General features: G+C 38.1%; 51 protein-coding genes and 1 other RNA gene (1 of these 52 running past the window's edge). 23 read left to right on the top strand and 29 right to left on the bottom strand.

The window, feature by feature from the left end; all coding sequences use genetic code 11:
* The first annotated feature begins 187 nt into the window (after window positions 1-187).
* The 3 genes from BVC88_RS19285 (at window position 188) to BVC88_RS19275 (ending at window position 2,223) form a co-directional block, all read left to right on the top strand.
* Window positions 188-439 carry a hypothetical protein gene (locus BVC88_RS19285; RefSeq protein ID WP_075352368.1) on the top strand — a complete coding sequence of 84 codons (252 nt, stop codon included), beginning with the start codon at window positions 188-190 and terminating at the stop codon, window positions 437-439.
* Between the two features lie 61 nt (window positions 440-500).
* Window positions 501-1,568: a hypothetical protein gene (locus BVC88_RS19280; protein ID WP_075352367.1), complete on the top strand. Its 1,068-nt coding sequence runs from the start codon at window positions 501-503 to the stop codon at window positions 1,566-1,568.
* Window positions 1,516-2,223 carry a hypothetical protein gene (locus BVC88_RS19275; RefSeq protein WP_075352366.1) on the top strand — a complete coding sequence of 236 codons (708 nt, stop codon included), beginning with the start codon at window positions 1,516-1,518 and terminating at the stop codon, window positions 2,221-2,223. The genes BVC88_RS19280 and BVC88_RS19275 overlap by 53 nt, the downstream gene beginning before the upstream one ends.
* Before the next feature lie 12 nt (window positions 2,224-2,235).
* Here the strand turns inward: BVC88_RS19275 and BVC88_RS19270 are convergent, their stop codons facing one another.
* The 6 genes from BVC88_RS19270 to BVC88_RS19245 form a co-directional block, all read right to left on the bottom strand.
* Window positions 2,236-2,817 carry a hypothetical protein gene (locus BVC88_RS19270; RefSeq protein ID WP_075352365.1) on the bottom strand — a complete coding sequence of 194 codons (582 nt, stop codon included), beginning with the start codon at window positions 2,815-2,817 and terminating at the stop codon, window positions 2,236-2,238.
* Entirely contained in the window at window positions 2,807-3,319 is a 513-nt protein-coding gene (locus tag BVC88_RS19265; RefSeq protein WP_175574452.1) for an RNA polymerase sigma factor, read from the bottom strand. Before BVC88_RS19265 ends, BVC88_RS19270 begins: the two co-directional genes overlap by 11 nt.
* Complete coding sequence (locus BVC88_RS19260; RefSeq protein ID WP_175574451.1) at window positions 3,316-4,170, bottom strand: alpha/beta fold hydrolase; 855 nt, start codon at window positions 4,168-4,170, stop codon at window positions 3,316-3,318. The genes BVC88_RS19265 and BVC88_RS19260 overlap by 4 nt, the downstream gene beginning before the upstream one ends.
* 319 nt (window positions 4,171-4,489) lie before the next feature.
* The gene (locus BVC88_RS19255; protein WP_245803687.1) at window positions 4,490-5,779 is read right to left on the bottom strand and encodes a D-alanyl-D-alanine carboxypeptidase/D-alanyl-D-alanine-endopeptidase; all 1,290 of its coding nucleotides are present in this window, start codon (window positions 5,777-5,779) and stop codon (window positions 4,490-4,492) included.
* A gap of 10 nt (window positions 5,780-5,789) precedes the next feature.
* The gene (locus tag BVC88_RS19250) at window positions 5,790-6,170 is read right to left on the bottom strand and encodes a DUF423 domain-containing protein (protein ID WP_075352362.1); all 381 of its coding nucleotides are present in this window, start codon (window positions 6,168-6,170) and stop codon (window positions 5,790-5,792) included.
* A 28-nt stretch (window positions 6,171-6,198) separates the two neighbouring features.
* A complete protein-coding gene (locus BVC88_RS19245) occupies window positions 6,199-6,864 on the bottom strand; it encodes a YggS family pyridoxal phosphate-dependent enzyme (protein ID WP_075352361.1) in 666 nt (221 codons plus the stop codon).
* A gap of 49 nt (window positions 6,865-6,913) precedes the next feature.
* Here BVC88_RS19245 and BVC88_RS19240 point away from each other — a divergent pair, with 49 nt between their 5' ends.
* The 3 genes from BVC88_RS19240 (at window position 6,914) to BVC88_RS19230 (ending at window position 10,081) form a co-directional block, all read left to right on the top strand.
* The gene (locus BVC88_RS19240; protein WP_075352360.1) at window positions 6,914-8,467 is read left to right on the top strand and encodes a GH3 family domain-containing protein; all 1,554 of its coding nucleotides are present in this window, start codon (window positions 6,914-6,916) and stop codon (window positions 8,465-8,467) included.
* On the top strand, window positions 8,464-9,078 hold the full coding sequence (locus BVC88_RS19235; protein ID WP_075352359.1) for a LysE family translocator: 615 nt from the start codon (window positions 8,464-8,466) through the stop codon (window positions 9,076-9,078). Before BVC88_RS19240 ends, BVC88_RS19235 begins: the two co-directional genes overlap by 4 nt.
* 61 nt (window positions 9,079-9,139) lie before the next feature.
* Entirely contained in the window at window positions 9,140-10,081 is a 942-nt protein-coding gene (locus BVC88_RS19230; RefSeq protein WP_075352358.1) for a nucleoside hydrolase, read from the top strand.
* A 176-nt stretch (window positions 10,082-10,257) separates the two neighbouring features.
* Here the strand turns inward: BVC88_RS19230 and BVC88_RS19225 are convergent, their stop codons facing one another.
* On the bottom strand, window positions 10,258-10,650 hold the full coding sequence (locus BVC88_RS19225) for a DUF302 domain-containing protein (RefSeq protein WP_075352357.1): 393 nt from the start codon (window positions 10,648-10,650) through the stop codon (window positions 10,258-10,260).
* Between the two features lie 323 nt (window positions 10,651-10,973).
* Between BVC88_RS19225 and BVC88_RS19220 the strand changes: the two genes are divergently transcribed.
* Window positions 10,974-11,579: a DUF6992 family protein gene (locus BVC88_RS19220; RefSeq protein ID WP_075352356.1), complete on the top strand. Its 606-nt coding sequence runs from the start codon at window positions 10,974-10,976 to the stop codon at window positions 11,577-11,579.
* A 165-nt stretch (window positions 11,580-11,744) separates the two neighbouring features.
* Here BVC88_RS19220 and ald read toward each other — a convergent pair whose 3' ends face one another.
* Window positions 11,745-12,863, bottom strand: a complete 1,119-nt coding sequence (ald, locus tag BVC88_RS19215; protein WP_075352355.1) for an alanine dehydrogenase — start codon at window positions 12,861-12,863, stop codon at window positions 11,745-11,747.
* Between the two features lie 435 nt (window positions 12,864-13,298).
* On the opposite strand from ald, the gene BVC88_RS19210 reads away from it, so the two are divergent.
* Entirely contained in the window at window positions 13,299-15,713 is a 2,415-nt protein-coding gene (locus BVC88_RS19210; RefSeq protein ID WP_075352354.1) for an alpha-ketoacid dehydrogenase subunit alpha/beta, read from the top strand.
* A 45-nt stretch (window positions 15,714-15,758) separates the two neighbouring features.
* Here BVC88_RS19210 and BVC88_RS19205 read toward each other — a convergent pair whose 3' ends face one another.
* The gene (locus BVC88_RS19205) at window positions 15,759-16,427 is read right to left on the bottom strand and encodes a hypothetical protein (RefSeq protein ID WP_075352353.1); all 669 of its coding nucleotides are present in this window, start codon (window positions 16,425-16,427) and stop codon (window positions 15,759-15,761) included.
* 67 nt (window positions 16,428-16,494) lie between these two features.
* Here BVC88_RS19205 and BVC88_RS19200 point away from each other — a divergent pair, with 67 nt between their 5' ends.
* Window positions 16,495-17,490, top strand: a complete 996-nt coding sequence (locus tag BVC88_RS19200; RefSeq protein WP_075352352.1) for an acyl-CoA synthetase family protein — start codon at window positions 16,495-16,497, stop codon at window positions 17,488-17,490.
* A 183-nt stretch (window positions 17,491-17,673) separates the two neighbouring features.
* Here BVC88_RS19200 and BVC88_RS19195 read toward each other — a convergent pair whose 3' ends face one another.
* Complete coding sequence (locus BVC88_RS19195; protein ID WP_075352351.1) at window positions 17,674-18,831, bottom strand: sigma-54-dependent transcriptional regulator; 1,158 nt, start codon at window positions 18,829-18,831, stop codon at window positions 17,674-17,676.
* A 17-nt stretch (window positions 18,832-18,848) separates the two neighbouring features.
* Window positions 18,849-19,262, bottom strand: an RNA gene (gene rnpB, locus BVC88_RS19190) — RNase P RNA component class A.
* Window positions 19,263-19,485: 223 nt separating this feature from the next.
* Between rnpB and BVC88_RS19185 the strand changes: the two genes are divergently transcribed.
* Together BVC88_RS19185 and BVC88_RS19180 are read left to right on the top strand one after the other, a co-directional pair.
* Window positions 19,486-19,959 (top strand): DUF4442 domain-containing protein, encoded by a 474-nt coding sequence (locus tag BVC88_RS19185; RefSeq protein ID WP_075352350.1) that lies wholly within the window; start codon window positions 19,486-19,488, stop codon window positions 19,957-19,959.
* 50 nt (window positions 19,960-20,009) lie between these two features.
* Entirely contained in the window at window positions 20,010-20,576 is a 567-nt protein-coding gene (locus tag BVC88_RS19180; protein WP_075352349.1) for a DUF3109 family protein, read from the top strand.
* 3 nt (window positions 20,577-20,579) lie between these two features.
* Here BVC88_RS19180 and BVC88_RS19175 read toward each other — a convergent pair whose 3' ends face one another.
* The 3 genes from BVC88_RS19175 to BVC88_RS19165 form a co-directional block, all read right to left on the bottom strand.
* Window positions 20,580-21,134, bottom strand: a complete 555-nt coding sequence (locus tag BVC88_RS19175; protein WP_075352348.1) for a DUF4287 domain-containing protein — start codon at window positions 21,132-21,134, stop codon at window positions 20,580-20,582.
* Window positions 21,135-21,146: 12 nt separating this feature from the next.
* Window positions 21,147-22,139 (bottom strand): endonuclease/exonuclease/phosphatase family protein, encoded by a 993-nt coding sequence (locus BVC88_RS19170; RefSeq protein ID WP_075352347.1) that lies wholly within the window; start codon window positions 22,137-22,139, stop codon window positions 21,147-21,149.
* A gap of 78 nt (window positions 22,140-22,217) precedes the next feature.
* On the bottom strand, window positions 22,218-23,363 hold the full coding sequence (locus tag BVC88_RS19165) for an acyltransferase family protein (protein ID WP_075352346.1): 1,146 nt from the start codon (window positions 23,361-23,363) through the stop codon (window positions 22,218-22,220).
* A 109-nt stretch (window positions 23,364-23,472) separates the two neighbouring features.
* Between BVC88_RS19165 and BVC88_RS19160 the strand changes: the two genes are divergently transcribed.
* Together BVC88_RS19160 and BVC88_RS19155 are read left to right on the top strand one after the other, a co-directional pair.
* Window positions 23,473-24,354: a PPK2 family polyphosphate kinase gene (locus BVC88_RS19160; RefSeq protein WP_075352345.1), complete on the top strand. Its 882-nt coding sequence runs from the start codon at window positions 23,473-23,475 to the stop codon at window positions 24,352-24,354.
* 94 nt (window positions 24,355-24,448) lie between these two features.
* Window positions 24,449-25,669 (top strand): S8 family serine peptidase, encoded by a 1,221-nt coding sequence (locus BVC88_RS19155; RefSeq protein ID WP_075352344.1) that lies wholly within the window; start codon window positions 24,449-24,451, stop codon window positions 25,667-25,669.
* A 204-nt stretch (window positions 25,670-25,873) separates the two neighbouring features.
* Here BVC88_RS19155 and BVC88_RS19150 read toward each other — a convergent pair whose 3' ends face one another.
* From BVC88_RS19150 to pdxA, 12 genes are all read right to left on the bottom strand, one after another.
* On the bottom strand, window positions 25,874-28,108 hold the full coding sequence (locus tag BVC88_RS19150; RefSeq protein ID WP_075352343.1) for a TPR end-of-group domain-containing protein: 2,235 nt from the start codon (window positions 28,106-28,108) through the stop codon (window positions 25,874-25,876).
* A gap of 230 nt (window positions 28,109-28,338) precedes the next feature.
* Window positions 28,339-29,073, bottom strand: a complete 735-nt coding sequence (locus BVC88_RS19145; protein ID WP_083639170.1) for a sugar isomerase domain-containing protein — start codon at window positions 29,071-29,073, stop codon at window positions 28,339-28,341.
* A gap of 3 nt (window positions 29,074-29,076) precedes the next feature.
* Window positions 29,077-31,203 carry a c-type cytochrome domain-containing protein gene (locus tag BVC88_RS19140; protein ID WP_075352341.1) on the bottom strand — a complete coding sequence of 709 codons (2,127 nt, stop codon included), beginning with the start codon at window positions 31,201-31,203 and terminating at the stop codon, window positions 29,077-29,079.
* Between the two features lie 6 nt (window positions 31,204-31,209).
* On the bottom strand, window positions 31,210-32,664 hold the full coding sequence (locus BVC88_RS19135) for a DUF1501 domain-containing protein (RefSeq protein WP_075352340.1): 1,455 nt from the start codon (window positions 32,662-32,664) through the stop codon (window positions 31,210-31,212).
* A 1-nt stretch (window position 32,665) separates the two neighbouring features.
* On the bottom strand, window positions 32,666-34,981 hold the full coding sequence (locus tag BVC88_RS19130; RefSeq protein ID WP_075352339.1) for a PSD1 and planctomycete cytochrome C domain-containing protein: 2,316 nt from the start codon (window positions 34,979-34,981) through the stop codon (window positions 32,666-32,668).
* A 218-nt stretch (window positions 34,982-35,199) separates the two neighbouring features.
* A complete protein-coding gene (gene accC, locus BVC88_RS19125; protein ID WP_075352338.1) occupies window positions 35,200-36,549 on the bottom strand; it encodes an acetyl-CoA carboxylase biotin carboxylase subunit in 1,350 nt (449 codons plus the stop codon).
* Between the two features lie 20 nt (window positions 36,550-36,569).
* Window positions 36,570-37,043, bottom strand: a complete 474-nt coding sequence (accB, locus tag BVC88_RS19120; RefSeq protein ID WP_075352337.1) for an acetyl-CoA carboxylase biotin carboxyl carrier protein — start codon at window positions 37,041-37,043, stop codon at window positions 36,570-36,572.
* A gap of 91 nt (window positions 37,044-37,134) precedes the next feature.
* Window positions 37,135-37,698, bottom strand: a complete 564-nt coding sequence (gene efp, locus BVC88_RS19115; RefSeq protein WP_075352336.1) for an elongation factor P — start codon at window positions 37,696-37,698, stop codon at window positions 37,135-37,137.
* A 17-nt stretch (window positions 37,699-37,715) separates the two neighbouring features.
* Window positions 37,716-38,714, bottom strand: coding sequence for a beta-ketoacyl-ACP synthase III (locus tag BVC88_RS19110; RefSeq protein WP_075352335.1), 999 nt, complete (start codon window positions 38,712-38,714; stop codon window positions 37,716-37,718).
* A gap of 232 nt (window positions 38,715-38,946) precedes the next feature.
* Window positions 38,947-39,138 (bottom strand): 50S ribosomal protein L32, encoded by a 192-nt coding sequence (gene rpmF / locus BVC88_RS19105; protein ID WP_075352334.1) that lies wholly within the window; start codon window positions 39,136-39,138, stop codon window positions 38,947-38,949.
* A gap of 17 nt (window positions 39,139-39,155) precedes the next feature.
* Complete coding sequence (locus BVC88_RS19100; protein ID WP_075352333.1) at window positions 39,156-39,734, bottom strand: YceD family protein; 579 nt, start codon at window positions 39,732-39,734, stop codon at window positions 39,156-39,158.
* Window positions 39,735-39,845: 111 nt separating this feature from the next.
* Window positions 39,846-40,868 (bottom strand): 4-hydroxythreonine-4-phosphate dehydrogenase PdxA, encoded by a 1,023-nt coding sequence (gene pdxA, locus BVC88_RS19095; RefSeq protein ID WP_075352332.1) that lies wholly within the window; start codon window positions 40,866-40,868, stop codon window positions 39,846-39,848.
* A gap of 119 nt (window positions 40,869-40,987) precedes the next feature.
* Here pdxA and rsmA point away from each other — a divergent pair, with 119 nt between their 5' ends.
* The 3 genes from rsmA to BVC88_RS19080 are packed head-to-tail and all read left to right on the top strand — an operon-like array spanning window position 40,988 to window position 44,061.
* Window positions 40,988-41,773, top strand: a complete 786-nt coding sequence (rsmA, locus tag BVC88_RS19090; RefSeq protein ID WP_075352372.1) for a 16S rRNA (adenine(1518)-N(6)/adenine(1519)-N(6))-dimethyltransferase RsmA — start codon at window positions 40,988-40,990, stop codon at window positions 41,771-41,773.
* Window positions 41,760-43,127, top strand: a complete 1,368-nt coding sequence (gene mgtE / locus BVC88_RS19085) for a magnesium transporter (protein WP_075352331.1) — start codon at window positions 41,760-41,762, stop codon at window positions 43,125-43,127. The genes rsmA and mgtE overlap by 14 nt, the downstream gene beginning before the upstream one ends.
* A 7-nt stretch (window positions 43,128-43,134) precedes the next feature.
* The gene (locus tag BVC88_RS19080; RefSeq protein WP_075352330.1) at window positions 43,135-44,061 is read left to right on the top strand and encodes an NAD(P)-dependent oxidoreductase; all 927 of its coding nucleotides are present in this window, start codon (window positions 43,135-43,137) and stop codon (window positions 44,059-44,061) included.
* A gap of 82 nt (window positions 44,062-44,143) precedes the next feature.
* On the opposite strand, the gene BVC88_RS19075 is transcribed toward BVC88_RS19080, so the two are convergent.
* The gene (locus BVC88_RS19075; protein WP_075352329.1) at window positions 44,144-44,704 is read right to left on the bottom strand and encodes a hypothetical protein; all 561 of its coding nucleotides are present in this window, start codon (window positions 44,702-44,704) and stop codon (window positions 44,144-44,146) included.
* Window positions 44,705-44,964: 260 nt separating this feature from the next.
* On the opposite strand from BVC88_RS19075, the gene greA reads away from it, so the two are divergent.
* Both greA and BVC88_RS19065 read left to right on the top strand, forming a co-directional pair.
* Window positions 44,965-45,438, top strand: a complete 474-nt coding sequence (greA, locus tag BVC88_RS19070; RefSeq protein WP_075352328.1) for a transcription elongation factor GreA — start codon at window positions 44,965-44,967, stop codon at window positions 45,436-45,438.
* A gap of 39 nt (window positions 45,439-45,477) precedes the next feature.
* The gene (locus BVC88_RS19065; protein WP_075352327.1) at window positions 45,478-45,870 is read left to right on the top strand and encodes an HIT family protein; all 393 of its coding nucleotides are present in this window, start codon (window positions 45,478-45,480) and stop codon (window positions 45,868-45,870) included.
* A gap of 44 nt (window positions 45,871-45,914) precedes the next feature.
* Here BVC88_RS19065 and BVC88_RS19060 read toward each other — a convergent pair whose 3' ends face one another.
* Complete coding sequence (locus tag BVC88_RS19060) at window positions 45,915-46,796, bottom strand: carbohydrate kinase family protein (protein ID WP_075352326.1); 882 nt, start codon at window positions 46,794-46,796, stop codon at window positions 45,915-45,917.
* Window positions 46,797-46,799: 3 nt separating this feature from the next.
* Window positions 46,800-48,131, bottom strand: a complete 1,332-nt coding sequence (locus BVC88_RS19055) for a sugar porter family MFS transporter (protein WP_075352325.1) — start codon at window positions 48,129-48,131, stop codon at window positions 46,800-46,802.
* A 351-nt stretch (window positions 48,132-48,482) separates the two neighbouring features.
* Between BVC88_RS19055 and BVC88_RS19050 the strand changes: the two genes are divergently transcribed.
* The 5 genes in view from BVC88_RS19050 to BVC88_RS19030 are tightly spaced (at most 51 nt apart) and all read left to right on the top strand, a layout consistent with a single transcriptional unit that may run on beyond the window.
* Window positions 48,483-51,860: a methylmalonyl-CoA mutase family protein gene (locus BVC88_RS19050; protein WP_075352324.1), complete on the top strand. Its 3,378-nt coding sequence runs from the start codon at window positions 48,483-48,485 to the stop codon at window positions 51,858-51,860.
* Between the two features lie 51 nt (window positions 51,861-51,911).
* On the top strand, window positions 51,912-52,325 hold the full coding sequence (locus tag BVC88_RS19045) for an OsmC family protein (protein ID WP_075352323.1): 414 nt from the start codon (window positions 51,912-51,914) through the stop codon (window positions 52,323-52,325).
* Window positions 52,325-52,564: a hypothetical protein gene (locus tag BVC88_RS19040; protein ID WP_075352322.1), complete on the top strand. Its 240-nt coding sequence runs from the start codon at window positions 52,325-52,327 to the stop codon at window positions 52,562-52,564. Before BVC88_RS19045 ends, BVC88_RS19040 begins: the two co-directional genes overlap by 1 nt.
* Window positions 52,565-52,591: 27 nt before the next feature.
* Window positions 52,592-53,602, top strand: a complete 1,011-nt coding sequence (locus BVC88_RS19035) for a PDC sensor domain-containing protein (RefSeq protein ID WP_075352321.1) — start codon at window positions 52,592-52,594, stop codon at window positions 53,600-53,602.
* Window positions 53,599-54,376 carry the 5' end (the start) of a PAS domain-containing hybrid sensor histidine kinase/response regulator gene (locus tag BVC88_RS19030; RefSeq protein ID WP_075352320.1) on the top strand. Its footprint extends 2,084 nt past the window's final position, so 778 of the gene's 2,862 nt are visible here — the first part of the coding sequence; it begins with the start codon at window positions 53,599-53,601; its stop codon lies beyond the right edge, outside the window. The genes BVC88_RS19035 and BVC88_RS19030 overlap by 4 nt, the downstream gene beginning before the upstream one ends.

The following is a 54,376-nucleotide window of genomic DNA, read 5'->3' as shown; positions in this document are numbered from 1 at the left end:
CTCTATGAGGGGTGATATTTTATTGAATTAAATTATAAAATATGGATATCAACGATATTTTTATGAAATAATAAATATTTCTTATGTTAATAATAATAAAAATTTATTAAAATATTAGGTGGTAAAGTTTTGAATATTAATTTTTTTTTTTTCATTTGATTCATGTTTAACTATTAAATATTTATCTATGTTTAAATCAATCAAAATTTCAATTTTTGCAGTTGCCTTATTCTTTATGACAATGGGTAGGAGTTTAGGAAGCGATTGTGCTGCAGGAGGGGTTGGAGCAGAATCATGTACGTTTAGAAGTCAGGTTACAATTCTAGGAGTTGGTTTGTGGGCGGTAAAAGGTCCATCAGTTTCTTGTGGAGAAGGTTTTTACGCTTGTTGTAATGCAACATCTGCGAACTGTGTCGAAAATCCAAGTATTGCTCCTTAAGTTAGTGGGTTGGAATTTAGTTGGGTCAAATTCTTTTGATCCAACTTTAAATTAAATGTTTATGCGATATTTATTGTTACTTGTTCTTTTATTCGGCTGCACAATTTCAGAAAATAAATTTTCTGAAATTAATGATTTAGATCCTGTTTCTATTGAAATCAAAAATTATAAGATAATTGACCTAGATCAAACCAATTTTATTGGTGTTGTATCTAAATGGAGAGTTTTTGAAGATGGGTTTATTTTTCTGAATAATAATTCAATATTTTACTATAGTAATAATTCTGAACAACCTTTGATTATAAATAGCGAATCTGACTTTGAATTAGAAGGATGCATAATTTCCGATTTTACGGTTGAAAATAGAATTCTTTACATGTTGTGTGAAGCAAAAGGATTGTTGGTTTCTTATGATCTAAAATTAAAAAAGGTACTGAACACAATTGATTTAGGGATTGATGCTACACGTTTTGAGATTTTTAAGGATCAAATTATCGCTTATCAAACTCCAAATACATTGAATCAGGATTCGACCTTAAATTTCCAGATTTTTCTATTTCCTCTTTCAAATCTAAAAGAAAAGAGTAAATATTTTAATTATAAATCTTCTCTTGATAATTCTTATCAGTTTAATGTGTTGGCTGGAGATTCTTTTTTTAAGTACAAGGATAAGGTTGTGTTTTCAAGAATGCAAAACGACTCGTTAGTAGTTTTTCGGGATCAAAAAGCAGGATTTTCTATAGAAAAACTAAATTTCACTTCTGCTCCAATTGATAATGGGAATTCTCAAGATAAACTTGAGGATTTAGTGTTTTATCCAATTTCAATAAGTGTTGATGAAGATTATCGTTTTTTCAGTTTGCTTAAAAATGGCAAATACTTTCAAGCCGTTACCAATAAGACAACTAATACCAGTATTTTAGTAGAGGAGGTGATTCTGAAAACCGATAAAGTAAAGGTTCCTTTAATTGCACAAATTTTTAATGGAAAGGTATATCTTCTGGTTACTGATGAATCATTTATAGAATACAATTCTTCGGGGGAATTCAATGGATTATTTCAAAAACTAAAAAACTATGAAAATTCTTTTATACTTGTTTCTTTTCCTATTTCTGAGCTTGGGGTATAATTCAAGTTTTGCTCAAACCCAAGTTGCGAAATTAGACCTGATATTCGAAAAACGCTTCGAAGATGGGACTGTCAGGTTATTAAAATTTGAAACTGACGGTCAAATGGATCTTAGTTCTTCTTCTGGGCCAGGCAAGCAGGTTTCTGGAGGGAACATCAAAGAAGTATTTTCAAATTTGTTCCCTTCAGTTGAGTTTGTAGTTGGAAAGCGACTTTTGGGCGATTTTTACCGATTGGAAATTTTAGACTTTTCCGAACTAAATAATGATGTGCTTACTAAGATTTGGGATGCTTTTAATAAAAACAAATTATTCAATGCTAGAATAAGCTCAAAAACTATTGACGGATATTGTATATCGATAGGTAATAGGAGTGTTTTAGACAACTATAGGTATGTTTCAAAGAATGGTGTAAAGAGCATGGATAACTCCAAAGGAAAAAATCTAGACCTTTCCGGGTATACATTGTTGGGATTGGTCAATAAATTGAATAATAATTTTAAACCAATTTTCTTTTTGGAGCCAGCACCTTATACTGATTCTTTTAATTTTAAATTTTCTATAACCAATGAGGAATCTATTTTAAATGCATTTTCAAGCTATGGACTAAAATATAATAAATGTCAAAGAGTTAAAAAGACATTTTTCCTAGACTAATTCAATGATTTTTCAAGAATTCATTAATAGGCTTTCCAAATGTTTTATAATTGGTTTCAATTCCTGATCATACTTTTTGGATTTTCTACGAATCGTGATTAACATGATAACAACAATCATCAAACTAGCTCCAAGGTGCGCGGAGATTCTAAAACCCGTCGAAAGTGGCTCAAGGACTGCGAGATACGCCAAGTTGATTGCAAGGATCAGTATTAGCCCGTAACTGATCATGTGTTTGCGAATGATCCTATTTCGTAGGCTCAGCTTTTTGATTTGAGATTTGATAAATTCTTGATTTGAAAAGACTTCAGGATTATTCTGAGCACTGAGTTTTGATTTTGAGCTGAGATAGATTACCCAACCCATCCCTAGTCCAATCAGGATCAAACTCAGAGAACCTAAAACGCTGTCTTTTAAGGGTAAAAAGATGGCTAGGAATACGATGGTAATCGGAGTCAAGATTAAGGCAAGCATCCATTCCAGTTTTTGTTTTTTTTCAACTTTGTTCATTTGTTGCATAAGCAGATTTAGATCTAGCTCTTTTGCTTTTTGGCTTTGCCAAAGTTGTTGGATGTCAGAGAAGTTAGTTTCCATGGATTAATGGATTAAGTTTTTTGCTAAGTGTGGCTTTGATTCGATTGACTTTGACCGCTACGTAGTTTTCAGAAATTCCTGAGATTTCGGAAATCACGCGATAAGAACTGTCCTCCAAAAGGAGCGTAGCAATAATTCGATCCAGTTCTGGAAGCTCATTGATGGCTTTATAAAGTAAATTAAGTTGTTGGTCTACTTTAGAACATGGATAATCAGCATCTGAAAGGTTTAAGTCACTTGGGATTTCTGTATGTTTATCATTGATTTTCTTTGCTTTGGTCACGAACGTAATGGCTGTGTTGTATGCGATTCGATAGATCCAAGTGCTGATTTCACTTTCATTTCTAAATCCATCCAAATGCTTCCAGATCTTGATCAGAATTTCCTGAAAGAGGTCTTTGGACTGATCTTCATCTTTTACAAATCCGAGGCAAAGTCTATAGATCCGATCTTTGTGTGATTCGTAAAGCTGTTCAAACTGGATTTCCTTTTTATTTTTCATTGAATAAATGCACTGACCTGTTCCATAAACCATTCCGGGTTGTCCCACATGATAAAGTGATGGGCAGTTGGTGCCATTTCGATTTGTACGTTTTCTGCGAGCTGATACTGTCTCGTGAAATTCGCTTCTACAGTTTCGGCAGTCAAGCCATAATCCTTGCCTGAATACCAAGCACCTAGTACAAGAAGTGGTGTTTTGACCGTGCTGAGGTTTTGCCTGTAATCGGTCAGCATCAATTCATACATCGCCTGAGAAAAGGTGTTTCGATCGCTTGCCACAGACCATTTCACTGCTAAGGGAATTTTATCAGGGCTCGCTGTCATGATTGCCATCCCGGCAGTTTGTTGTTTTTCAAAATCCTCCACTGATGTTCCATTGAGCATTTGTTTCATTTGGGCCGCCATGGGTTTCATCATATCGATAGTCGCTGCCGGATTCATAGCTGCAGAATAGAAAGGATAAGAATCGACAATGATTGCTTTTTTGACTTTGTCAGGGTAGTTATTAGAAAGTTGTAATGAAAGAAATCCGCCTAAGCTATGACCGATCAGGATTACCGGCTGATTGAGATTGCTGATGTACTTTCCGATTTCTTTTTCGATCTGAGGGAGAAAACCATCCTTAAGATCAATTGGAGCTTGTCCTGCAAATCCAGGAAGAGTGAGCACATGGCATTCATAATTTGAAGAAAGCTTCGCGACAGTTTCATCCCAAACCTCACCAGAAGAAGCGAGGCCAGGAATCAAAATAATCGGCTGACCCGAACCGCTGATTTTGACGTCAAGGGATTGGGAATACGAAATTTGGACGATACCTAAAGCTAGGAAGTAAAGAAGAATGAGTTTTTTCATATGATTGTAATTTGTTTTTTCAATGGTCATCCCGATAGCTATAGGGAGGAATCTCGCAAGTTTTATAATAATCTTTTTGTGTGTCGATTACGACATGCTCGATTTCATTTGTGATAATTAGTTTTTTTTTCTTTAGACTCAAGCGTCCCAAAAACCTTACAGATTTATTAAAAAAATTATTCAAAATTTTTTGAAGTGGAGTCAATTCGATCCGCTGTGGTGATTACCAGTATCTAAGCTATTCCTACCGCCGGCTTTCTATCGAAACTTGATACTAGTTTCTTACTACCATTGTCTTGTCTCTTGATTCTTGTCTCAATCAAAGCATATCCCGCACCATCAAAAGCACTTTTTCCATTTCACTTCTTACTTCAGATGCTTTGTTCAGGTAGTTTGAATTCATAAAAGCGAAGCTGTAGGTCTTCCCACTTTTGGTTTTGATTAGGCCGACAAGACTATGGTTATTACTCATTGTCCCAGTTTTGGCAAAAATATAAGGTTGAGCTGCCTGGTAATTATTCTTAAGACTTCCAGAAACCCCGCCAGTTGGCAATAGCTCAAAAAGCTCATGATCAGGTATCATTCGATAAAGTTTTTCGAATAAGGTCACCATGGTCCTCGGAGTAAATAAATTATGTCTGCTTAGCCCACTGCCGTCCACCCATTTGGGTTGATCAGGAAGATCAAAAAGGTAGGTCTTGAGCATAAATTCGATTGCCCGCTCAGTATCCAAGCGCTGAAAAAGCCGATCGGAAACCATCAACATCAATTGTTCTGCTAAGAAGTTATCGCTTTCCAGCATCATTTCTTTCAGCATGGGGAAGATCGGACTTCCACGATAAGAAAGGTGGTTTTCGGGCAAGGCATCCTTTCGATAGTGCCATGTTTTTCCCGTTGCTTCAGTGGCAAGTTTGACAAAAAGCTCAGGAGAAGTCAAAAGCGGAATATATCGCTCTGATCCTCGAAAATTCGCTGGATTGTAATAGAATCTGTTATGGTGAAAATCTCGTTCTAATTCCCGTATGGTTCGGCTTGTCTGATAAACTGAATCTTGGAATCGCTTTGGTAATACAATAGGCTTTGTTCCTTCTTTTCTGACTTCGAGAAGATTGCCAAAAATAGGTAGTGAAGTCAGCTCAGCAGAATAATCGTAATAGTAATCGTCCCACTGCCAACCATAGCCAAAAGCAGGGGAGTCCATGTTGGCATCTGAATAAACCACATGGCTAAAAGCCTGAATCAATTTTTGGATTCCGGGATCCTGAAATTTTTTATACTTCCAACTCGGATCTCCGCTTCCCCAAATGTGAATCGTGTCCCCAGAGGTCACATATCTGAGCGTTTGCGTGCTGTCGTTTAGGATGGTGATCGCAGAGAAAAGCGTAAATAGTTTGGTAGTGGAAGCTGGAATAAAATTTAAATGTGAATTCTTTTCATAGAGGACGGTTTTCGCATCCATATCTTCGAGGATGAAACCGGAAAGATGATTATTGAAAAAACTTCCAGGACCTACTGCCTTTTCCATTCTTAAAAACTGATCAGGAGTCAGTTGCCCTTTTGTAGTAAGGGAGATAAGAAATAGAAAAGCAAAAAGCAGTGATTTCTGCATGAAAATGGAATTAAGAATTTTTTGTAGCCGCCAAAAATAGAAATGCCCAGCCTAGAATAAAGGCAACTCCACCAAGTGGAGTAATTGCTCCCAACCAAGTAATTCCTGTAAGGGAAAGGATATAAAGCGAACCTGAGAAAATCAGAATTCCTAGTATCATTAGGGCTCCGGCTAGTTTTAATTGTTTCCAATCGGGCTTGAAAAGGTATAAAATCCCGATCATCAAAAGTGCCAAAGAATGATAGAAATGATACTTGACGGCAGTTTCAAAGGTCTCTAATCTGCCAGTTTCTGCTAAAATTTCTTTCAATCCATGCGCTCCAAATGCACCGATTCCAACAGCGATTGCTCCAAATATGGAAGCAATTTGAATTAGTTTTTTTCCATTCATGATCTCAAACTCTTGATTTTAAAATGAACTACCTGGCTCCAAAAATTGCCGAACCAATTCTAACCATCGTACTTCCTTCCTCTTGAGCAATCAAATAATCACCGCTCATTCCCATGGAAATCTCTTCCAATTGGACAAATGGTGGAAGTACTTTTGATTTCAATTCTTCAAATAATTGATTGAGCCCTCGAAATTCTTTTCGGACTTGATCCTGGTTTTCCGTGAAAGTCGCCATTCCCATCAGTCCTTTGATTTGCACATGACTAAGAGTCAAAAAATCAGGATCAGCAAACATTTCGTTCAGTTCTGCTTTGTCAAAGCCAAACTTGGTTTCTTCTTCTGCTATGTGAATTTGAAGTAAAACAGGAATTACCCGATCGATTTTTTTTCCCTGCTTATTGATTTCTTTCAGAAGTTTATACGAATCAACTCCATGAATCAGATGGACAAACGGAGCGATGTATTTGACTTTGTTGCTTTGCAGGTGCCCGATCATATGCCATCGGGTATCCGTTGGCATTTCAGGTTGTTTCCACTGGATTTCCTGAACTTTATTTTCTCCAAAGTCTCTGATTCCGGCTTCATAAGCTTCTTTCAAAGCCTCAATAGGTTTGGTTTTGCTGACTGCGATGAGTTTGCATTCCGGGTTTTGAAAAGATTTTTTTACTGCTAGAAGGTTTGCTTTGATATCCATTGGCTATTTTTATTGACTAATTTTTTGTCCGAGTGGCTAAAACAAAGATATGGCGATACTCAGTACTTTACTAAAGAAAGGCATTAGACTGAAAGAAAGTTTAGAGCAGGATTATTCCAGCCCGATGGAGCTGCAACGGAATACGCTGAAGAAATTAATGATTAAGAGCGGGGAAACAGCTATAGCTAAGCGGTATGACTTTAAATCAATATTGTCTTCCTTTCGAAAGCCGGGAGATGAGTTTTATATTCGGTTTAAAACACAAATCCCTGTTTATGATTACGATAAGATTTATCAGGAATGGTGGCATTTGTTACTTGAAGGCAAATCCAATGTCACTTCTCCGGGCGCTGTAAAGCATTTTGCCCTGAGTTCCGGAACTTCAGGAGCAACATCCAAATATATTCCTATCACCAGAGATATGATCAAAGCCATTCGGAAGACGGGTGTGCGACAGATTCTTTCACTTTCACATTTCGAAGGATTGCCTGCTTCCTTGTTCAAAAGGGGGATTTTGATGCTGGGGGGAAGTACAGATTTGGAATTCAACGGCACCTATTTCTCGGGAGACCTTTCCGGGATCACCACTGGAAGGCTACCTATTTGGTTCCAGCGATTTTATAAGCCAGGTAAACAGATTGCAAGGAATAAAAACTGGGGTGACAAACTAGATCAAATTGTAGAAAAGGCAAATACTTGGGATATCGGAATAATTGTTGGCGTACCTGCTTGGCTTCAGATTTTATTGGAAAAAATCATTGAGTTTTATGATGTGAAGCATATCCATGAGATATGGCCTAATCTTCAGATTTTTGTTCATGGAGGAGTTTCATTTGAGCCTTACAAAAAGGGCTTCGAAAAGCTCTTAGGAAAACCGCTTACTTACATCGAAACTTATTTGGCATCAGAAGGATTCTTGGCATTTCAGGCCTTCCCTAATAGAAAGTCAATGAGACTAGTTTTGAATAATGGAATATTCTATGAGTTTATTCCATTTAATGAGGAGAATTTCGATAACGAGGGGAATATTTTACCCAATGCCAAAACACTAAAAATAGACGAGGTAGAAGAGCAGGTTGATTATGCTTTATTGATCACCACTTGCGCAGGAGCCTGGCGATATTTGATTGGAGATACTATTCGTTTTGTATCGAAAGACGAAGCTGAGATTATCATTACAGGACGTACCAAGCATTTTTTAAGTCTTTGTGGAGAGCATTTGTCGGTCGACAATATGAATAAAGCTGTTGAAATGGCGGCAGAAGAACTGAATACGAGTTTTACGGAATTTACAGTTCTGGGAATTTCGGAAGGAAATCTATTTGCCCACCACTGGTACTTAGGTACGGAAGATCAATTAGATGCTCAACTCATTCGAAACTTGATTGATCAAAAACTCTGCGAACTCAATGATGACTATGCCGTGGAGCGTAAGCATGCACTTAAAGAGGTCTATGTGACACTTTTGCCCTCTGAGCTTTTTTACGATTGGATGCGAACTCAAGGTAAAGAAGGTGGACAAAACAAATTCCCTCGAGTATTGAAAGGAGCAAAGGCGGCTTCTTGGCTTGAGTTTCTATCACTTAATTCGGATAAAAATTGATTGCTGCATTAGGAGAGGGGTTTAGTGTTGGGCTATTATTGTCGGCCTTGATCGGGCCGGTATTTTTTGCTTTGATTCAGGCAAGTCTTACCAATGGGTTTCGCTATGCGGCAACTTTAGCAACAGGAATCTTAGCAAGTGATTTGATCTATGTATTGATCACTTTTTTTGGAATCAAGTTTATTGCGGGTTTTGAATCCTTCCAAACTTATTTGGGCTATGGAGGTGGATTGATTTTGATTGGCTTTGGCATCAGTTCTATTTTGAAGAAAAAAGTAAATCGTCCAAATTCCGGGGGGATTGATTTGCCTCGAGCCAAAAAACGAACAGCATTCGCAAAAGGCTTTGGAATCAACGGGATCAATCCATTCGTAATGCTTTTTTGGATTTCTATTGCTTCCGTAGTTCAATTGAAAGAGTCATTCACCCAACGTGATTTCCTTCTTTATTATGTAGGGATTTTGGGTACAGTATTTTTGATAGACTTACTCAAAGCCTTTATAGCGAAGCAACTTGCACCTTTAGTCACCGATCGAGTGCTCTTTTGGCTGAATAAAGCTGTTGGAGTATTGATGATCGGATATGGAATACGAATGATTTGGTTGACTTGACAAAAAGGAACGAATATCAGCCTGAATTCTGTTGCTCCAAATATTCACATCTTTTAAACCTATGATTTTCTCTATTCTTAGAATTTTGAGCTTTATTAGTTTTTTCTTTTTTCTTCAGGAAAATGATAAAACTGAAAAACTTCAAGTGATCATTGATGCCGATACTGCCAATGAAGTAGATGATTTGTATGCTTTGGCTAGAGCAATTAAGGAACCCACTATCGATTTAATTGCCATCACTTCTGCACAATTTCACACCTCACCTTTAGCTTCTGATTCCTCGGTTTGGGAAAGCCAGTTAATCAATGAAAAATTGACTGAGCTCATGGGACGATCCGCGCTGAATTTGCCAATTGGAGCCAACGAACCTATTAAAAATATGTACGAACCTCAAGTCTCCGAAGCTTCCACTTTTATAGTAAATGCAGCATTGAAGCTCAGGAAAGGGGAAAAGCTTGATTTGGTAGTTTTGGGAAGTTGTACGAATGTCGCTTCTGCGATACTTCAAGATCCCAAGATTATCCCGAAGATCCGTGTTCATTATTTGGGCTTTTGGCATGATCCAAAAACCAATAGCTATAATCTGAAAGAGTTTAATTCTGGCAACGATACGCTTGCCGTTCGGGTCCTTTTGGAAACAGAAGGGCTTGATTTGACTGTCATGTCGGCTACGACTAGTCAAAATTTGGTTTTTGAAAAAACGATTGTAGATAAGAATCTTAAAGGGAAATCAGCTTTGGGAGATTATTTGGTAGGTCGATGGGAGACTTTTGATCGCTGGTGGACTAAAGCTGATCCTGAAAAAACGAAGTGGACCATGTGGGATTTGGCAATAATCGAAGGTCTTATTCATCCAGAATGGACAAGCACTTCTTATTTTACAACTCCTGTAGGTTACAAACAAAGGGAGATTAAAATTCATACCGCTATAGATAAGGATGCGATGGAAGCTGATTTTTGGCAGTCTATAAAAGAAAAACCAACGCTAAATAGTAAACCCTAAAAAAGTAAAACTAGAAATCCTTCAAGTTGAAAGCTTGAAGGATTTTTGTTTTAGATGACTTGGATTTAGTTAGCTAGATATTACTTACCGGAACATAAGGCATGTCAAATGATTCAGCAACAGCCTGATAAATAATAGCTCCGTTAATAATATTTAAACCTAGTATTAACTCTGAATTAATTAAGCCCTCGTAATACATTCATTAGTTTTTCTCGAACCTCTGTTGCAAACCTTTCAATTTCCGGATTATTTACAACGGCCATCGCTATTTTTGGATCCATTACAGACACATCATATTTTTCAGAGCCTATTTCTCTTATTACTACATTGCATGGTAAGAGTGTGCCTATCTGAGGATCAATTTGCAATACTTTGTCAGCAAAAACAGGATTACAAGCACCTAAGATCAAAAAGGGTGCATACTCTTTATCAAGCTTTTTTTTCATAGTTGCCTGAATGTCTATTTCGGTTAAAATACCGAAACCTTCTTTTTTAAGTAGCTCTTCGACCTGCTCTCTAACAGTTTGAAGAGATTTTGCGGAAACTTGTTTTGATTGAAAATAGCTCATGTTTTTTGGTTTTTTAATGCCTTAATTTACAATTAATTGAGACGTGTTTCAGTGTAGTTTATCACATGGGATCTTTTATTCTTAGATTAAAAACACAAAAACACATCATTTGAAAGCAAGTTCTATCCCTATGAAATCGAGCGTGACGAGAATATCACACACTAGCATGATTGTAATCTCAGCGAGATTCAATATGACCTCCAAAAAACAATATAAACACATGAAATCGAGCATGAGGATAACGTCACACAGTGGGGTGTCCCGATGGCTATCTGGATCGAAATGCAAGATTCCATGTGGCCAAATAGAAAAATTATAAACACATGAAAAATCACCTATTTCTTATTCTTATAGTTTTATTTCTACTATTTATTCCTTGGAATGCCATTGCACAAGAAATTCCGGAATTAACTGCTTTCAATCAAACCAGGATAAATTACAATGAATCAGGAATGATCATCTTGGGTTCTTGGGCAGTTGGAAATATGATTTGGGGAGGCATCGGAGCTAGTAATTCTACTGGGCAGACGAAGGCTTTTCACCAAATGAATATCTATTGGAACTCTGTTAACTTAATTATCGCAGGGTTTGGCTTTTGGCAGGCTAACGGTGAAATAGCAAACAGTGATTTTTTTGGAACAATGAACTCTCAGCAAAAGATTGAGAAAATTTTATTGTTTAATGCTGCTTTAGATGTGGCCTATATGGCAGGAGGGATGTATCTGAAAGAGCGAGGCCTGAGATTAAGTAAAGATAAATTTATAGGCTTTGGCAAATCCATCATTCTTCAAGGAGCTTTTCTATTTACTTTCGACGCATTGATGTACACATTTCATGCTGTTCATTCCAAGGAATTACCAGCTATTGTGCAACAAATGAGTATACATCCGAATGGATTTTCGATGAATATTCCACTGTCCAAAAGGTAAAAACTGGTGACCAAAAATTTATATAAAAGTTGTTTATGGAGATTTCAAAACTCAGTAGAAATGACTTTTTTAATCTGGAAATTTTGGGGAATATTCTGATTTTAAGATTGTAAAAAAAATCCCCCTTGTTTTAGCAAGGGGGATTCAATAGGGGGTTAGACTAAATTAGTCAGCTAAATAGTTGCTAACTGGTACATAAGGCATATCAAATGCCTCTGCAACAGCCTGATAAACGATATCTCCATTAATCACATTCAAGCCTGGAACCAATTCTGCGTTTTCTTGTGCAGCTTTTTTCCAGCCTTTATTTGCTAATTGAATTGCATATGGAAGGGTAGCATTGGTCAAAGCAAGGGTAGAAGTATAAGGCACTGCTCCTGGCATATTCGCTACGCAATAGTGAACTACATTATCAATGACATAGGTAGGATCTTGGTGCGTAGTTGGCTTACAAGTCTCAATACATCCACCTTGATCGACTGCAACGTCAACTAGAACAGTTCCTGGAAGCATTTCTTTCAACATGTCTCTAGTGATCAAGTGAGGTGCTTTTGCTCCCGGGATCAATACTGCACCAATAATTAGGTCGTGATTTTGAATCAGTTTTCGAATGTTGAATTCATTTGACATCATCGTATTCACATTTGCAGGCATTACATCAGCGAGGTAACGTAAACGCTGTAAATTAACATCCATGATGGTAACATCTGCTCCAAGACCAGCTGCCATCCAAGCGGCTTGAGTACCTACGATACCTGCACCCAAAATCAATACTTTCGCAGGAAGAACACCCGGTACTCCTCCAAGAAGAATACCTCTTCCCCCTAGTGGTTTTTCTAAGTAATTTGCACCCTTCTGAATAGCCATTCTACCTGCTACTTCTGACATAGGAACCAAAAGTGGTAAGCTACGATCAGCTTTTTCAACGGTCTCATAAGCCAAACAAACTGCTTTTCTAGCAACCATTGCTTTGGTTAATGGTTCGTAAGAAGCAAAATGGAAATAAGTAAAAAGTAACTGCCCTTCTTTAATCAGGTTGTATTCTGCTTCGATAGGCTCCTTTACCTTCATAATCATCTCAGCAATTTCATAAGTTGCTTCGATGGTAGGAAGGATTTTCGCACCAGCCGTTTCATAGTCTTCATCCAAAAAACCACTACCTTCTCCAGCAGTATGCTGTACGTAGACAGTATGACCTCTTTTAACCAATTCTTTTGCACCGGCAGGCGTAAGCGCTACTCGGTTTTCATTGTTTTTAATCTCTTTGGGAACACCTATTATCATGTCTTTGCGTTAGATGAAGTGAATAATGCCGCAAAGATAAGAAGCAAAAACAAACTGAAAAGTCAGAAAGAAAATAGTATTTGGTGTGATTTCGAAATATTTGGTTTTTCGAAACTTTCTACCGTTAAAATCACTGAGGATTAAGAATATTTCAAAATATAAATTTTAAGCAAGGATAATTTTGCAAATTTATTTTCGTAAAAAAACTTATTTAACGAAAAGGATCAATTATCAAATTCTCAATTAATTCGATTGTAATTTTTATTTTTTCGAAATAAAATTCTAAATGATTATCGATTATGCATTTCATTCCGAATTTTTGATTGATAAATTATATTAATGAAATTTGTAAAAAAATAAGATTTGGCTATTTTTGGAAAGAGGTAAATTCACGAAATTGCCTCAACCCAAAAATAACGATAGATTAATAAGATCATGTCAAAAATTCAATCAGTCCCTAAAACTTCATTATCACCCGATCTAACTGCAGACGTTGTCCTTGCTGATTTCCGTTTGGCAATGTTAAGTCGGCATGCCTCCTTAATTGGAAGAAAAGAAGTCTTTATGGGAAAGGCAAAGTTTGGAATATTTGGTGATGGGAAAGAACTAGCTCAGATAGCCATGGCAAGAGCTTTCCAAATAGGTGATTTCAGAGCTGGCTATTATCGCGACCAGACTTTTATGATGGCATTGGGCGAATTGAATGTGAGCGAGTATTTTGCTCAACTCTACGCTCATACAGATGTAGAAGCTGAGCCTGCAAGTGGGGGTAGATTGATGAATGGTCATTTTGCAACTCGTTCGCTTAATGAAGACGGGAGTTGGAAAAATCTTACTGAAATGTATAATTCAGCTGCTGATGTTTCTCCAACAGCTGCACAAATGCCAAAACTTTTAGGCTTGGCTTATGCCTCCAAAATCTATCGTGAAAATAAAGGCTTAAAGGACTTGAATCAGTTTTCTATTAATGGAAACGAAGTCGCTTGGGGTACTATTGGAAATGCTTCTACTTCCGAAGGGATGTTTTTTGAGTCAATCAATGCCGCAGGAGTAATGCAGGTACCAATGGTTGTCTCTGTATGGGATGATGGTTACGGTATCTCAGTGCCCAAAGAATTTCATACAACCAAAGGCAGTATTTCAGAAGTTTTAGAGGGCTTTGCAAGAACTGATTCTCAAGCTGGAATTGAGATCATCCGTGTCAAAGGTTGGGATTATGAGGCGCTTTTAAATGCCTATCTAAAAGCTGGAGAATTAGCACGAGTTTCACATGTACCGGTTTTGATTCATGTGGAAGAGTTGACACAGCCACAAGGACATTCTACTTCCGGATCTCATGAGCGCTATAAGACTGAAGAACGATTAAAGTGGGAGAAGGAATGGGATTGTATCAATAAATTTAGAGAGTACATTTTATCCAATCAGATAGCTACTGCAGATACTCTAGAAGCAATCGAAGCGGAAGCAAAAGCACAAGCTAAAAAAGAGAAAGAAGCCGCTTGGGCTAGTTTCTCAGGAGAGATTAAAACTGAGCTTGCCGAAGCAGTGAGATTAATCAATGAAGCTGCGGAAAACAGTACTAGAAAAGTTGTACTGAACCAGATAGCTCATGAACTTTCCAAGACAATCAATCCTATCCGTAAAGATGTTATTTCCGCTGTTAGGAAGGTCTTATTAATGTTGCGATCGGATTCTCCGTCTACAAAAGCTGGTTTGAAGTCTTGGTATGAAAAGCAAACTAGTTTGAACTTTGACAGATATAATTCGCATCTCTATAGTCAATCGCAATGGAATGTGGGTTCAGTTGAAGAGATTTTACCGGAGTTTACCGAGAAATCTCCTTTGGTAGATGGAAGGGAAATTTTGCAGGCTTTCTTTGATTATACATTGGAGAAAAATCCTGAATTTTTTGCTTTTGGAGAAGATGTAGGAAAGATCGGTGATGTTAATCAAGCTTTTGCGGGCCTTCAGGCAAAATATGGAGCGAATCGAGTAGCTGATACAGGTATCAGAGAGTGCACCATCATTGGTCAAGGAATCGGTACGGCATTGAGAGGATTACGTCCAATTGCTGAGATTCAATATTTGGATTATCTCCTTTATGGATTACAGATGTTGTCAGATGATTTGGCTTGTCTCCAATACCGAACTAAAGGAGGTCAAAAGGCACCTCTTATCGTCCGTACAAGAGGACACAGATTGGAAGGCGTTTGGCATTCCGGTTCTCCAATGGGTATGATCTTATCCTCCCTTCGTGGTATGGTGATTTGCGTGCCAAGAGATATGACACAAGCAGCTGGAATGTACGCCACGTTGCTCAACTCAGACGAACCTGCTTTAGTAATCGAATGTCTTAATGGATACCGACTGAAAGAAAAAATGCCTAGCAACCTAGGTGAGTTTACTGTTCCTATGGGTAAACCAGAGATTTTGAAAACCGGTAAAGATCTGACTATAGTGACCTATGGCTCCATGTGTCGAATCATTCTGGAAGCTGCTACCGAACTAGCTGAAATAGGAATTGATGTTGAAGTTATCGACGTGCAGACTTTACTTCCATTTGATATTCATGGAGTAATTGGAGACTCCGTTAAGAAGACCAATAGAGTGATTTTTGCAGATGAGGATGTTCCAGGTGGTGCATCTGCATTTATGCTACAACAAGTTATCGAGGGACAAGAAGCTTTCAAATATTTGGATTCCGAGCCACAGACGATTACTGGAAAAGCGCATCGTCCAGCTTATTCATCAGATGGCGATTATTTCTCTAAGCCTAGCGTGGATGATGTGGTAGAAAAAGTATATGCGATGATGCATGAAGTGGATCCAAAGAAGTTTCCTGGGATTTAGAGATCAAAAAAAAAGACTATTCTTAAATAGTCTTTTTTTTTGATGTTACCGGGTAATTTGCCTTAGGGTAACTTCCTCGCTTGAAATCTGATTACTTCGATTTAGTGCTCGATCTTGGATCTCTACGTCGACTCGGATGGTGTCATTTCTGAATATAGCCTCCCAACCTGATGAAAGCATTGCATACTTAATATTGCCCTCAATGGATTGTCCTTCCTCAGTGGTTAATATTCTTGGGAATCTTCCATTGAACGTGGTGAAAAAAGGAGGGTCCTGCCATCTGAATTCCGTAAATGTTCCATTTCTCTTGATGAAAAACCGAACAAAAATATTGAATTGATTAGGGTTTTGCTTGACCCAGACGGTATCTCTTACGACTTGATTATTTACCACTGGATCAATGATCCAATCTATGGGATTATAATTAGGGGCTTCAATTGGTCTTTTGCTATAGGTGATCAAATTCCCTGCCGCATCACGCTGATAGTTTACCGCGTTGAAAGGAGGGTTGATATCCGTAGCCTCTAAACCTAAATCACCCTCTGCATCTTTAAAATCAATTCCTATAATCAACGAATCCGGTCCGGATGTTGGTACGTATTCCAATGATTCGAAGGTGATTGAAGGAACAGTTGGGAAGTTGTCAGGCGGACGTATACAACCTGTAGCAGCTACAAACAAAAAGATAATCCCTGAATAGTTTTTGAAACGCATAAGGCGAAAGTAAATTTACATTCAAAGTAACATCAATTTTACTTCGATTGATGCAAAATATGAAACGATGCAGGATTTTAAAAGTTTTTCTGAAAAGCTAAAGAATTTATCTCAAGATGGATTTGATGAGATGGCTTTGGACATTTTTCAATTTCAAGCCTCTAACAATCCGGTATATTCAGCCTATCTCCAAGCAAGAGGAATAGTGCCAAATGAAATCAAAAAAGTATCTGATATTCCATTTCTTCCAATTCAATTTTTTAAAGATTTAGAAGTCATTTCTTTTCCCAGAGAAAATTATGAGGGTTTTTTCTCATCCAGCGGTACTACAGGAATGATAACCAGCAAGCATTTTTATTGGTCTGAAGCCTGGTATAGAAAACATTCCCAAGATTTATTTGAGGCATCTTATGGTCCTCTTCAGAGTTTCCATATTCTAGCTTTGCTTCCGGCTTATCTTGAGCGAAAGGGGAGTAGTCTCGTGAGTATGGCAGATCACTTTATCAAAGAATCAGGTTCAATTCATTCTGGATTCTATTTGTACAACCATAAAGAGCTTGTCAATAAAATCAATTTCCTAAGCGGTAATGGAAAAAAGATTTTGTTGCTGGGAGTTACTTTCGCGTTATTGGATTTAGCCGAATCAGGTCTTAAGTTATCTGATTCTGAAGATTTGATTGTCATGGAAACTGGAGGTATGAAAGGCAAGAGAAAGGAAATGATCCGAGAGGAAGTCCATGATCGTCTAAGGGCCTACTTTTACAAAGATAAAATTCACTCGGAGTATGGTATGACCGAGTTGATGTCCCAATCTTATTCAAAAGGTGATGGGAAATATACGATGCCATATTCCATGCGCGTTATTCTTCGGGATGCAAATGATCCGCTTTCTATTTCTCAAAAATCTCAAGGAGGTATTAATATTATAGATTTGGCAAATTTCCATTCCTGTAGTTTTATCGAAACTCAGGATTTAGGCAAAATAGATGCAGATGGAAAACTTGAAGTGTTGGGGAGATTTGATAGCAGCGAAATTAGAGGTTGCAACTTGTTGGTTCAGTAATTGCTATCTTAAAATTAATTAGACATATTTGAAAAGATCAAAAACTATATCATGAAAAAATTAGCAACGGCTGCATTATTGATTGGGATTTTAGCATTGGGAGCATGTGCTTCCAGCAAACCATGCCCGGCTTATGCCAAAGCCCCAACAGCACAAAAAGCAAATAGCTAAAAATATGCTGACTTAATAGTCAGCATATTTTTTTATATCCTCTAGGCTAATTTCCTGTTCTCCTAAAATCACAAGTCTTTCGACTACATTTCGGAGTTCTCGAATATTTCCAGTCCAGGGAAATTCCTGAAGTTTAGCCATTGCTGCTTTGCTTATTTCTTTTTTGGCATCTCCACTTTCCTGCGCGATATCCTCCAAAAACTTTTCTACCAGCAACGGAATATCGTCTTTCCGGTCTTTTAGTGCAGGTACCTGAATTAAGATTACGCTTAATCTGTGATATAAATCTTCCCTAAATCTATTCTCTTCTATTTCCTTTTTCAGATCCTTATTTGTAGCTGCAAGGACACGTACATCTACTTTGATGTCCTTATCGCTTCCGACTCTATTGATCAGGTTTTCTTGAAGTGCACGTAGTACTTTTGATTGCGCAGAAAGAGACATATCGCCGATTTCATCTAGGAAAAGCGTTCCGCCTTGAGCCTGCTCAAATTTCCCTTGTCTCAGCTTATGAGCTGAAGTAAATGCGCCTTTCTCATGTCCAAAAAGTTCACTTTCGATAAGTTCTGAAGGAATTGCTGCACAGTTTACAGCAACAAAAGGTTCTGAAACCCGGTTGCTTTTCTGATGAATCCAATGCGCAACGAGCTCTTTTCCTGTTCCATTGGGCCCGGTAATCAAGACTCGTGCGTCTGTAGGGGCGACTTTCTCAATAGTTTCTTTGACAAGCTGAATAGGCTTGGATTCGCCGACCATGTCAAACTTCTTTGAAAGCTTTTTCTTAAGCACCTTTGTCTCCTGTACCAATTCTTTTTTATCGAGCGCATTCCGCACGGTCAATAGTAATCGGTTCAAATCAGGGGGCTTTGGAATAAAATCAAAAGCTCCTTTTTTTGTGGCCTCTACAGCAGTTTCAATGCTGCCATGAGCTGAGATCATGATGAATTGGGGAGATTTATCTAAGGCTTTTGCCTGTTCCAAAACCTCAATTCCATCCATTTTGGGCATTTTCACATCACAAAGGACCAGATCAAAATCCTCCTCTTTGATTTTGGCGAGACCTTCCTCACCGTCTTTTGCCTCAGAGATTATGAATTTTTCATATTCTAAGATTTCCCGTAAAGTAGCTCTGATGACTTTCTCGTCATCAATGATCAGAATTTTTGACATGAGTTCAATATAAGGTAAAAAAGTGCAAGTCTATAAGCCGGGTTCTGTTTTCGCAAAAGCGAAATCTTGCCATTTATCTAGTCCCGACTTCACAATCGGGATCCATCGATCTACCCACCTCGGAATCGTGATCCTGACCGAAATCAGGAGCGAATCGCACGAGCAGCGCTTTGCCCGAGGCCTATTTGATCTTTCAACCCATAAGGTTTGCCATGCCCCCGTCATCACTGACAGGGCGGTGGGCTCTTACTCCACCTTTTCACCCTTACCTTTCTTGCGAAAGGCGGTATATTTTCTGTGGCACTAGCTGTGAACAGACCGTCACCAGTCTACCCCCTTCCCGTTAGGAAGTATGGTGCTCTGTGTTGCCCGGACTTTCCTCCCTCCCTTCCCGATATCGGGATTGGGACAGCGGCAAGACGACTTGCACAATGCAAAATAAGTCATTTTATCTGAGATCATTTTTTTAAAATTTATCGAAGAATTTAACTTCTGTTTAAAAAAACTTAAAAAGATTACTTTTTTAAAAACATTTTATACTTGGTCATGTTCTTAATGCCAAAGGCTATTAATAGCTTTTCTTCATAGTGCTGGGTTGAACCGCTCCTTAATTGGGGCGGTTCTTTTTTTATCCCGAATCACTTATCTTTTGCCATGGATAAATCAAAACAGAAGAAATTCCGGAAGCTAATACGCTCGATTAATTTCTATCCACCCTATCTTTTTGCAGGAATAAAAGTGGTTGAGTTTGCTCCGGATTTTTCAAGATTCCGAACCAGACTTAAACTGACCTGGTACAATAGAAATCTTCTTGGTACTGCTTTTGGAGGATCTCTTTATTCTATGTGCGACCCATTTTTCATGTTTATTTTAATGATTCAGTTGGGTGATGAGTACATCGTCTGGGATAAATATGCGTCAATTGATTTTCAAAAACCCGGCAAAGGAACAGTATTCGCAGAGTTTAAGCTTTCTCCTTCGGAAGTCGAAGAAGTCAAAAAAGTAGTAGATGAAAAAGGGAAATATGTATTTGAATTTCCTTGTGAAGTAAGAGATGAGGCAGGTTTACTCATAGCCAGTCTGAAGAAAGGAGTTTACGTGCGCAGGAAGGATTATCGAAAGTCCTGATTCGATCTTTTCGAAGCATTGACTACCTTTGAGATCAAAATAATTGCAATATGATTTTAGTGGGAAATGCGGTACTGTCAGATGATATTAAAGAAAACTTTTTCGTCTGTGATTTGGAGGCATGCAAAGGGGCATGCTGCGTAGAAGGTGATGCAGGTGCACCATTAGAAGATGAGGAAACTAAAATCCTCGAGGAGATTTATCCCATAGTAAAAGACTTTATAACTGAGGAGGGGAGAGCCGCTATTGAAAAACAAGGTACTTGGGTGATTGACAAAGATGGGGATAAAGGCACTCCAACGATAGGAGACAATCGAGAATGTGCTTATGCTTTATACGATGAAAGAGGAATTCTTAAATGCGGGATAGAGCAAGCTTATCTAGCTGGTAAAATCGACTATAAAAAACCGATTTCCTGTCATATGTATCCGATTCGGGTTAAGAAATACGATGATTTTGATGCTTTGAATTACGATCGTTGGCATATCTGTGATCCAGCCTGTCAGCTGGGTTCTAGCTTGAAAGTTCCGATCTACAAGTTTCTCAAAGATGCACTTGTCAGAAAGTACGGGGAAGCTTGGTATGAAGAATTGGTGGCTGAAATTGAAGGTAAATAATTACTAGCCTGCACTTTCGTAAGCTTTTTTGATCCAGTCAATGACCTCAGAATTTACATCACTGATTTCAGTTAGGTGAATTTTATGACTGCACATGCCATTGGTTTTTGTGTCAATCTCTAAAATCCCTTTAGGTTCTTGTCCTTTTAAATTTATCCCAATTTCATAGCGGGCTTTGGTAGCTGGAATAAGCATGGCAAATTGCTTTTTGCGCTTCACGCTGACATAGGAATTTTTAGGTGCAAATTCAATATCATCTCCAAACTCCTCAATTTCGGCTTTTAGTTTTTCATAAATGGGAAGAAAGTGCTCCTTTCCTTTATATTGTTTGTCGATGAGATCATTCACATCTGGAGCTGAACCTGCATCACTTTTTAAGGTTTTGTGCGCAACTAGATTCGCAAAACCATGGGTGAATCCATGGTTTTCTTTTAGAAATTTCATGATTTCTCCATGCTTTTCAAATCCTTCTTTGTTTACGATTTGAATCCATTGCTCCAATGTTTTTCCATAGTTCTTTTCCAAATTGGAAATCATGGTTTGTGCAGCATCTTCCATAGTTGTTGAGTTTTAAATTTCTATTTCTACCATCACTGGAAAATGATCTGATGCATTAAGCAGTTGAGTTCGTAGATTCTGAATGGTTGGATCATCTTTTTCCAAGTAGGGGTTCCAAACTTTTCCATTAGAAAAATTTAGCCCTTGACTGGCTAATATATGATCTATTAAGACATTGATTTGGTCGCCTGTAATCCGGTCTTTATATCTACTTGAATTGGGAGTGTATCCATAGGAACCCAGTCTTGGTTTTGGGAGAACGGATTTTAAAATCAATTCAGGACTCCAAGTATCTCCAAGTAAAATTTCCACAGCGCTTTTGCTGAATTTGTTTTCGTAGAAATCCAAGTCAAATCCATCGTTGATATCGCCCATTACCATGACTTGTTGCCCTTTTTTTAGATAAGTGTCACATCTATCTCGGATAGACATGCATTCGGCAAATAGTTTCAATCGATCTCGAGCAGATATCTGCTCGAATCTCGCATAATCTACCATGTCAAAAATCCCTTTGGATTTGGTGTGCGCCACGATTACTCTGGAGATAAATTGGCCGTCAGGTGTTAGAAGACTAAGTTCCAAAGGAGGCCTGTAGTGTTCGTATTGCTCTTTGATCAGCCGATTAGTAGTATCTACTAAGAAAGGTTCGTCAAACCGCTTTCCATTTTCTGTGACTGGTGTGAAAAGAACTTTTAGCTTATCTGGTTTATAAATTGCGGAAAGCTCCTGCTGACCGGCCGATGGGAAACCATGGATTCCTTTATAAGCTTTTGAAGGGATAAAATGCTGAGTCCAAGCTTCCAATTGCGCTGAGGCAGTTTTAGCGCCACTTACTAACGTGTTGGGACCTTCGACTATTCCCATAAAATCAGGATCCATGGCATCTATTACTTCTGCCAGTTGCTTACTACGCTCCCCGTCTTTGCCAGTGGTAGTCGGTGTCCCATCAGTTTCGAATAGATTTCGCATCCATTCGACATTGTATACAGCAATTTTCAGTTTCATAAAAATCTTTAATTAAATTAAAAAACACTTTTAATTTAATTAAAGATTTGGAAAATGCTGGCTAACAAAGAAATAGGTTTACACTTTTATGTAAACTTTTTTTCGATCCATCCAGTAACCGATTACCCAGATGAGTAACATGTAACTAATCGCAAATAGAAAGGAAGCTAGCTTTGGGCTTAGCCAATTCGAGAAGAGATTAGAATAAATGGCTCCTTTAAGAGAAGTATCACCTATAGGAATCATAGAGAAAATTGAAATTACAATTCCTGAGGCTACGTAGAGAATCAAAGGATTTCTACCAAAAACCTCAAAGAAATAGGTCCATCCTTTCCAGTTTCGAATCTCTATAAACCAGATTAAAACTGCTAAAATTAATAAGTCGCGGCCTACTGTATGAAGCACATAGGAACTTGTCCAGATTTTTTTGTTGATGGGAAATACAATGTCCCAGACATAGCTGAGAATAACCAGACCAATTGACCAAATTAATAGAGTCCGGACAGTTTTGAAGTTGTTACCATTCTTTTGGATAAAGATTCCTGCCAGATATCCTGCAATAACATTTACAATTGAAGGAAGCGTGCTTAAAATCCCTTCTGGATCAAAAGGGATGCCTTCACCGGTATACATTCGGTCAGCTCCAATTACCGCCAGATCAAGTTTGATAGCAGCATTGCCTTCCAGACCATAAGGGTCTCCTGGATCTCCAAAAAAATACATTAGACCCCAATAGGCTAGAAGGGCAATTCCAGAAAAGATCCATCCTAGTTTTGGACCACCTAAGTATAAGACCAATGCTCCGAAGAAATAAGCTAAGGCAATACGTTGTAAAACTCCGAAAAGTCTGACTTCACCAAGATTGATAAAAGTCATGCTTCCAGATTCTGTAATTTCATAAAATGGAAATGCATTTAATAGCCATCCAATCAAGAAAATCAAAACTGTTCTTTTCCCTACTTTTTTGAAGAAATCTCCTGCTGACATTTCACCCAGTCGTTTCATTGCAAAGCTCATCGCATTACCGACCACAAATAGGAAAGTAGGAAAAACAAGATCAGTCATAGTAAATCCGTGCCAGGAGGCGTGTGCTAAGGGGCCATATAAATTGGACCAGCTTCCAGGTGTATTCACGATAATCATAAAAGCAATGGTCATTCCGCGAAGCACATCAAGTGCTAAATAGCGATTACTCATTGGAGATTGGATAGAGGATGGTGTCATAGACTCTTTCTGGGCTTATTTTGGGTGATTAATCTTAGCGCTTTAAGATAAAACATTATATTGTTTTTTGCTTAATGCCTCTGACTTTGTCTTATTGAAATTATTATTTATGAAAAATATCCCTGTTGAATCGCTAAAGGTTACTGAATCTATAAAACTGAATGAACTTCCGACGTTCATTGATTTGGAATGTTCTGAAAAGAAAAAAGATAAAGTGCTTAATAAATACCGAGAGGCATTAAGTGACCATCAGGACATCATGTATGCGCACGATAAATATAGTGTCCTGATCTGTTTACAGGGAATGGATACTGCTGGAAAGGATAGCTTGATTCGTGAAGTATTCAAGGAATTTAACCCAAGAGGAGTAGTGATTGAAAGTTTCAAAACTCCTTCTTCGCATGAATTGGAACATGATTATTTATGGAGGCATTATATTGCCCTTCCTGAGCGAGGAAAATATACTGTTTTCAATCGAACTCATTATGAAAATGTGTTAGTGACTCGAGTGCATCCAGAATATATTTTGAACGAAAATATCCCAGGAATCAATTCAACGGATGATATCACTCCTGAATTTTGGGAAAACCGTTTTGATTCGATAATTAATTTTGAAAAACATATTCAACAAAACGGAATCATCATTCTCAAGTTTTTTCTCCATCTAAGCAAAAAAGAACAGGGTGCCAGGCTGCTGAGAAGGCTTGATAAGCCTAAGCACAATTGGAAATTCTCCCCCGGTGATCTGAAAGAAAGATCACATTGGGAAGATTATCAAAAATATTATGAAGAGGCCATCAACAGAACATCAAAGTCTGGTGCTCCTTGGTATATTATTCCTGCCGATAATAAAGAAACAGCTCGTGTTTTGGTGGCAAAAACGATCCTAGAAGAAGTTAGTAAGTATACAGATATCGCATATCCGGAATTGAGTGAATCGATCAAAAAAGATATTCCTATGTACAAAGAGCAATTAAAGCAAGAGAATTAGTAAGGTGTTTAAAACTCATTTTGTATTATTTTAAGATAAAAATTATACTTATATAGAGTTTTAATTCAAATTTTTAAACAAAATAAAGTGTTCTATGAGAAAATTATTCTTTCTTTTTTTAGCAGTTTTTCTTTTTGGTTCAGTAGAGGCCCAAAAAAGATATGTTGTCAAACTTAAAGACAAGCCACTTTCTGAAGGTAGAGTCGAGACAGGAGATCGTGATGCGAATAACGATCGTCAAAAAGGCCCAAGAAAAGATAAACTTGAAAAAGTGGATCGAATAGCTAGCAGTAAAGGAGTTAATAAAATACTTAAATCCTTTGCTGATGCAGAAGTTGGGTTTATAGCAGAATTGACAGATGCACAAAGGCAAGCCTTACAAGCTGATTCGGAGGTAGAGTCTGTTTTGGAGGATTTTAAGATGCAGAGTAAACCAAGGATGCAAAGTCGCCCTAGAATGCAATCTAGACCAAGGATGCAGGTAGATTATGGCTATGATATCGATTTGGGTACTAGTTGTGCAATTGACCAATCAGGTGGTCCTGTAAAAATCAATGGCAGTGTAAAAAGTTCAATATGGGTAATAGATTCTGGTATTGATGGTAGCCACAAGGATTTGAAAGTTGATAAAAAGTATAGTAAATCATTTATAGATTCTAAGCCACTTGAGGATGGAGCCGGTCACGGAACCCATGTGGCAGGAATAGCAGCAGCCGACGGAAAAGGAAACCCAAGTAGCTTCAGAATGAGTGGAGTTGCTGCAGGCGCTAATCTGATTTCCCTAAAAGTGCTGGATAGTAATGGGGAAGGATTTTGGTCAGATATAATTGCTGCATTGGATCATATTAGCAAGTATGGGATCAAAGGTGACGTAGTGATGATGAGCCTAGGAAGTTATAAAATTGCTAATTGTGAAAATTCTAACCCACAACTTAAGCAAGCAATTGAGCATGTTGCAGATTTAGGAATTTATGTGGTGATGTCTGCAGGAAACGATGAGGGAGATGCGATGCAGAATTCGCCTGGTTGTATTTCCGGACCTAATATTTTCACAATAGGTTCGATAGATTCCAGTTGTGCAGATGGTACAATTGGATGCTCTGAATTCTCCAATTTTGGTCCAAATGTAAATTGGGTTGTTCCTGGAGACAATATTTTCTCTACTTACCCTACTAATGAGTATGCTGTTCTATCAGGCACATCCATGTCATGTGCTTTATTTGCAGGCATAATGCTGGCTACGGAAGGTAATCCAGTAATTTCCTCATCTATTAATTGCAGTGGAAGAAGTTATAATATTCCTAAAGTGAGATAGGAAATATTTTTCATAATTAGGGTTGAAGATTTCCTCAATCATAAATTCTAAACTGCTTAGGTCAGCTGTATTTTAACCACTGATCTAAGCGGCCACTTTAGAATCTCAATCTTTTCTTTGTGATAGGTATTTCGATATTCTTAAATTTCATTCAAGAGGCTCAATTGATTTTCAATTGAGCCTCTTTTTTGAATTAAAATAGGTCTATTTGATAGGGGAACTTGCCCAAGAATTAAGAGCCATCACTCTGATTTCTCCTTTGATATTTGCCAGAAAGAGATTGAAATCCGGATTTGAATTTAAGCTTGTAAAAAGTGGATTGTTTTCGATCATGATGTAATCCTGAAAATTTAATTCTTTTGCCTTTTTTAGATAATTTAAAGCTTCTTGATTGTCTCCTTGTAGCGCTTCCAGTGCAGCTGCAAAAAAGGCAAAATCCTTATCTAATTCATCTCCTGATAATACCTCTATGTAGTTAGCTAATTTGCGATCAATTAAATCCTGTGGTGCTAAAGTTTCTCCTTCATCACCTCTGAGGAATCCCATATCTTTTTTTAGAAGATAAGCCAAAAAGACAGGGGTACTGAAATAGGGGTCAGAATCCCAATTTGGCTTCATCTCCATAGCATCCTCAAATAAACTTTTAGCTAGCTTAAAATCACCTTTTAAGAATGCTAAAATCCCCGCAGATTGGTAAGTATAAGGGTTGTCTTTTTCCAAAGAAATTATTTTAGGTATCTGCGCAGCTACACTATCCATTTTTTTCTCAGCTAGAAAGCTAAGTCCCAATTGTTCGTAAGTATCATAGGATGGTTTTATAGTTATAGATTTGCGAAGCCAGATTTGAGCTTCTTTCTGATTTTCTAAAAGTCTATAGTTCCATCCAAGAATTTGGAATGGTATAAAACTTCTTGGGTTTAAGCCAGCAGCTTTTCGCTGAAGAGCCAAAGACTTGTCTAATTGGCCTGAAACAAAGTAAACGGTAGCAAGATTACCCACAGCCTGGGCATGATTATTACTGATCTCAACTGCCTTTGCCAGATTTTCTGTGGCTAAGTCATATTGATTATTATAATAGTAGGCAATTCCGAGCGCTTTGAAAGGTTCAGCTAGACGAGGATCCTTTTCAACTGCAATTTTTCCAGCATTCAAAGCAGAATCAATCCAAACGGTTCCTTGATAAAAAGCTCCTTCCATCTGAGCATAAGCATCTGCTAAACCAGCCCAAGCCAAAGCGAAATCTTCATCAATCTCTATTGCCTTTTTGAAGTTTGCGATGGCTTCAAAATTCTCAGGTAATTCATATTCATAGTAAAGCTCTCTGCCTTTAAGGTATTCCTCGTAGGCCTCAAAACTTTCAGTTGGCCTCTTTTTTAACTGATTTATTTCATCCAAAGTCACATTTGCTTTCAACTTTGCTGCGATTTCTTCAGCTATAGTGGATTGAATCTCAAAGAGATCGTCAATCTGATCTAAATCGAATGTTTCTGCCCAAAGGGCTTGATTTGAATTTACATCAATAAGTTGAACTCTGATCCGAATTTTTTCTCCAGCCCATTGCACGCTTCCTTCCAATAAGGTGCTGACTCCAAGAGAAAAAGCGATTTCAGCATTACTCTCTTGAGAATTTTTATACAAGACTGTACTAGATCTTGAAATTACTCTCAAGGAGTTTATTTTGGAAAGTTGCGTAATGATGTCCTCTGTTAGACCATCGCTGAAGTACTCTTTTGTTGGATCGGCATTCAGATTTTTCAGGGGAAGAACTGCAACTGATTTATCTTTTTCCCAGGGATTAGTGGGATTGAGAAGGATTGTCCAAATCAAAAAACCTATCACTCCTATCAGTGCCACGATTCCTACCCAATATTTCCAAGGCTTCCGCTCTTGAAATTTGACTGTTCGGATCATTTCCTGGCGCTTTGGAATAGCTAGAATTTCATTTGTCAAGGCATACAGCTCAAGTTTACGAGCAACATTCTTTAGATCAAAATATCCCAGATTAATGCTTGGAAATGCTTGTTTATCCTTAATTAGGAGCAAAACTTCCTTCGAAAATAAAATGCAGGAAGGCACGCCGATGCTTTGTATTCTTGAGGCCACATTTACTGCATCCCCGAAGACATCATTATTTTCAAAAATAATTTCTCCAGAATGAAGCCCTATTCTAAGTTTAACTTCTGAATCATCATGCCAAAGGTTTTGAATCTCGAGACTTGCGTTCAAGGCATCCTCCGCAGTTTCAAACACAGCTAAAATTCCATCTCCAAGTTCCTTGATAAGGCGGCCATTGTACTTTTCAAATATTTGCTGGTGAAAAGAAACGTTCTTTTTCATCAGCTCGAAGGCTCTGTCCTCGTCCTTTCCCATCAAGAGTGTATAGCCAACAATATCTGAGAAAAATACGACCGAAAGTTGTCTCTTAAGGGGTTGATTCATATACAAAAACTAATTGGGATTGCTCTAGTCAATTAGAATAGTTATTTGTGGCTTGGTCTTGCTATTTGTTCTGCTTTTATGAGAAGGTATTCAAAATAATACCTATTCAAAGGTTAAAATAGAACAAACAATTTTTAATCTCGAATTTATCACGAAGTGAATTTGGATTATTTTAATCTTTTCTAATTTGAAATCTTTAAAACGTTAAAAATTAGCAAGTTTTAGAACTGCTAAATGGATTTTTTTAAAGCTTTGTATTTTTCAGTCAATACAGTGTTTATTTCTTCTCCTTCATCTGAATTCGAACTGCTGAAGAGCTCCGGTCGAAATCCTCGATTAACCAGCTCCTCAGTAGCTTGAACCATTATCGCCTGAACGATTGCGGATCCTACGACTGTCGAAGTAGCTCCAACCTTTGTTGGTAAATCATTTATAGAAATGCTCGCATCGCCTATCTCCCCAAAATTATCCAAAAATAGATCGCTGACCTCAAAAAGCTTCAATCCAGACGAATGTCTTGACTCAACAGCTTTGGTATGTTTAAGATTTGTAAGACAGATTACTTTTGCTCCGGCAGCTTTTGCAATCTGAGCCATTTCGATTGAGACAGGATTTCTACCTGAATTTGAGCTTATGATAAAAATGTCGGATGCGCCAAATTTATATTCTGAAAGAAGTTTTGCGGCATAACCTTCCATTCGTTCTACTTCGGTACTTTTGGAAGCATTTTCATGGAGCATCAAAGCAGGATCCAGAATAGGTATTATTCTTGCAAATCCCCCGGCACGATAGAAAATCTCTTCTGCTAAAAGATGTGAATGTCCAGTACCTGAGGTGAAAATCCAACCATTTTTTTCAATAGAATCAGCTATCCAAACTGCTGCCAGTTCGATTTTCGCCTTCTGATCAAATGCTGCTTTTAGTTTTTCCGAGATGGTTCTAAAATAGCGTCGGTAGGCTTCCATTATTCAATTCACTAAGATTTCATCCACGAATACCCATCCTTTAGATCCTGCACCAGGGTGCCACTTTGGTAAAGATGCAATGGGATAAAGCTTAATTCTTATTGCCTCATATTCACTTTTTGAAATGTCATATTGAAGCATTCTGGATCGGGGTAAATCCACTTTTTTTGATTGTTCGGGTACTTCATTAATAAAAGTGGTCCAAATTCCATTTTTAAGTCCTTTTATTTCTACCGAAGCAGGAGGGAAGATATATGCTCCTTCATGGTAGAGCAATCCAATCACCAATTCAGAATAGTTAACATTTGACTCCAGTTTCATTTCAAGTTCTAAAGCTTCATCTTGGAAACCAAGCCATTCTCCGGTAGTGTGATTGTTTTGACCTTTGATTTGATCGAATAGGGTAGCAGCACCATTAGCTTTATACTGTTTGTTTGGAGTGCTTAGTAGTTTGTATTCGGTAGGCGTCAGTCCGGATTTAAGGAATTGAAAATTGGCTTCAGGAGATCCAATCCAGTCTTTTGCAAATACTTTGGTTCGGATTGTACTCGTCTTTTTTATCCAAATTGGCTCTATATAAACTTGACTAGTGACGCTATCTGGCTCTGAACCATCCAATGTGTAGCGAATCTCAACCGTTTTGATAGGATGAGAAATAACCACTTCCACACTATCCCTAAACATCATTTTGTCAAAAGTCACCTTTGGTGAATTCAATGGATAAATAGCGCTGCTGCCGTCAAAGCCAAAGTCAATTTCTGTATTTGATAACTTAGATTTCAAGTTCGTTTGATCTGAAGAGGACAGTCCAGTCTGCCATAAATAGAGACTGATGAGCTGATCCATTTCTCCTAATGATGCTAAAGCGTCTGAATCGATTTTATTCCCTGAAAGTGCCAAATACTTCAATGTTTTAATTGAAGCTAAAATCTGTATCTGCTTAGAATCCAGATCTGTAAAATTAGCCTGAACTTCTTCTAAATGTATTAATTCCTTTAAAACAGAAAGATCAGCACCTGCCAAAGGCATTTTGTTCAAATTGAGTTTAACTACTTGGTTTTTTATTTTTTTAAGATCATTTAGTGAAGCGGGATTAAAGGCTGCAATCCCAAAATAGGAAACTTCTAACGCTGGAGATTCAGGATAGATTGCTTCTACTTTTCGAAAGAAATTATTTAACTCTTTTATATCTGAATAATCAGTCGGCTCAAACGTATGGGTTTTCTTTGAGTCAAATTTTTTCGAGGCCAAAACAAAAAGTTTATTCTCAGGCGCTATTTCAAGTACTTTTTGTTCAAATGAAGCCCCATTTGCAACCCACTCTTTTAATATTTCTAACTCTTCTTCGGTAAGTTGGGCCTTGTTCTTTGGAGGCATATGCTTCTTTTCCTCCATTGGAAGATCTATTCGCTGGATTAAAAGTGAATTTTTGAAATCTCCTGCTAAAACAAATGGTCCGGATTTCCCTCCTTTTTGTAGCCCCTCAATATGATCCATCCGAAGTTCTCCTTTGATTTTTCCTTCTTTATGGCAACTCATACACTTGTTTTCCAAAATCGGGAGTACCAAATCATTGAAAACTTCTGCTTCTGCCAGCGGAGTTATTTCTGCCTCTTTTACTTGAATAGGTGCTAATAGAAAATCTTGACCATGAGTGATATTAGCTCCCCAGTGTCCAGTAGCTGTTATTCCAGCAGCAAGCAAAAGACTGATTGGCTTGAGGATTTTTTTTGGTTGATCTCTAAAAAAATATAAACCAGTACATAAATAAAACACAGCAACTCCCGACCATTGATGCCAAAGGATCGCGTCTCCATCATAATCTTCTTTGGCCAAAATCAAACCCGCTACAACTGTAAGACCAGCAAAATTACAACCAGCTAACAAAGCTAAATCTCCAATTTTTTTGAAATCGGGTTTTTGGTCAACTTCTGGAATCCACGTAAACAAAAGACCTAAAAGAAGCAGAACGATTGGGAAATGAAGAAGTAGGGGATGGCTCCTTCCAATCACTTGAATCCAATCCGGAAGTAATAACCGATCAGCTCCCAGTGCTAAAACAAGAACTAGCCCAACCCAAATAAAAAGGATATTCTCAAGAAGAGATTTAAGAGATAAAGATTTGAGCATGGATTTTTAGGCGATAATATCTTTAACAACCTTTCCTGATACGTCTGTCAATCGGTAGCGTCTTCCCAGATGTTTATAAGTCATTCGCTCATGATCTATTCCCATCAAATTCATTACGGTGGCTTGGAAATCGTGCACATGAACAGGGTTTTCTGCAATGTTGTAGCCGAATTCATCTGTCTCTCCATGGACCATTCCCGATTTTACACCTCCACCAGCCATCCAAATGGAAAATGCTCTAGGGTGATGATCACGTCCATAATTGTCAGCTAGAATTTTTCCCTGACAATAGTTTGTTCGTCCAAATTCTCCACCCCAAATCACCAATGTTTCATCCAATAATCCCCTCTGTTTCAAGTCAGTAATCAAAGCAGCCGAAGCCTGATCTACATCTTGAGCTTGAAGGGCCATTTCATTCGGCAGATTTCCATGTTGATCCCAACCTTGATGATATAGCTGCACGAACCGCACCCCACTTTCTGAAAGTTTTCTTGCTAAAAGGCAATTTGCCGCATATGTACCAGGAACTAGACAATCAGGGCCATAAAGTTTGATAATGCTATCCGGTTCTTTGGATACGTCTGTCATTTCAGGAACAGCAGTTTGCATTCGGAATGCCATTTCATATTGCTGAACTTTAGCAGTAATCTCCGGATCATTGAATTCCCGATAGCTTAGATCGTTCATTGCAGCGATTTGATCAAGCATCTTTCGGCGTTCATCCCGACTCATTTTATCAGGATCTTTTAAATAAAGAACAGGGTCTTCAGAATTTGAAAACTGAACTCCCTGATGTGTTGCATCTAAAAATCCATTACTCCAAAGTTTGGAATAAACACCTTGTCCATTTCCTCTACCTCGACTCAACAAAACGCAAAATGCAGGCAGATTACTGTTTTCACTTCCCAAACCATAGCTCAACCAACTTCCCATGCTAGGTCTATTTCCAACTTGTGCTCCAGTCTGGAAAAAAGTCAAAGCTGGATCGTGATTAATTGCTTCCGTATGCATGGATTTGATGATGCAAATATCATCCACGATTTTTGAAGTATGTGGAAAAATGGATGAAATCCAAGCTCTAGATTGCCCATACTGCTGAAATGGGAAATAGGAGCCTACCAATGGGAAAGAAGTTTGACCCGCGGTCATTCCTGTCAATCTTTGACCTCCCCGAATAGATTCTGGGAGTTCTTGTCCCATTTGCTGATTTAGCAGAGGTTTGTAATCAAATGTTTCTAATTGACTCGGAGCACCATTTTGGAATAGGTAAATAACTCTTTTTGCCTTAGGAGCAAAATGAGGTAAAGCATTCATAAGCTCTTCCTCGGCTGACCCTTTTCCTGAAAATAAATCAGGAATTAGCAAGGAACCTAAAGCAGCACTTCCTACTCCCAAACTCAATCTGGATAGAAATTTTCGCCGGTTTAAATTTAAACCTTGTTCTAATTCTTCCTTTTCCATATTAAATTTTGGTAATCGTTTCTTCTAAATTATAAATACTTACTATGACCTGCATCAAAGCAGCTGTCTCTGCATTTACCGCGGATTCATCAAGTGGATATTCTCCTACTTCAAGAGTAGGTCTAATTTGTTTTTCATTTGACTGAAACCGCTCCAATTGATCTTCAAAATATGCCAGCAAGAGCTTATGTTCTTTTGAACTCATTTCTCTACTGACGATCCTTAGGAAAGCTTGATCAATTGATTTCTCTGCGTCCATTTCTTTTAGTAGGGATGAAGCTAATACCCTTGAAGCCTCCAATACCATCGGGTCATTCATCATAACCAAAGCCTGAAGCGGTGTATTAGTCCTATTTCTGGAGATTTCGCATCGATCACGGTTACTGCCATCAAAAATGATTGCTTTAGGAGGCGGAACAGTTAATTTGATGAAATTATATATTCCTCTACGGTAAAGATCACTTCCTTTATCTTGTACATAAGTTGCAAGAACTCCTCTTCCTGAAGTGGCAGATTCCCAAAGTCCGTCTGGCTGATATGGTTTTACACTAGGCCCTCCAATTTTTTGATGGAGCAATCCACTACTAGCCAAGACAAGATCCTGTATGTTTTCAGCAGGTAATCGAAGTCTAGGTGCTCTTGCCAAATAGACGTTCTCCGGATCGGTATTCAAATGTTTGTCAGTGATTTTCGCGGATTGACGATAAGTAGAAGACATTAAAATCTGTTTGATTAATCGCTTAATATCCCAGCCATTTTCCATAAAATCTACAGCCAACCAATCCAAAAGTTCCGGATGGCTTGGAAGATCACCCTGCATTCCAAAATCTCCGGCAGACTTTACGATGCCCGTTCCAAACAATTCTTGCCAAATTAGATTGACAAATACACGGGAAGTAAGTGGGTTGTCAGGGTTTGTAATCCATTTAGCAAGCCCAAGGCGGTTTTTTTCTAAGTCTTGAGGAAAAGGCAAAATGGATTTAGGTGTGCCAGGATCCACTGCAACAGTTGGTGCATCATAAACGCCTCTATCCAGAATGTAAGTGGTTCTGCTTTCTTCACCGTTCAATTCATCCATCACAGACACACTTAATTTGGTGGTGTCTTTATGATTGATAAAACTCATCACTCCGCTCAAATCCTCCTGATCTACCCAAAGGATCGGAGTCTTGGCAGGTTTCGATATACTTACATCTCCTTCATATCCCTTCTCGGGACTGTTATTGAAAAAGGCATAAAATTGATAATATTCTTTTTGGGAAAAGGGATCGTATTTATGATCATGGCATTGCGCACATTCCATGGTGATCCCAAGTAGTCCTTTGCTGATTGTATTTGTTTTATCCAAGACATATTCAACTCGATACTCCTCATCTATCACACCTCCTTCTTCGGTGTATTTGTGGTTTCTATTGAATGCTGTCGCTAAGATTTGCTCTTTAGTTGCATTTGGCATCAAGTCTCCGGCAAGCTGCCAAGTAATAAAATCATCGTAGGGTAGGTTTTGGTTAAACGCATGAATCACCCAATCTCGATAGGGCCATTGCGTACGGATATTGTCATCTTGATACCCGTAGCTATCAGCGTATCGAGAAATATCCATCCAAAGCACACCGAGTTTCTCACCGAAGGTGGGCTCATTTAGAAGTCCGTCAATCAAATCTTCATAGGAGTATTCTCCGCTGAAATCTCCAAATCTATCCAATAATTCTGGGCTGGGAGGTAGCCCCGTGAGATCAAGACTCACCCGTTTAATAAGTTCATATGGTTTTGCTTCGGGATTAGGCTGAAGCCCTTTTTCGACCATTTTCTTATAGGCGAAGAAATCTATCTCATTTGTTCCCCATTTTTGATTTTTGGGTATTTCAGTCTTTTTTGGTTTTACAAAAGCCCAATGAGGTTCATATTTAGCTCCTTGCTCAATCCAGGTTTTGATCAAAGCTATTTCACCCTCGGAAAGTGAAAGATTGGATTCCGGCGGTGGCATCAGTTCTCCTGGATCTTCTGAAATAATCCTGTGGTACAGTACTGATTCCTCTAAACTTCCGGATACCAAAGCAAACTTACCCTTAGATTCTTTAAGAGCAGCAAACGCGCCCTCTTCTGTGTCTAATCTTAGGTCTGATTCACGTTTATTGGCATCTGGACCATGACAGGCAAAGCACTTATCAGATAGGATTGGTCTAATGTGAAAATTATAACTGACTTGTTCTCCATTACTTAACTCAATGGAATCAGCTTTTTTTGTTGTACAGTTCCATGCACTTAATGTGATAATCAGTATAAAAAAAGATTCAATTTTGAGAAGTGATTTCATTTATAGGACTGGAAATAGAATACAAAATATAGGAATATTTGCATTTACTTCCGTCATGGATTATTGAAAAATTAAACAAAGTCTTTTATGTAAATCAATTTTTTTTGAAATAAAAAAAACTTCAGAGTATTTATTCAGAATATCAAAAAGTGATTTAGGTTTTTGACAAAAAGTAATAGTAAGAAAAAAGCCAGCTGTGATTACAGTTGGCTTTTGATTTATTTTTTGATCACTGAAAAATCGAAGTCTTCCAGGAATTTTGTTGTGAAGTCACCTTCGATAAATTTCTTATCATTTAAGAGTGCAATGTGAAAAGGGATAGTTGTTTTAATCCCATCAATTACAAATTCTTCAAGCGCTCTTTTCATCCTTACAATGACTTCATCTCTGGATTGACCACTTACGATTAGTTTGGCGATCATTGAATCATAATTCGGGGGGATCACATAGCCTGCATAGACGTGAGAATCTATTCTAACACCTCTTCCTCCTGGAATGTGTAAGTTTTGGATCTTACCTGGACTTGGCCTGAAGCCATGAGCAGGATCTTCTGCATTGATTCTACATTCCATCGCATATAGCTTTGGATAATAGTTTCTGCCACTTATCGGTTCTCCTGCAGCAACTTTGATTTGTTCTTTGATTAGATCAAAATCAGTTACCTCTTCAGTAATCGGATGTTCTACCTGAATTCGGGTATTCATCTCCATGAAATAGAAGTTCCTGTTTTTGTCTACTAGAAATTCGATCGTACCAGCTCCTTCATATTTGATAGCTTCTGCACCTTTGATAGCTGCCTTTCCCATAGCCTCACGAAGGTCATCCGTGATGAAAGGTGAAGGGGTTTCTTCCACTAGTTTTTGATGTCTTCTTTGGATTGAGCAATCTCGCTCTGAAAGATGACAAGCTTTTCCGGTGCTGTCTCCGATGATTTGGATTTCTATATGTCTTGGTTCCTCTACATATTTTTCCAGATACAAGCCATCGTTTCCGAAAGCTGCACCAGATTCCATCCGAGCATCATCCCAAGCTTTTTTAAATTCTTTCTCTTCCCTTACAATTCGCATTCCTCTTCCACCACCTCCGGCAGTAGCTTTCAAAATGACAGGATAGCCCATTTCATTGGCGATCTTGATTCCTTCTGCAATGGAACTTAAAATACCTTCGGAACCTGGAATTGTAGGTACACCTGCTGCTTTCATGGTTGCCTTAGCCGTAGCTTTATCACCCATTTTATCGATCATGTCAGCGCTTGCACCTATGAATTTGATTCCATATTCATCACAGATTTTTGAAAATTCTGCATTTTCAGAAAGAAAACCATATCCAGGATGAATCGCATCTGCATTAGTGATTTCAGCAGCAGCGATTATTCTTGGGATGTTTAGGTAAGATTCCTTACTTGGGGCAGGACCTATGCATACCGCTTCATCTGCAAAGCGAACGTGTAAGCTGTCTTTATCTACTGTGGAATAAACAGCCACAGTTTTGATCCCCATTTCCTTGCAGGTACGGATGATTCGAAGGGCTATTTCTCCTCTATTAGCAATTAATATTTTTGAAAACACAAGTCTTATCTTTTAGAAAATTATCCCGCTGGGTCTACAAGAAATAATGGTTGGTCATATTCTACAGGTGTAGAATTTGAAACGAGGATTTTTACGATTTTTCCTGAAATCTCAGCTTCAATTTCATTGAATAATTTCATCGCCTCGATGATACAAACCGTCTGACCCGCTTTGATTACATCTCCTTCACTGACGAAGGCTGGAGAATCTGGATTAGGAGTCATATAGAAGGTACCAATCATAGGTGATTTGATTTCAACCAAATTGGAAGGAGTAACAACAGGTGCTGCAGGAGTTGCAGGCTGAGGGTTAGCTGCTGGAGCGATAGACGCTACTGGTGCAGGTGCTGCTGGAGCAGATTCGACAAATCGTGTCCCCGACTGATCTGCGTATTTCTTAATGGAAAGTTCAAATTCGTCAGTCTTTATTTTGACTTCAGCAAGGCCCGAATTGGATATATAATCGATTAATTCTTGAATCTCTTTAGCTTTCATAAGTTTGGTTTTTTATTGCCTTAGGCAAAATTAGGTTGGGTTTAAAACGTCAAAGCTCTGTAATTTACATAAAACAGATAGCTTTTCTAGCTTATTTAACTCGCTCTGAATAGGATCCGTCTCTAGTATCTACTTTGATCATGATGTCTTGCTCAACGAATAAAGGCACCATTACCGTTGCTCCTGTTTCCACAATTGCTGGCTTTAATGCGTTTGTTGCAGTGTCACCTTTAATTCCCGGCTCGGTATAAGTGATCATCAATTCCACGAAAGGAGGAAGTTCAACTGAAAGAGGTGTTTCTGTTTCGTCATGGATCAAAATGTCTACAAACTGACCATCTTTTAAGAGGTTTGCTCTTTCAATTAATTTTTCTTCAATAGAGATTTGCTCAAAAGTATTCATGTCCATGAAATTATACCCAAGGTCATCTTTATAAAGAAACTGATGTGGTCTTTTTTCGACGCGAGCTGTTTCTACTTTTTCTCCGGCATTGAAGGTTTTTTCAAGTGTTTTTCCGCTTGTAAGTCCTTTTAACTTTGTCCGAACAAAAGCTGCTCCTTTACCTGGTTTGACATGCTGAAACTCCACAATGGTGAAGATATCGTTGTTCATAACCAGACATAGTCCATTTTTAAAATCTGCAGTACTTGCCATATTATTTTCTTAATTAATTATTTTGGATCGTAAGCCCATTTTAAATAGATCGCTCCCCAAGTGAAACCACCACCAAATGCGGCCAAGACTAAATTGTCACCTTTTTTCAGTTGTTTTTCGTAGTCCCAAAGACAAAGTGGAATAGTGGCAGCCGTGGTATTCCCATATTTTTCAATGTTCATCATAACCTTTTCCGGTCCGATTCCCATTCGATTTGCAGTGGCATCAATGATTCTTTTATTAGCCTGATGCGGAACTAGCCAAGCGATATCCTCACCTTTGAGACCATTTCTTTCCATCACTTTTGCACTTACATCAGCCATATTGGTCACAGCAAATTTGAAAACAGTGGAACCTTCTTGATAAGCAAAATGCTCCTTAGCCATCACTGTATCGATTGTTGCAGGTCTGGCGCTTCCTCCAGCCTTCATATGAAGATAAGGTGCTCCGGAGCCATCCGATCTCAAAATGGTATCCATTATTCCTAGATCCTCTGTAGTTGGCTCAAGCAAAACAGCCCCAGCTCCATCTCCAAATAGAATACAAGTAGTGCGATCCGTGTAATCGACGATGGAAGACATTTTATCCGCACCTACTACTATAACTTTCTTATGAGTACCGGTCTGAATGTATTGACTACCCATGTTTAAGGCGAAAAGAAATCCTGAACAAGCCGCACCCACGTCAAAGCTATAGCTGTTTTTAGCACCTACTTTGTCAGCAATTAAATTACCAGTAGCAGGGAAGGGCATATCTGGAGTTACTGTAGCACAAATAATCAGATCAATGTCCAGTGGATCTGTGCCGGTTTTTTCTAAAAGTCCTTTGACTGCCGCAGCGCCCATTACTGAACTTCCTTGATCTTCTCCTTTTAAAATTCTTCTTTCTTTGATTCCGGTTCTAGAGACAATCCACTCGTCATTTGTTTCAACGAGTTTTTCTAATTCTTTATTTGTCAAGATGTAGTCCGGAACATAACCTTGGATTCCGGTAATCATAGCTCTGATTTTATCCATTTTGGAGGGTTTAAGCTAATTTGAATCCTATCAGGATTCAGCAGTAACTGGGTTTTAGGAATGAGTTTTATCCTGTAAGGAAGGCAAAAATATTATAATTGTCAGTCTCAACCAAAATAATTCCTAAACATAAGAGTGGTAAAAACCTTCAGACGTGGGAGAATGTGATTTTAATTAACAAAAAAATCCATTCGGTGAAGCCGAATGGATTTTAGTTGATTTTGGATTTGGATTAAGCCAAAATTTCTTTTTCGATGATTACTTGTCCTTTGTAGTACAACTTCCCATCCAACCAGAATGCTCTGTGTGGTAAGTGCATCTCACCAGTGGTTTGACATTTAGCCAAGCCAGGAGCTTCTAACTTGTAATGAGTTCTTCTTTTATCTCTTCTGGTTTTCGAAATTTTTCGTTTAGGATGTGCCATTTTATGCGTGGTTTATGTTATTCCTTGTTTTTTAACTTTTTTAATAATTCCCATCTGGGATCGGTACTTTCTTCTATTTGTTTTTCTGAGTTTATTTCCTCGTCTGTCTCCTCGTCGTCAAAAGTATCCCCATCAATATAGGCATACATTCCTTCTCCCTCATAATCATCCTCGTCCATCTCTGTTCTATAGTCAGGATGTATCTTTTTAGCTGGAAGACCAAGTAATACAAATTCGTAAATAAACTGTGCTACATTGATTTTTGGAGTGTCTCTAGTGATCATGTAGACATCTTCATTGATCTCTTGCTCCTCATCTCCATATTTGAAAATAATTTTCTCTTTTAAATCAAGAGGTTCGAAAAACTCCTCAAGACTTCGATCGCAGATAAGTTTCACTTCTCCTGAGATCAAGAAATCCATTTCAATCAAGTTTGCACCTTTGTCCATCAAGACTCTTACAGTCAAGTGTCCTTCATCGAGCAATTCATTGTCTTCGAAATGTTGGAAGAATTCTTTCCCAATTTCGAAGTCAATTTCGTGCTTGCCTTCTAGGAACTTAATGACCTCAATATCAAATGTTCTTAAAAATTTCACGATACCTCCTCTCGATTTAAGAGCGCAAATTTAGGGAATTTTTATAAAAGGATAAAAGAGAATTTAAAATATTATTTGGTTACGAATAAGTATTTGAATAATTCTCTTGATTTAATCCTCATCCTCTTGAGGTTGATGCTGATTAATGATGTCTATAGCTAAGAAAATTGCTGCTCGCATAGATCCTTCTTCTGCAAGATTTTTACCTGCGATATTATAAGCAGTCCCGTGATCAGGTGAGGTACGAATCACTGGAAGCCCAGCTGTAAAATTAACTCCAGTACTGAATGAGATTGATTTGAATGGAATTAAACCTTGGTCGTGATACATTGCCAAAATGCCATCAAACTTGGTTTGGTGCGCCATTCCAAAGAATCCATCAGCCGGATATGGTCCAAAAACCATTTTATTTTGATCTTTCAGTTCCTTTATTGCAGGTTTGATGATTTCTTCTTCCTCTTTTCCCAATAGCCCATCTTCTCCCGCATGAGGATTGAGACCTAATACAGCGATTTTTGGTTTATCGATTCCAAAATCATTTTTCAATGAATTGAGAAGGAGATTTGCCTTCTTAATTATCCGTTCCTTGGTGATTGTTTCCGAGACTTTGCTAAGGGGTATATGTCCCGTCACTAAACCGACTCTCAATTGTTCGCTCACCATTAGCATTAGACTATCAGTCGATCCTACTTCATTTGTGATGTATTCGGTATGGCCGACGAAAGGTAATTCTTCCGAGTTGATCGTATTCTTATTTACAGGAGCTGTGACCAAAGCCTGTATTTTTCCATCCTTTAAGTCGCTTACAGCCAATTTCAATGCCTCAAAAGCAAATTTTCCGGCTTCCTGTGTTTCTGCGCCAGGAACTATTTCCGGACATTCTTCTGTCACATTAATGACATTGATCCGCTTATGTTGAATTTCATCTAGGCTTCTTATTTGAGCAAAATTGAAATTTTCGAGATCCAGTTGTTTTTTATAAAAAGAAAGGGCTTTACCATGAGCATAGATCAGCGGGGTAACAGATTTATAAGTACGGTTATCTGATAGGCTTTTCATGACGACTTCTACGCTGATACCGTTTAAATCGCCAATACTGATTCCAATGATGGGTTTTATCTTTCTTTGATTCATATAGTTTGGGCTAAAAACTGCCAGAATGGTTTGGTCGGGACTAAAGATCTTCTCTAGACCTTTAAGAATATTCCCTTAATTTTAGGACGCAATTTATAAAAATTTATCGGAGCGGAATGATGGAAAAGGTTAAAGCTAAGAAACACTTGGGTCAGCATTTTTTGACTGATTTAAGTATTGCAGAGCGAATCGCTCAATCGGTGACAGGCCATCATGGATCTGATAAAGTCTTGGAGATTGGACCCGGAATGGGAGTGTTGACGGATTATTTATTGCTTCTTTCTCTAGATTTGCATTTGATCGAAATAGACCGCGAGTCGATTGCGTATCTAAATAAGAAGTATCCGCAGTTGGAGGGTAAAATCATGGAAGGTGATTTTCTTAAATTGAATCTTCCGGAAATCTTCAAGGGTAAATATGCCATAGCTGGTAATTTTCCCTATAATATTTCATCTCAGATTTTCTTTAAAGTTCTAGAAGTCAAAGACCAAGTGACTGAGGTAGTGTGTATGCTTCAGAAAGAAGTGGCAGAGCGGATTGCTTCCCCAAAAGGCAATAAAGACTATGGAATTTTATCAGTTCTGCTGCAAGCATATTATGATATTGAATATTTATTTACAGTTCCTCCCGAAGTTTTTGATCCACCTCCAAGAGTAAATTCAGGAGTGATTCGATTAAAAAGAAACGAAGTTGCTAAACTTGATTGTAATGAAAAACTCTTCAAACAAGTTGTGAAAGCTGGCTTTGGAAATCGAAGAAAAACCCTACGAAATTGTCTGAAGCCATTTAATTTGCCGACTGAATTCAATTCAAACCCAATTCTTGACAAAAGAGCAGAACAGCTTGATGTCGCCGATTTTATATTTTTAACACAAACGATAGAAGCTTCTCGTGGAAATAATTAAGCAATTTGAACTGTCCAAAGAATACCTTGAAAGCCTTCAAATGGCTATTGAGGCTCAGGATATAGACTTCATTCGAGAGTCTTTTGACGGGGTCAATGTAGCTGATATTGCTGCTTTATTAGAGGAATTATCCTTCGATGAATCTATCTATGTCATTCGAGCGATTGATCTCCAAAATGCTGCGGATATTTTGATAGAGCTGGAAGATGATACCCTAAGTAAACTACTTAGGGATATGGAAGCATCAGAGATTTCAGGCTTTATCGAATTGATGGATTCTGATGATGGTGCCGATATACTCAATCTTTTTGCAGAGCGTGAGCGGGAAGAAATCATCAGTCACTTTCAGGACAAAGTCAAATCTGATCAGATTCTTGAACTTCTTCGATACGATGAAGACACTGCCGGTGGAATTATGGCCAAGGAATATATCCGAGCCAATAAAAACTGGAATGTAGTACAGACCATCAATGAGATCAGAAGACAGGCTGAAAATGTCGACAAAATTTTCTCCATTTATGTGGTAAATAATCGGCAGCAATTAATGGGAAGAGTTTCCTTGAAAAGGATCGTTCTTGCCTCTGAGGATACCAAGATTGAAGATATTTATGAGGATGAGGTGATCTCTGTCCCCACCTACATGGATCAGGAGGAAGTGGCAGAAATCATGCGGAAGTATGATTTAGAATCTGTTCCCGTAGTCAATTCAAAAAATAAGCTTGTGGGGCGTATTACGGTTGATGATATCTTGGATGTCATCATGGAAGAAGCTGAGGAGGATATTCAGGCGATGACTGGTATTTCTGATACTGTTGATGAATATGATTCTGTTATAAAACTTTCAAAGGCTCGGCTTCCTTGGCTTTTGATCGGTATTGTTGGAGGTCTCCTTGGTGCTGGATTTATCGGTTTTTTTGAGGAAGGACTAAGTAAAGTGACTGCACTGGCGTTTTTTATACCATTAATTACAGCTACAGGAGGAAATGTAGGAATTCAATCATCGTCCTTAGTGGTTCAGTCATTAGCGAGCAAATCTATTTTTGATGACTCGCTTTCGAAACGTTTTGTGAAGGTTTTTTTGGTGGCAATCTTAAATGGTCTAATCCTGGCTACTTTTGTTTTTGGAGTTGTGGTTTTGTTCTATCGAAGTGAAGTTGCCTTTGCATTAGTAGTTTCAATAGCATTGTTTTCAGTTGTATTGCTTGCCTCTTTTATGGGAACGATCACACCAATCGTACTTGATAAAATCGGGATAAACCCAGCATTGGCTTCTGGACCATTCATTACTACTGCTAATGATTTATTGGGTCTTGCTGTTTATTTCTTGGTAGCAATGTCCTTGCTAAATATTTGATATCCCTATGAAGATTCTAATTATAGACCAAATGCACGAAAGCATTATTCCAATGCTGGAATCCATTGGACATCAGGTTACTTATTCACCTGATATCAAAAGAGAAGAGATCATTCAAAGTATTGAGCCTTTTGAGGGGTTGATTATTCGGTCTAAGACTCCAATGGATCGGGACTTACTCCAATATGCTCCAAATTTGAAATTTATCGGAAGAGCAGGTGCAGGACTTGATCAGATTGACTTGGATTATATGAAGTCAAGGAGTATAAAGCTTTTTCATGCTGCAAAAGGAAATAGAGATGCAGTTGCAGAACATGCTTTGGGAATGCTTCTTTCACTTTTCAATCATTTGGAAAAGGCAGATTCGGAAGTTAGAAGGGGGATTTGGGACCGAGAGGGAAATAGGGGACATGAATTGGCCGGTAAAACAGTGGGAGTTCTGGGATTTGGAAATATGGGTAAATCTTTCGCCAAGAGACTTAAGGGCTTCCGGACAGATGTGCTAGCATATGATAAATACAAAAAGAATTTTGGCGGAAAACTTGTCAAAGAAGTTTCCTGGGAAATACTTAAAGAAAAATGTGATGTATTAAGTATTCATGTACCTCTGACTTCAGATACGAGAGGATTTCTTACAATAAAAGAAATTGAAAGTTTTGCTAAACCTTTTTGGCTAATCAATACTGCTAGAGGAGAGGTGATTTCTTTTAAAACATTGAATGAAGCTTTAGATCGAGGTTTGTTAAAAGGGGCTGTATTGGATGTTTTGGAGAATGAGAAATTCAAGAGTTTTTCGGAAGAGCAAAAAGAAGAATTTGAAATTTTGGCTGCTAGAAAAAATGTACTCTTCAGTCCTCATGTAGCAGGTTGGACCTTTGAGTCCTATGAAAAGATCAATAAAGTTTTAGTAAAGCAGATTAAAAAGGAGTTTTAGAAAAAGTGATTGGATGTAATTTTGTCCGAAGGGAAACTAAAATAGTTAAAACCCTGACATTCTATAGTTAAAAAAAGGGAGCTTAAAGCGCTCCCTCTGGTGCTACGAATGTAATATTTTTAAATTCCATGGATTTTAAGTTAGCAGATTGACTACCTGTGGCGGTTACTTTTTCTGTCATTCCATTGATTCCTTCAAAGCTTCCAACCAGTGTTCGCTTTCCCTGCTTGATTGCATCTTCAGTGATTTCAACTTTCATGGATCCTGAAGTTTCATCACTTGAAAATCGATGGAGTGTCGAACTGAAATTCCCTCCTGAGATATTGATTTCTTCCTCGAAAACCCAAAAGGAATTGGAGTTTACTTGATAGGTTCCTTTCCCTGTGTACGGTTCTATTCGGATCAAAAGCTGTTTGCCATTAGTAGAAGGTTTATTGAAACCTTCAAAATCACGACGCATCACGATATAAGCTGTTTCTGAACCATTTGAAGAAGTTACATCTGAAAGGATAACTGTAAAATCCACTGGCGCTCCATTTAAAGTGCCTGATACTGTCGGAGAGGTGAGATCTCCATTTTCTGATTTATCACAAGCAAAAGTCAGTGAAAGTAAAGGGAGGAAATAATAAATTAGTTTTTTCATGTTTTTTTTCTCAAAAATATCTCGTAGAGAAAGCCCATTCTATAAGGCAAACTGCGTATTCCTTTCTTTCTTCCATCTTTTTAATACCAATAATTGGGAACTGGTAAGTATTTTCAGAAATCTTTAAAAAGCTTGTAGCTTTTGTTTTCTGATTAGAGATTTTCTATTTTTGCCTATCAAATAAGGTCAGATAAATGGTAACGGTCCCGTCATGCGACCGTTACTTTGTTTTTAGTGGCTATCTAAATGAATTAATTACAATGGGACAAGTACAATATTACACTGAGGAAGGACTCCGCAAGTTGAAGGATGAACTTCAAGATCTGAAAGGCAGAGGAAGACAGGATATTGCAAAGCAAATCGCAGAAGCAAGAGACAAAGGTGATCTTAGTGAAAATGCAGAATACGATGCAGCTAAAGATGCTCAAGGCCATTTAGAACTGAAGATTGCCAAGTTAGAGGCAGTGGTTGGGAATGCTCGTATTTTTGACCAGTCGCTTATCGATACCTCTAAAGTGGGAATCTTGAGTACCGTTAAAATCAAAAATGTGAAAAACGGAATGACAGTTTCGTATACTTTGGTTTCTGAAGAAGAAGCAGATCTGAAAGCTGGAAAAATCTCTCTAGGTTCTCCGTTTGGAAAGGGGCTTGTTGGAAAGAAAATCGGGGAAATTGCAGAAATCAATGCTCCTGCCGGATTACTTCAATTCGAAATTCTACATATATCTTATTAACCCATATCCCGGTTTACCGGGATTTTTTTATTTAATTCTATGGCTACTATTTTCACTAAAATCATCAACAGGGAAATACCTGCAGAGATTCTTGCTGAGGATGAGAATTACATCGCATTTCTTGACATCATGCCTTTAGTAAAAGGTCACGTCTTGGTCGTCCCAAAAGTCGAAGTAGATTATATTTTTAACCTTTCGCCAGAAGCGCTTTCAGGATTACATCTATTTGCTCAAAAAGTAGCGAAAGCGATGGAAAAGACAATCAAATGTACACGTATTGGTGTGGCTGTGATTGGGCTTGAGGTTCCGCATGTTCACGTTCATTTGGTGCCACTCCGTACGATGGATGACATTAATTTCACTCGTCCTAAATTGAAATTAAGCAAAGAAGAACTGGCAGAAATTGCTGATCGAATTAGAGTGGGGTTTTAATTAAAATCTCGCTTTGATTTTTAATCTTGACCAGCTTAAGAAGCTTATAATTCGTTGCTCAACTGAATATTATCCACATCATATTTTGGGGTTCCACCTTTTTGTGTAGCAACAAAAGCTCCAATTCTACAGGCGAAATCCAAAGTTTCCTCTATCGATTTTCCCTCTAAGTAACTTTTAACGAATCCACTTAAAAAAGCATCTCCGGCTCCAATGCTATCTTGAACTTTTACTTTGTAGCCAGAGTGGGAGGTTATTTTACCCTTTTCATAGACCATAGCACCTTTTGAACCTTGAGTAATACAGATCAAATCCATAGGAAAATGGTTGTCAAGGTATTCGCAAACCGTTTTGATATCTGAGTCTAAATTGAAATAATCTGCAAATATTTCTAATTCATCTTCATTGATCTTTAGAATATCGGCAAAGCCTAAAAGAGTTTCAATTACCTCAAAATCATAAAAGGGAGGGCGAAGATTTGCATCAAAGACTCGGACTACTTGATGATGTAATAATTTGATCAATGTACTAAGACTCTCAGTATTCCGTACTCCGAGGGTGCCAAATACAAAAGCATCAGCATTTTTCACGGCTTCATCCATTTCGACATTCCAATGGATAAAGTCCCAAGCAACAGGCGAAACAATGGTGTATTTGATGTTTTCTTTATCCGAATCATCTACCAAAACTTTGGATGTTTCATGGCTTTGACTTACTTGAATAAGATTCAAAGGCAGATCAAAAGTCTTCAAAAAGTCAGTTAGCTTAGCTCCGTCAGCATCATTTCCTACAGCTGAAATAAGCCTGGAGTCCAAGCCCATTTGATGGAGATTTAAAGCAACATTCATTGGCGCACCTCCTGGGACAGCACCTGATGGAAGACAATCCCAGAGCATTTCTCCAAATATGACAACTTTGTTTTTCATAAATCAATGAATATTTTGATGAATTTCTTCTAGTGACTTTCCTTTAGTTTCCGGCATTTTGAACCTTACCCAAAGCAGTTGCCAAACCATCATAATTGCAAAAAATACAAATATATAACCTGGGCCGAACTGGTTAGCAAAGAAGGGAAATACGTTTGCAATTACAGCAGCGAGAATCCAATGGGTAAAAGAGCCAATGGATTGTCCATAAGCACGGAGGTCATTTGGAAACATTTCGGAAATGAAAACCCAAATCACAGAACCTTGACCTATTGCATGTGAAGTGATGAATCCAAATACAAAAATAGGAAGCCAAAAAGAAGGGATTCCCGGCCCTAGAAAATTATAAGCCATAAGTGAAAGGGAAATGATGTAACCAAAGGATCCGATGTACATCAGTTTTTTTCGTCCGATCCGATCGATCAGGTATAAACCAAGAAAAGTCCCCAGCAGATTGACAATCCCTATTCCAATAGTGGAAACCAAAGCATTTTCAGTGGAAATTCCGGCCATTTCAAATACTCGGGGAGCAAAATAGATTATCGCATTGATACCGGAAACCTGATTGAAAAATGCAATCATTATCGCAAGAATCGTAGTAGGTAGGAATCGCTTAGCGAAAATGGCAGAAAAGCTTCCTTTTTGTTTGATTTTCTTTTCCTCTTCGATTGCCAGTCGAATAGCTTCATCGACACCCTCAGGATCTGTACGAGTCAGAATTGCTCTTGCCTGCACTTGATCGTTGAATTTTGCAATCAGCCATCTTGGACTTTCTGGAATTCGAAAAATCATGGCCGAATAAATCAATGCCGGTATAGCTTCGACTCCAAGCATCCATCTCCATTCTTGTGCTATTTCAGCAGTTCCGATCAAATAGTTGGAAACATATGCGATGACTATTCCAAAGACAATGTTGAATTGATATAAGGCCACTAAAAGGCCTCTGTTTTTAGCAGGTGCAATCTCAGAAATATACATGGGTGCCACCACTGATGAAGCCCCAACACCTAAGCCTCCGATGAATCTAAAAATGGTGAAGGAAGTCACGTCCCAAGCCATCGCAGAACCAAAAGCAGAGATAAAATATAGAAGTCCTATCCAGAGCAAACTCTTTTTTCGACCAAATCTATCAGCAGGAATACCTCCGAATAAGGCACCGATCACAGTTCCGTAAAGTGCGGATGCAATCGCCAGACCATGAATCCAATCACTCAACTGCCAAACTTCTTGAATATCCCGCTCAGCTCCTGAAATGACGGCAGTATCAAAGCCAAATAAAAAGCCGCCCAAAGCGGCTGTAATGGATACAAAGAAGGCGTAATTTTTAGAATTCATGGATTTTGGGCATTTAAACTTCTGCTAAACTAACCAGATCCGGAATATTTTAAAATCTTCGTAAAGAAATCTCAACTTCTAAGATTTTGAATGGAGATTCTAAAATTTCAAATACGAGTTTTTTTTAAATCTTTGATAGAATGGAATAGGTAAAAACAACACCTTTTCATCAAACATGAAAATGAAATACCGCCGCAAATAATCTATTTACCAGTCACCAAATAATATTTTGTTTTCTTTCGATTTACTGAGGTCCGTCTTTTTGGAATTCTGTATATTCGCAAAGCCGTTTAAAATGTGAATTTCCCATTTAAAATTCGCTTTAATAATCAAATAGAATAACCCAAATTCATGACTACTACACAGGAGATTTATAAACCCAAAAACCACATTCGAATTGTAACAGCAGCTTCACTTTTTGATGGGCACGATGCAGCTATTAATATCATGCGTCGTATCATTCAAGCTACTGGTTGCGAGGTGATTCACTTAGGTCATAATAGATCTGTACAGGAGATAGTTGACTGTGCGATTCAAGAAGATGTGCAGGCGATTGCAATAACTTCCTATCAAGGCGGGCACGTAGAATTTTTTAAATATATGTATGATTTGCTTCGAGAAAAGGGAGCGGGTCATGTCAAGATCTTTGGTGGAGGAGGAGGGACTATTCTTCCTGAAGAAATTAAAGAACTACATGATTACGGAATCAATCGAATCTATGCTCCTGATGATGGACGTGCGCTAGGACTTCAAGGAATGATCAATGACTTAGTGAGTCAATGCGATTTTGCCATAGGAGATGAGTTGCCAGAAGGATTTATTCTTGACAAAGCACACAAGGAACATGTCGGTCGAGCAATTTCAGCTTTTGAAAACTTTCCTGAGAATTCTAAAGCACTTTTGGATAAAGTAAGAAAGGAAAGCAAAAATTCAGAAATCCCAGTTCTTGGAATCACCGGTACAGGTGGAGCAGGGAAATCATCACTGGTGGATGAATTAGTTCGTCGATTTGTAATGGACTTTGAAGATAAGACTTTGGCAATTATCTCTGTGGATCCTTCCAAGCGAAAAACAGGAGGTGCTCTTTTGGGGGATCGTATTCGAATGAATGCGATTCATCACCCACGGGTATATATGAGATCTTTGGCTACTCGTCAATCTAATCTCGCGCTTTCGAAGTACGTGCAAGATGCTGTAGACACAGTCAAGGCAGCCGGTTTCGACATGGTTATTCTTGAGACTTCTGGAATTGGTCAATCGGATACAGAGATTATTGAGCATTCTGATCTTTCGTTGTACGTGATGACCCCAGAATATGGCGCAGCATCTCAATTGGAAAAAATAGATATGCTTGATTTCGCAGATGTAATCGCCCTGAATAAATTTGATAAGCGAGGTGCTTTAGATGCGATTCGTGATGTGAAAAAGCAATACAAGCGAAATCATAATCTATGGGATGTTGAGGATGATCAAATCCCTGTCTTCGGTACAATCGCTTCTCAGTTCAATGATCCGGGAATGAATCAGCTCTATCGGGCACTGATTGGCAAAATCAGCGAGAAACATTCCGGTTGGGAAAGCACTTTTGAACTGACCGCAGGCACATCAGAAAAGATTTACATCATTCCACCTTCAAGGACTAGATACCTTTCTGAAATTGCAGAAGTAAATCGAAATTATGATTCGTGGGTAGAATCTCAAAAAGATATCGCTCAAAAGCTTTATAGTATCTCAAAGTCGATCGAAGCCATTCAGAATTTAAAGGTTGATGATAAGGATCGATTGATCAAAGAATTGCAAGAAGTTTACGCTCAAGTGGAACTTGACTTTGATCCGAAAAATAAAAAGTGGATTGAGGAATGGGGCGAAGAAGTGCAGCGATACCAGGATGATTTCTATGTTTTCAAGGTCAGAGACAAAGAAATTAAAATTCAAACTTATACTAAGTCTCTCTCTGATTCGCGAATTCCGAAGATTTCTCTACCAAAATATGAAGCTTGGGGAGATTTGTTGAAGTGGGGCTTGCGAGAAAATGTGCCTGGGAAATTTCCTTTTACAGCAGGAGTTTTCCCTTTCAAAAGGGAAGGAGAAGATCCTACCAGAATGTTTGCTGGTGAGGGTGGTCCTGAGCGTACCAATAAGCGCTTTCACTATGTTTCAAAAGATATGGAGGCAAAGCGATTGTCTACAGCATTTGATTCAGTGACTCTTTATGGAGAAGACCCTGACTATCGTCCGGATATTTATGGCAAAATCGGAAACTCGGGAGTCAATGTTTGCTGCCTGGATGATGCGAAGAAACTGTATTCCGGATTTAACTTGGTCAATCCTATGACCTCTGTTTCCATGACTATAAATGGACCTGCTGCGACTATGACGGCATTTTTTATGAATGCTGCCATTGATCAACAATGCGAGGTTTATATCAAAGCCAATGGACTTGAAGAAGAAATAGATAAAAAAATTGAAGCGATTTATGCCGAGAAAGGTATAGAACGACCAAAATACAATGCTGAAATTCCTGCTGGAAATGATGGTTTAGGACTAATGCTTTTGGGGGTCACTGGAGATCAGGTTTTACCTGCTGAGGTGTATGCAAAAATTAAAGCAGATACCGTATCCAAGGTCAGGGGAACAGTCCAAGCTGACATTTTAAAAGAAGATCAAGCACAGAATACCTGTATTTTCTCAACAGAGTTTTCCCTAAGGTTGATGGGAGATATGCAGCAATATTTTATCGAAAATGGGATTCGGAATTTTTACTCCGTTTCTATCTCCGGTTATCATATTGCAGAAGCTGGTGCAAACCCGATTACACAATTGGCATTGACCCTTTCCAATGGGTTCACTTACATTGAATATTATGTGAGCAGAGGAATGGATATAAATCAATTTGCACCAAATCTATCCTTCTTTTTCTCCAATGGAATCGATCCGGAATATGCTGTCATAGGCCGAGTCGCAAGAAGAATTTGGGCGAAAGCAATGAAATTGAAATATGGAGCAAACGAGCGTTCTCAGATGTTGAAATACCATATTCAAACTTCGGGAAGATCACTTCATGCTCAGGAAATCGACTTCAACGATATCCGGACGACACTGCAAGCTTTGTATGCGATTTATGATAATTGCAACTCGCTACATACCAATGCATATGACGAAGCCATCACGACTCCGACTGAAGCATCAGTTCGTAGAGCAATGGCTATCCAATTGATTATCAATAAGGAGTTGGGCTTGACCAAAAATGAAAATCCTATTCAAGGGTCTTTTATAATTGAGGAGTTGACTGACTTGGTAGAAGAAGCTGTGTATGTTGAGTTTGATCGGATTACGGAGCGGGGAGGAGTTCTTGGAGCTATGGAAACTATGTATCAGCGTGGAAAAATTCAGGAAGAAAGTCTTCACTATGAGATGCTCAAACACACAGGAGAGTATCCAATAATTGGAGTGAACACCTTCCTTTCATCGGAAGGATCTCCTACGGTGACGCCAGGAGAAGTAATCAGAGCTACCCAAAGCGAGAAAGAAGCTCAAATCAAAACGCTTCAAACACTACATGCTGCACATTCAGAAAAAGTATCTGCTGAGCTTCAGAAATTGAAAACTGTAGCCGTAAAAAATGAAAATGTTTTTGCTGAATTGATGGAAGCAGCGAAATATTGTTCACTTGGTGAAATTACAAATGCCTTGTATGAAGTTGGAGGTCAATACAGAAGAAACATGTAATCCATCCTTTTGGTGAACTGAGGTAAGAATCATAAAAATAGATCTAAAAATATGTCAAAGAGAAATGTAACGGTTCGCATGAAAGCGGACTACGAGTATGAGTCTGTCAATCCGCAAGGAAATGTGGTTCAAATTGACATGTATGATGCTCCTGAAAAGAAGGCACAATCCCCAATGGATTTATTGCTTTCTGCACTTGGTGGCTGTGCCTCAGTAGATGCTGTATTGATGATGCGAAAGAAGCGAAAAACCATCACTGACTTTTATGTGGAAGTTGAAGGGAATCGAAATGATGGCACACCTGCATTTTACACCGATATCAAGCTGATGTTTACGATTGTTTCTCCTGATGCCAAAGAAGAGGAATTTATCAAAGTGGTAGCACTATCCGTAGAGAAATATTGCTCTGTTGCCTCTTCATTGAAATCAAAAATCAGCTTCTCAGCTCAGGTAAAAAGACCATAATGCGAGTAGTTAAAGAGTTTACTCAAGATGAAATCCGTATAAGTGTTTTCTCCTGGAACAATAAGTTCATTCTTAAATATGAGTTTGGTCCGATGGAGCAGACATTCAAGATGAGTGAATTGGATATTCTAGAGGAAGCTGATTTAGATTCCTTTTTAGAAGGGGAGTTTTTTGAAAAAGTCAAATTAAGATTTGGAGAAATGGGAGATTCATTTCGTTCCCAAATGGAAAAAATCTAATTTTCAGAAGGAACGCTTCTATTTGGTATGGTCTTAAGAATTTTAGTTTTTTTTCTGTTCTCAATTATTCTTTTTGCTTGTAATAGAAGCAATGAAAAAGGAGAATTGGCGGATATTTCTAAACTCGAAACCTTGGTCCATGAGATGGAAGAAGAGTTATTTCTTCTTGAAAAAGAAATAATATCTCTGAAAGACTTCCATGAATTTCTTCTTTCCAATCGAGAAACTATTCTTAATCAAGCTGATAGAAATAAGTACACCTTTAAAAATGGTTTCTCTGGTAATAGGCCCGGGAGTGATTCAACATTGAGTTCAATTGCAATATTGAGACCTCAAGAGAATTATGATGAAAAACTCTCAGATGTATTTCTTACAAATAGTTTAGACTCTGCCTTCAGTGGAATTTACTACAAATATAATTTTGTGGCTCAGGTGTATTCAAACTCCTCTAACGAAATATCAAGAGTATTTCCGGCTTATGATATTGAGGAGTTTTTATCAAAAGATATAGATCTCAAAAGTTTCAATTTTTTTTACCAAGGAAATGCAGAAAATAACCCTTCAAGGGGTCCTGTTTGGATTCCTGATGTTTATGTAGATCCAGTGGGACGAGGTTGGATTTTATCCTTGATCCAGCCAGTTTATGATGGAGATAGTCTTTTTTCTGTCTTAGGAATTGACATCACAGTGGATGAGATCATCTCTCGATATCTCGAACGAGGAAATGAAAATTACCTAATCGTTACAAAAAATGGGGATATTGTCGCCGGGAATTCAGAGTCGATAGAGCTTTTGAGTTTTCCCCCACTAAGAAATCACGTATATAGAGAAACTATTCAGGAGGATAATTTCAGAATTTCTGATTTCAATCTTTTTAATAGTAAAAATGAGGAAGTAAGGGAAATGGCTGAAAAATTACTTTTTGAAGGTCAAAACCATTATTTCTTTAATGAGGATTTTAGTCCTTATTCTGCTTATAAGGTCTCATTCGACTTGTTAGATTGGATTTTAATTGAAATTAATCCAACTCCTCCATGAAAAAATCTCAAAGCTATCGTAAAGATTTTTTTTGGACAATAGGCTTGGGGTTCATCCTGATTCTTTTGATTTTAATTTTGGGGGTTAGCTTTTTCAAAGCTTTAAATAATACCCAGATTAATTCCAGAAAAGAATTTCTAAGAAAGCAGACAGAACTCGCTGCCATAGATTTGGAGATTGAAATAAGTCGTTTCATGGATTATGCCAATTCTCTAAGCGACTATCTTGAGGATTCTGATCTAGACGAGGAAGATTATAATGATGATTTTACAAAATCGACCAAAAGAGTATTTATTAATTACTTTGGCCTGATTGACACTGTTTTAGTGGATTTTAAGGATTCAGTCATTTTCATGACTCAAACTCCCAGAAATGATTTTATCAGAGGTGTTTACAAATCAGATGTAGAAGCTTTTAGAAATTCAGAATACCAATATGAACTACAGGGAAAAACCTTAGGGTTTAGAATGATTTTTAAGTTGAACCCTGTGGCTTTTGCCAAGGATTTTGTAAAAAATTATTACCTAAATCCAGATGGAAAAAAGAGTTTATTTCTAAACGGGAAATTCCAAGATATAAATCCAGGTGATGGGTTTTCTGATTTAGAAATAGATTCAGAGTCCTACCAAAAATTAATGGATGACATTGAAATTGGGATTTTGGGGGTTTATGAAGTGGGCTGGACTTATGAAGATCTGGACCATGAAGGGATACTAGTCCAGTATCCATTTCGATTTGGAGATATATCCCCAGCTTCTTCTTTATTATTCATGA

This window comes from Algoriphagus marinus (genome assembly GCF_001936475.1).
Taxonomy (GTDB): Bacteria; Bacteroidota; Bacteroidia; order Cytophagales; family Cyclobacteriaceae; genus Algoriphagus; species Algoriphagus marinus.
The sequence above is the reverse complement of the archived record's forward strand: the minus strand, read 5'-3'. Positions and strand labels throughout refer to the sequence as shown.

Excerpts from the sequence above, each read along its gene's own strand:
- BVC88_RS19285 (WP_075352368.1), top strand. The coding sequence starts at position 188 with ATGTTTAAATCAATCAAAATTTCAATTTTTGCAGTTGCCTTATTCTTT.
- BVC88_RS19280 (WP_075352367.1), top strand. The coding sequence starts at position 501 with ATGCGATATTTATTGTTACTTGTTCTTTTATTCGGCTGCACAATTTCA.
- BVC88_RS19275 (WP_075352366.1), top strand. The coding sequence starts at position 1,516 with ATGAAAATTCTTTTATACTTGTTTCTTTTCCTATTTCTGAGCTTGGGG.
- BVC88_RS19270 (WP_075352365.1), bottom strand. The coding sequence starts at position 2,817 with ATGGAAACTAACTTCTCTGACATCCAACAACTTTGGCAAAGCCAAAAA.
- BVC88_RS19265 (WP_175574452.1), bottom strand. The coding sequence starts at position 3,319 with ATGAAAAATAAAAAGGAAATCCAGTTTGAACAGCTTTACGAATCACAC.
- BVC88_RS19260 (WP_175574451.1), bottom strand. The coding sequence starts at position 4,170 with ATGAAAAAACTCATTCTTCTTTACTTCCTAGCTTTAGGTATCGTCCAA.
- BVC88_RS19255 (WP_245803687.1), bottom strand. The coding sequence starts at position 5,779 with ATGCAGAAATCACTGCTTTTTGCTTTTCTATTTCTTATCTCCCTTACT.
- BVC88_RS19250 (WP_075352362.1), bottom strand. The coding sequence starts at position 6,170 with ATGAATGGAAAAAAACTAATTCAAATTGCTTCCATATTTGGAGCAATC.
- BVC88_RS19245 (WP_075352361.1), bottom strand. The coding sequence starts at position 6,864 with ATGGATATCAAAGCAAACCTTCTAGCAGTAAAAAAATCTTTTCAAAAC.
- BVC88_RS19240 (WP_075352360.1), top strand. The coding sequence starts at position 6,914 with ATGGCGATACTCAGTACTTTACTAAAGAAAGGCATTAGACTGAAAGAA.
- BVC88_RS19230 (WP_075352358.1), top strand. The coding sequence starts at position 9,140 with ATGATTTTCTCTATTCTTAGAATTTTGAGCTTTATTAGTTTTTTCTTT.
- BVC88_RS19225 (WP_075352357.1), bottom strand. The coding sequence starts at position 10,650 with ATGAGCTATTTTCAATCAAAACAAGTTTCCGCAAAATCTCTTCAAACT.
- BVC88_RS19220 (WP_075352356.1), top strand. The coding sequence starts at position 10,974 with ATGAAAAATCACCTATTTCTTATTCTTATAGTTTTATTTCTACTATTT.
- ald (WP_075352355.1), bottom strand. The coding sequence starts at position 12,863 with ATGATAATAGGTGTTCCCAAAGAGATTAAAAACAATGAAAACCGAGTA.
- BVC88_RS19210 (WP_075352354.1), top strand. The coding sequence starts at position 13,299 with ATGTCAAAAATTCAATCAGTCCCTAAAACTTCATTATCACCCGATCTA.
- BVC88_RS19205 (WP_075352353.1), bottom strand. The coding sequence starts at position 16,427 with ATGCGTTTCAAAAACTATTCAGGGATTATCTTTTTGTTTGTAGCTGCT.
- BVC88_RS19200 (WP_075352352.1), top strand. The coding sequence starts at position 16,495 with ATGCAGGATTTTAAAAGTTTTTCTGAAAAGCTAAAGAATTTATCTCAA.
- BVC88_RS19195 (WP_075352351.1), bottom strand. The coding sequence starts at position 18,831 with ATGTCAAAAATTCTGATCATTGATGACGAGAAAGTCATCAGAGCTACT.
- BVC88_RS19185 (WP_075352350.1), top strand. The coding sequence starts at position 19,486 with ATGGATAAATCAAAACAGAAGAAATTCCGGAAGCTAATACGCTCGATT.
- BVC88_RS19180 (WP_075352349.1), top strand. The coding sequence starts at position 20,010 with ATGATTTTAGTGGGAAATGCGGTACTGTCAGATGATATTAAAGAAAAC.
- BVC88_RS19175 (WP_075352348.1), bottom strand. The coding sequence starts at position 21,134 with ATGGAAGATGCTGCACAAACCATGATTTCCAATTTGGAAAAGAACTAT.
- BVC88_RS19170 (WP_075352347.1), bottom strand. The coding sequence starts at position 22,139 with ATGAAACTGAAAATTGCTGTATACAATGTCGAATGGATGCGAAATCTA.
- BVC88_RS19165 (WP_075352346.1), bottom strand. The coding sequence starts at position 23,363 with ATGACACCATCCTCTATCCAATCTCCAATGAGTAATCGCTATTTAGCA.
- BVC88_RS19160 (WP_075352345.1), top strand. The coding sequence starts at position 23,473 with ATGAAAAATATCCCTGTTGAATCGCTAAAGGTTACTGAATCTATAAAA.
- BVC88_RS19155 (WP_075352344.1), top strand. The coding sequence starts at position 24,449 with ATGAGAAAATTATTCTTTCTTTTTTTAGCAGTTTTTCTTTTTGGTTCA.
- BVC88_RS19150 (WP_075352343.1), bottom strand. The coding sequence starts at position 28,108 with ATGAATCAACCCCTTAAGAGACAACTTTCGGTCGTATTTTTCTCAGAT.
- BVC88_RS19145 (WP_083639170.1), bottom strand. The coding sequence starts at position 29,073 with ATGGAAGCCTACCGACGCTATTTTAGAACCATCTCGGAAAAACTAAAA.
- BVC88_RS19140 (WP_075352341.1), bottom strand. The coding sequence starts at position 31,203 with ATGCTCAAATCTTTATCTCTTAAATCTCTTCTTGAGAATATCCTTTTT.
- BVC88_RS19135 (WP_075352340.1), bottom strand. The coding sequence starts at position 32,664 with ATGGAAAAGGAAGAATTAGAACAAGGTTTAAATTTAAACCGGCGAAAA.
- BVC88_RS19130 (WP_075352339.1), bottom strand. The coding sequence starts at position 34,981 with ATGAAATCACTTCTCAAAATTGAATCTTTTTTTATACTGATTATCACA.
- accB (WP_075352337.1), bottom strand. The coding sequence starts at position 37,043 with ATGAAAGCTAAAGAGATTCAAGAATTAATCGATTATATATCCAATTCG.
- efp (WP_075352336.1), bottom strand. The coding sequence starts at position 37,698 with ATGGCAAGTACTGCAGATTTTAAAAATGGACTATGTCTGGTTATGAAC.
- BVC88_RS19110 (WP_075352335.1), bottom strand. The coding sequence starts at position 38,714 with ATGGATAAAATCAGAGCTATGATTACCGGAATCCAAGGTTATGTTCCG.
- rpmF (WP_075352334.1), bottom strand. The coding sequence starts at position 39,138 with ATGGCACATCCTAAACGAAAAATTTCGAAAACCAGAAGAGATAAAAGA.
- pdxA (WP_075352332.1), bottom strand. The coding sequence starts at position 40,868 with ATGAATCAAAGAAAGATAAAACCCATCATTGGAATCAGTATTGGCGAT.
- rsmA (WP_075352372.1), top strand. The coding sequence starts at position 40,988 with ATGGAAAAGGTTAAAGCTAAGAAACACTTGGGTCAGCATTTTTTGACT.
- BVC88_RS19080 (WP_075352330.1), top strand. The coding sequence starts at position 43,135 with ATGAAGATTCTAATTATAGACCAAATGCACGAAAGCATTATTCCAATG.
- BVC88_RS19075 (WP_075352329.1), bottom strand. The coding sequence starts at position 44,704 with ATGAAAAAACTAATTTATTATTTCCTCCCTTTACTTTCACTGACTTTT.
- greA (WP_075352328.1), top strand. The coding sequence starts at position 44,965 with ATGGGACAAGTACAATATTACACTGAGGAAGGACTCCGCAAGTTGAAG.
- BVC88_RS19065 (WP_075352327.1), top strand. The coding sequence starts at position 45,478 with ATGGCTACTATTTTCACTAAAATCATCAACAGGGAAATACCTGCAGAG.
- BVC88_RS19060 (WP_075352326.1), bottom strand. The coding sequence starts at position 46,796 with ATGAAAAACAAAGTTGTCATATTTGGAGAAATGCTCTGGGATTGTCTT.
- BVC88_RS19055 (WP_075352325.1), bottom strand. The coding sequence starts at position 48,131 with ATGAATTCTAAAAATTACGCCTTCTTTGTATCCATTACAGCCGCTTTG.
- BVC88_RS19050 (WP_075352324.1), top strand. The coding sequence starts at position 48,483 with ATGACTACTACACAGGAGATTTATAAACCCAAAAACCACATTCGAATT.
- BVC88_RS19045 (WP_075352323.1), top strand. The coding sequence starts at position 51,912 with ATGTCAAAGAGAAATGTAACGGTTCGCATGAAAGCGGACTACGAGTAT.
- BVC88_RS19040 (WP_075352322.1), top strand. The coding sequence starts at position 52,325 with ATGCGAGTAGTTAAAGAGTTTACTCAAGATGAAATCCGTATAAGTGTT.
- BVC88_RS19035 (WP_075352321.1), top strand. The coding sequence starts at position 52,592 with ATGGTCTTAAGAATTTTAGTTTTTTTTCTGTTCTCAATTATTCTTTTT.